General features: G+C 72.0%; 53 protein-coding genes and 3 tRNA genes (1 of these 56 running past the window's edge). 26 read left to right on the top strand and 30 right to left on the bottom strand.

What is annotated here, in order from left to right:
- Positions 1-477: the 5' portion of a heme-degrading domain-containing protein gene (locus ACH4D5_RS03705; RefSeq protein ID WP_398298139.1), read on the bottom strand. 3 nt of this gene lie to the left of the window's left edge; the window shows 477 of its 480 coding nt (coding positions 1-477); the start codon lies at positions 475-477; the stop codon falls past the left edge of the window.
- Positions 474-1,586, bottom strand: a complete 1,113-nt coding sequence (locus ACH4D5_RS03700) for a Gfo/Idh/MocA family oxidoreductase (protein WP_398298137.1) — start codon at positions 1,584-1,586, stop codon at positions 474-476. The genes ACH4D5_RS03705 and ACH4D5_RS03700 overlap by 4 nt, the downstream gene beginning before the upstream one ends.
- A gap of 56 nt (positions 1,587-1,642) precedes the next feature.
- Between ACH4D5_RS03700 and ACH4D5_RS03695 the strand changes: the two genes are divergently transcribed.
- From ACH4D5_RS03695 to ACH4D5_RS03640, 12 genes are all read left to right on the top strand, one after another.
- The gene (locus tag ACH4D5_RS03695) at positions 1,643-2,857 is read left to right on the top strand and encodes an ROK family protein (RefSeq protein WP_398298135.1); all 1,215 of its coding nucleotides are present in this window, start codon (positions 1,643-1,645) and stop codon (positions 2,855-2,857) included.
- 567 nt (positions 2,858-3,424) lie between these two features.
- Positions 3,425-4,126 (top strand): hypothetical protein, encoded by a 702-nt coding sequence (locus ACH4D5_RS03690; protein ID WP_398298133.1) that lies wholly within the window; start codon positions 3,425-3,427, stop codon positions 4,124-4,126.
- Between the two features lie 69 nt (positions 4,127-4,195).
- The gene (locus ACH4D5_RS03685) at positions 4,196-4,990 is read left to right on the top strand and encodes a GntR family transcriptional regulator (RefSeq protein ID WP_398298131.1); all 795 of its coding nucleotides are present in this window, start codon (positions 4,196-4,198) and stop codon (positions 4,988-4,990) included.
- 148 nt (positions 4,991-5,138) lie between these two features.
- Positions 5,139-6,263 carry a TIGR03364 family FAD-dependent oxidoreductase gene (locus tag ACH4D5_RS03680; protein WP_398298129.1) on the top strand — a complete coding sequence of 375 codons (1,125 nt, stop codon included), beginning with the start codon at positions 5,139-5,141 and terminating at the stop codon, positions 6,261-6,263.
- A 5-nt stretch (positions 6,264-6,268) separates the two neighbouring features.
- Entirely contained in the window at positions 6,269-6,964 is a 696-nt protein-coding gene (locus ACH4D5_RS03675) for a phosphonatase-like hydrolase (protein WP_398298127.1), read from the top strand.
- Positions 6,964-8,016, top strand: coding sequence for an ABC transporter ATP-binding protein (locus ACH4D5_RS03670; protein ID WP_398298125.1), 1,053 nt, complete (start codon positions 6,964-6,966; stop codon positions 8,014-8,016). The genes ACH4D5_RS03675 and ACH4D5_RS03670 overlap by 1 nt, the downstream gene beginning before the upstream one ends.
- Complete coding sequence (locus tag ACH4D5_RS03665) at positions 8,009-8,881, top strand: 2-aminoethylphosphonate ABC transporter permease subunit (RefSeq protein ID WP_398298123.1); 873 nt, start codon at positions 8,009-8,011, stop codon at positions 8,879-8,881. The genes ACH4D5_RS03670 and ACH4D5_RS03665 overlap by 8 nt, the downstream gene beginning before the upstream one ends.
- The gene (locus ACH4D5_RS03660; RefSeq protein WP_398298121.1) at positions 8,868-9,665 is read left to right on the top strand and encodes an ABC transporter permease; all 798 of its coding nucleotides are present in this window, start codon (positions 8,868-8,870) and stop codon (positions 9,663-9,665) included. The genes ACH4D5_RS03665 and ACH4D5_RS03660 overlap by 14 nt, the downstream gene beginning before the upstream one ends.
- Positions 9,666-9,717: 52 nt before the next feature.
- Positions 9,718-10,800 carry a 2-aminoethylphosphonate ABC transporter substrate-binding protein gene (locus tag ACH4D5_RS03655; RefSeq protein WP_398298119.1) on the top strand — a complete coding sequence of 361 codons (1,083 nt, stop codon included), beginning with the start codon at positions 9,718-9,720 and terminating at the stop codon, positions 10,798-10,800.
- A 154-nt stretch (positions 10,801-10,954) separates the two neighbouring features.
- Complete coding sequence (locus tag ACH4D5_RS03650) at positions 10,955-11,734, top strand: HAD-IIA family hydrolase (protein ID WP_398298117.1); 780 nt, start codon at positions 10,955-10,957, stop codon at positions 11,732-11,734.
- A gap of 59 nt (positions 11,735-11,793) precedes the next feature.
- Positions 11,794-12,342: a hypothetical protein gene (locus ACH4D5_RS03645; protein ID WP_398298115.1), complete on the top strand. Its 549-nt coding sequence runs from the start codon at positions 11,794-11,796 to the stop codon at positions 12,340-12,342.
- 15 nt (positions 12,343-12,357) lie between these two features.
- Positions 12,358-13,023, top strand: coding sequence for a class F sortase (locus ACH4D5_RS03640; protein ID WP_398298113.1), 666 nt, complete (start codon positions 12,358-12,360; stop codon positions 13,021-13,023).
- A gap of 321 nt (positions 13,024-13,344) precedes the next feature.
- Here ACH4D5_RS03640 and ACH4D5_RS03635 read toward each other — a convergent pair whose 3' ends face one another.
- On the bottom strand, positions 13,345-14,121 hold the full coding sequence (locus tag ACH4D5_RS03635) for a GAF and ANTAR domain-containing protein (protein ID WP_398298111.1): 777 nt from the start codon (positions 14,119-14,121) through the stop codon (positions 13,345-13,347).
- A gap of 158 nt (positions 14,122-14,279) precedes the next feature.
- On the opposite strand from ACH4D5_RS03635, the gene ACH4D5_RS03630 reads away from it, so the two are divergent.
- Positions 14,280-15,314 carry a glycoside hydrolase family 6 protein gene (locus ACH4D5_RS03630; RefSeq protein ID WP_398298109.1) on the top strand — a complete coding sequence of 345 codons (1,035 nt, stop codon included), beginning with the start codon at positions 14,280-14,282 and terminating at the stop codon, positions 15,312-15,314.
- 43 nt (positions 15,315-15,357) lie between these two features.
- On the opposite strand, the gene ACH4D5_RS03625 is transcribed toward ACH4D5_RS03630, so the two are convergent.
- The 4 genes from ACH4D5_RS03625 to ACH4D5_RS03610 all read right to left on the bottom strand — a co-directional run bounded on the left by ACH4D5_RS03625 (position 15,358) and on the right by ACH4D5_RS03610 (position 20,167).
- On the bottom strand, positions 15,358-17,295 hold the full coding sequence (locus ACH4D5_RS03625; protein ID WP_398298107.1) for a galactose oxidase-like domain-containing protein: 1,938 nt from the start codon (positions 17,293-17,295) through the stop codon (positions 15,358-15,360).
- Positions 17,292-19,181 (bottom strand): glycosyltransferase family 2 protein, encoded by a 1,890-nt coding sequence (locus ACH4D5_RS03620; RefSeq protein ID WP_398298533.1) that lies wholly within the window; start codon positions 19,179-19,181, stop codon positions 17,292-17,294. The genes ACH4D5_RS03625 and ACH4D5_RS03620 overlap by 4 nt, the downstream gene beginning before the upstream one ends.
- Before the next feature lie 109 nt (positions 19,182-19,290).
- A complete protein-coding gene (locus tag ACH4D5_RS03615) occupies positions 19,291-20,004 on the bottom strand; it encodes a FadR/GntR family transcriptional regulator (RefSeq protein ID WP_398298105.1) in 714 nt (237 codons plus the stop codon).
- Positions 20,005-20,093: 89 nt separating this feature from the next.
- A tRNA-Lys gene (locus tag ACH4D5_RS03610) sits at positions 20,094-20,167 on the bottom strand.
- 209 nt (positions 20,168-20,376) lie between these two features.
- Here ACH4D5_RS03610 and ACH4D5_RS03605 point away from each other — a divergent pair.
- From ACH4D5_RS03605 to ACH4D5_RS03570, 8 genes are all read left to right on the top strand, one after another.
- Positions 20,377-21,483: a peptidoglycan-binding protein gene (locus ACH4D5_RS03605; RefSeq protein WP_398298103.1), complete on the top strand. Its 1,107-nt coding sequence runs from the start codon at positions 20,377-20,379 to the stop codon at positions 21,481-21,483.
- A gap of 77 nt (positions 21,484-21,560) precedes the next feature.
- Complete coding sequence (locus ACH4D5_RS03600) at positions 21,561-22,733, top strand: SPFH domain-containing protein (RefSeq protein WP_398298101.1); 1,173 nt, start codon at positions 21,561-21,563, stop codon at positions 22,731-22,733.
- The gene (locus ACH4D5_RS03595; protein ID WP_398298099.1) at positions 22,717-23,361 is read left to right on the top strand and encodes an AAA family ATPase; all 645 of its coding nucleotides are present in this window, start codon (positions 22,717-22,719) and stop codon (positions 23,359-23,361) included. The genes ACH4D5_RS03600 and ACH4D5_RS03595 overlap by 17 nt, the downstream gene beginning before the upstream one ends.
- Positions 23,362-23,439: 78 nt before the next feature.
- Entirely contained in the window at positions 23,440-24,042 is a 603-nt protein-coding gene (locus ACH4D5_RS03590) for a lytic polysaccharide monooxygenase (protein ID WP_398298097.1), read from the top strand.
- Positions 24,043-24,210: 168 nt separating this feature from the next.
- Entirely contained in the window at positions 24,211-25,872 is a 1,662-nt protein-coding gene (locus ACH4D5_RS03585; protein ID WP_398298095.1) for an AMP-binding protein, read from the top strand.
- A gap of 309 nt (positions 25,873-26,181) precedes the next feature.
- Positions 26,182-27,498 (top strand): sensor histidine kinase, encoded by a 1,317-nt coding sequence (locus ACH4D5_RS03580; protein WP_398298093.1) that lies wholly within the window; start codon positions 26,182-26,184, stop codon positions 27,496-27,498.
- Positions 27,462-28,136, top strand: a complete 675-nt coding sequence (locus tag ACH4D5_RS03575; RefSeq protein ID WP_398298091.1) for a LuxR C-terminal-related transcriptional regulator — start codon at positions 27,462-27,464, stop codon at positions 28,134-28,136. Before ACH4D5_RS03580 ends, ACH4D5_RS03575 begins: the two co-directional genes overlap by 37 nt.
- Positions 28,137-28,201: 65 nt before the next feature.
- Positions 28,202-28,534 (top strand): hypothetical protein, encoded by a 333-nt coding sequence (locus ACH4D5_RS03570; protein WP_398298089.1) that lies wholly within the window; start codon positions 28,202-28,204, stop codon positions 28,532-28,534.
- Here ACH4D5_RS03570 and ACH4D5_RS03565 read toward each other — a convergent pair.
- From ACH4D5_RS03565 to ehuB, 12 genes are all read right to left on the bottom strand, one after another.
- On the bottom strand, positions 28,509-30,698 hold the full coding sequence (locus ACH4D5_RS03565; RefSeq protein WP_398298087.1) for an MMPL family transporter: 2,190 nt from the start codon (positions 30,696-30,698) through the stop codon (positions 28,509-28,511). The two genes, ACH4D5_RS03570 and ACH4D5_RS03565, sit on opposite strands and share 26 nt — an antisense overlap.
- 151 nt (positions 30,699-30,849) lie before the next feature.
- The gene (locus ACH4D5_RS03560; protein WP_398298085.1) at positions 30,850-31,521 is read right to left on the bottom strand and encodes a response regulator; all 672 of its coding nucleotides are present in this window, start codon (positions 31,519-31,521) and stop codon (positions 30,850-30,852) included.
- On the bottom strand, positions 31,415-32,704 hold the full coding sequence (locus ACH4D5_RS03555) for a sensor histidine kinase (protein WP_398298082.1): 1,290 nt from the start codon (positions 32,702-32,704) through the stop codon (positions 31,415-31,417). The genes ACH4D5_RS03560 and ACH4D5_RS03555 overlap by 107 nt, the downstream gene beginning before the upstream one ends.
- A gap of 88 nt (positions 32,705-32,792) precedes the next feature.
- Positions 32,793-33,437, bottom strand: coding sequence for a response regulator (locus ACH4D5_RS03550; RefSeq protein WP_398298080.1), 645 nt, complete (start codon positions 33,435-33,437; stop codon positions 32,793-32,795).
- On the bottom strand, positions 33,428-34,582 hold the full coding sequence (locus tag ACH4D5_RS03545; RefSeq protein WP_398298078.1) for a sensor histidine kinase: 1,155 nt from the start codon (positions 34,580-34,582) through the stop codon (positions 33,428-33,430). Before ACH4D5_RS03545 ends, ACH4D5_RS03550 begins: the two co-directional genes overlap by 10 nt.
- A 10-nt stretch (positions 34,583-34,592) precedes the next feature.
- Entirely contained in the window at positions 34,593-35,273 is a 681-nt protein-coding gene (locus ACH4D5_RS03540; protein WP_398298076.1) for a DedA family protein, read from the bottom strand.
- Between the two features lie 142 nt (positions 35,274-35,415).
- Positions 35,416-35,489: transfer RNA gene (locus ACH4D5_RS03535), tRNA-Lys, on the bottom strand.
- 82 nt (positions 35,490-35,571) lie between these two features.
- Positions 35,572-36,339 (bottom strand): IclR family transcriptional regulator, encoded by a 768-nt coding sequence (locus ACH4D5_RS03530; RefSeq protein WP_398298074.1) that lies wholly within the window; start codon positions 36,337-36,339, stop codon positions 35,572-35,574.
- A 179-nt stretch (positions 36,340-36,518) separates the two neighbouring features.
- Positions 36,519-37,334, bottom strand: a complete 816-nt coding sequence (gene ehuA / locus ACH4D5_RS03525) for an ectoine/hydroxyectoine ABC transporter ATP-binding protein EhuA (RefSeq protein ID WP_362987352.1) — start codon at positions 37,332-37,334, stop codon at positions 36,519-36,521.
- Positions 37,324-37,971: an ectoine/hydroxyectoine ABC transporter permease subunit EhuD gene (ehuD, locus tag ACH4D5_RS03520; RefSeq protein WP_398298072.1), complete on the bottom strand. Its 648-nt coding sequence runs from the start codon at positions 37,969-37,971 to the stop codon at positions 37,324-37,326. The genes ehuA and ehuD overlap by 11 nt, the downstream gene beginning before the upstream one ends.
- Positions 37,968-38,699: an ectoine/hydroxyectoine ABC transporter permease subunit EhuC gene (ehuC, locus tag ACH4D5_RS03515; protein WP_398298531.1), complete on the bottom strand. Its 732-nt coding sequence runs from the start codon at positions 38,697-38,699 to the stop codon at positions 37,968-37,970. Before ehuC ends, ehuD begins: the two co-directional genes overlap by 4 nt.
- Positions 38,699-39,631: an ectoine/hydroxyectoine ABC transporter substrate-binding protein EhuB gene (gene ehuB, locus ACH4D5_RS03510; protein WP_398298070.1), complete on the bottom strand. Its 933-nt coding sequence runs from the start codon at positions 39,629-39,631 to the stop codon at positions 38,699-38,701. The genes ehuC and ehuB overlap by 1 nt, the downstream gene beginning before the upstream one ends.
- A gap of 109 nt (positions 39,632-39,740) precedes the next feature.
- Here ehuB and ACH4D5_RS03505 point away from each other — a divergent pair, with 109 nt between their 5' ends.
- Positions 39,741-40,241: a DUF3830 family protein gene (locus tag ACH4D5_RS03505; protein ID WP_398298068.1), complete on the top strand. Its 501-nt coding sequence runs from the start codon at positions 39,741-39,743 to the stop codon at positions 40,239-40,241.
- Here ACH4D5_RS03505 and ACH4D5_RS03500 read toward each other — a convergent pair.
- Both ACH4D5_RS03500 and ACH4D5_RS03495 read right to left on the bottom strand, forming a co-directional pair.
- Positions 40,228-41,646, bottom strand: a complete 1,419-nt coding sequence (locus ACH4D5_RS03500) for an amidase (protein WP_398298066.1) — start codon at positions 41,644-41,646, stop codon at positions 40,228-40,230. The two genes, ACH4D5_RS03505 and ACH4D5_RS03500, sit on opposite strands and share 14 nt — an antisense overlap.
- A 52-nt stretch (positions 41,647-41,698) precedes the next feature.
- Entirely contained in the window at positions 41,699-42,676 is a 978-nt protein-coding gene (locus tag ACH4D5_RS03495) for a D-2-hydroxyacid dehydrogenase (RefSeq protein ID WP_398298064.1), read from the bottom strand.
- Positions 42,677-42,964: 288 nt separating this feature from the next.
- Here ACH4D5_RS03495 and ACH4D5_RS03490 point away from each other — a divergent pair, with 288 nt between their 5' ends.
- Entirely contained in the window at positions 42,965-43,798 is an 834-nt protein-coding gene (locus ACH4D5_RS03490) for a decarboxylase (RefSeq protein ID WP_398298062.1), read from the top strand.
- Positions 43,795-44,532, top strand: a complete 738-nt coding sequence (locus ACH4D5_RS03485) for a decarboxylase (RefSeq protein WP_398298060.1) — start codon at positions 43,795-43,797, stop codon at positions 44,530-44,532. The genes ACH4D5_RS03490 and ACH4D5_RS03485 overlap by 4 nt, the downstream gene beginning before the upstream one ends.
- Before the next feature lie 21 nt (positions 44,533-44,553).
- Here ACH4D5_RS03485 and ACH4D5_RS03480 read toward each other — a convergent pair whose 3' ends face one another.
- Positions 44,554-44,745: a hypothetical protein gene (locus tag ACH4D5_RS03480; protein ID WP_398298529.1), complete on the bottom strand. Its 192-nt coding sequence runs from the start codon at positions 44,743-44,745 to the stop codon at positions 44,554-44,556.
- Between the two features lie 65 nt (positions 44,746-44,810).
- A complete protein-coding gene (locus ACH4D5_RS03475; protein WP_398298058.1) occupies positions 44,811-45,059 on the bottom strand; it encodes a hypothetical protein in 249 nt (82 codons plus the stop codon).
- Between the two features lie 126 nt (positions 45,060-45,185).
- On the opposite strand from ACH4D5_RS03475, the gene ACH4D5_RS03470 reads away from it, so the two are divergent.
- Positions 45,186-46,331: an LLM class flavin-dependent oxidoreductase gene (locus ACH4D5_RS03470; RefSeq protein ID WP_398298056.1), complete on the top strand. Its 1,146-nt coding sequence runs from the start codon at positions 45,186-45,188 to the stop codon at positions 46,329-46,331.
- A 16-nt stretch (positions 46,332-46,347) separates the two neighbouring features.
- Here ACH4D5_RS03470 and ACH4D5_RS03465 read toward each other — a convergent pair whose 3' ends face one another.
- From ACH4D5_RS03465 to ACH4D5_RS03450, 4 genes are all read right to left on the bottom strand, one after another.
- Complete coding sequence (locus ACH4D5_RS03465) at positions 46,348-47,835, bottom strand: APC family permease (protein ID WP_398298054.1); 1,488 nt, start codon at positions 47,833-47,835, stop codon at positions 46,348-46,350.
- Positions 47,832-49,400: a GMC family oxidoreductase gene (locus ACH4D5_RS03460; protein ID WP_398298052.1), complete on the bottom strand. Its 1,569-nt coding sequence runs from the start codon at positions 49,398-49,400 to the stop codon at positions 47,832-47,834. Before ACH4D5_RS03460 ends, ACH4D5_RS03465 begins: the two co-directional genes overlap by 4 nt.
- 38 nt (positions 49,401-49,438) lie before the next feature.
- Positions 49,439-50,905 (bottom strand): aldehyde dehydrogenase family protein, encoded by a 1,467-nt coding sequence (locus ACH4D5_RS03455; protein ID WP_398298050.1) that lies wholly within the window; start codon positions 50,903-50,905, stop codon positions 49,439-49,441.
- Between the two features lie 233 nt (positions 50,906-51,138).
- A complete protein-coding gene (locus tag ACH4D5_RS03450; protein ID WP_398298048.1) occupies positions 51,139-52,953 on the bottom strand; it encodes a putative bifunctional diguanylate cyclase/phosphodiesterase in 1,815 nt (604 codons plus the stop codon).
- A 328-nt stretch (positions 52,954-53,281) separates the two neighbouring features.
- Between ACH4D5_RS03450 and ACH4D5_RS03445 the strand changes: the two genes are divergently transcribed.
- Positions 53,282-54,562: a M6 family metalloprotease domain-containing protein gene (locus tag ACH4D5_RS03445; RefSeq protein ID WP_398298046.1), complete on the top strand. Its 1,281-nt coding sequence runs from the start codon at positions 53,282-53,284 to the stop codon at positions 54,560-54,562.
- 68 nt (positions 54,563-54,630) lie between these two features.
- Here the strand turns inward: ACH4D5_RS03445 and ACH4D5_RS03440 are convergent.
- The 3 genes from ACH4D5_RS03440 to ACH4D5_RS03430 all read right to left on the bottom strand — a co-directional run bounded on the left by ACH4D5_RS03440 (position 54,631) and on the right by ACH4D5_RS03430 (position 55,795).
- A tRNA-Lys gene (locus tag ACH4D5_RS03440) sits at positions 54,631-54,704 on the bottom strand.
- On the bottom strand, positions 54,695-55,282 hold the full coding sequence (locus ACH4D5_RS03435; protein WP_398298044.1) for a bifunctional DNA primase/polymerase: 588 nt from the start codon (positions 55,280-55,282) through the stop codon (positions 54,695-54,697). The genes ACH4D5_RS03440 and ACH4D5_RS03435 overlap by 10 nt, the downstream gene beginning before the upstream one ends.
- A gap of 150 nt (positions 55,283-55,432) precedes the next feature.
- Positions 55,433-55,795 carry a hypothetical protein gene (locus ACH4D5_RS03430; RefSeq protein WP_398298042.1) on the bottom strand — a complete coding sequence of 121 codons (363 nt, stop codon included), beginning with the start codon at positions 55,793-55,795 and terminating at the stop codon, positions 55,433-55,435.
- Positions 55,796-56,145: the final 350 nt, after the last annotated feature.

Here is a 56,145-nt window from a genome sequence, read left to right as displayed (position 1 = left end):
GGCTGCGGTGAACCGCTCCAACGCCTCCACCACCAGCGCGTGGTCCTCCACCTGAGGCAGCCCCGACACCACCACCGTGCCGATCACCCCCGCGCCCTCCACCGCGATCGGGAACGCGCCGCCGTGCGCCGCGTACACGTCGGGGTCGAGGCGGGAGGAGTCCTCGAACGTCGTGCCCTTGGCGCGGAAACGGGAGCCGACCAGGTAGGAGGAGCAGCCGTAGCGCTCCACGACGCGGCGCTTGCGGTCGATCCAGGCGTCGTTGTCCGGGGTGGAGCCGGGCAGCGCCGCGTGGAAGAGCTGCTGGCCGCCGCGCCGGATGTCGATCGCCACGGGGGCGCGGCGCTCGCGGGCCAGCTCCACCAGGAGCGTGCCGAGCGCCCACGCGTCGTCGTACGTGAAGTGGGGGAGGACCAGGCGGCGCTCCTGCGCCTCCAGCTCGTCGATGCTCGGCGGGGTCACCTCGTGCGCGGTCACAGCGTCACCGCCACGCCGTCGCGGGCCGAGCGGCGGGCCGCCTCCAGGACGTCCAGGGCGGCGGCGGCCTCGTGCGCGGTGACGGGGTTCTCGCCGGTGCCGCGCAGGGCGTTCGCCACCGCTTCGTAGTACGCGGGGTAGTCGCCCGGCAGGGTCGGCAGCGGGCGGCCGCCGCCGGTCAACGGGGACTCGCCGGAGCCGACCGTCCCCCACATCGACTCCGGCTCCACGCCCCACGGGTCCTCCGTGGCCGGGCGCCTGCCGTCGCGCAGCGCCGCCTCCTGCGGGTCCAGGCCGTACTTCACATAGCCCGCCTGCGAGCCGAGGACCCGGAAGCGCGGGCCGAGCTGGGCGGTGGTGGCGCTCACATAGAGGTGTGAGCGGACGCCGTTCGCGTGGGTGAGCGCGAGGAACGTGTCGTCGTCGGCCTCCGCGCCCGGGCGCCGGACGTCCGACTCGGCGTACACGCTCACGACCGGGCCGAAGAGCACCAGGGCCTGGTCGACGACGTGGCTGCCCAGGTCGTAGAGGAGACCGCCGATCTCCTCCGGGTTGCCGGATTCGCGCCAGCCGCCCTTCGGCTTCGGGCGCCACCGCTCGAAACGGGACTCGAAGCGCCATACCTCGCCGAGGTCGCCGTCGGCGAGCAGCTTGCGCAGGGTGCGGAAGTCGTTGTCCCAGCGGCGGTTCTGGAAGACGGAGAGGAGCAGTCCGCGCTCGTCGGCGAGGGCGGCGAGCCCGCGTGCCTCGGCGGCCGTGCCCGCGACCGGCTTGTCCACGACGGCCGGGAGGCCCGCCTTCAGGGCGGCGGTGGCCAGCGCCACGTGCGTCTTGTTCGGCGACGCGATGACGATCAGGTCGAGCTCGTCCGCCCGCTCCCACAGCTCGTCGGCCGAGGGCGCGCAGCGCAGGCCGTCGCCGAACTCGGCGCGGGCCTGGGCCTGCCGCTCGGGGTTCGACGTCACGACCGTGTCGAGGACGAGGCCCTCGGTGGCGGCGATCAGCGGGGCGTGGAAGACGGAACCCGCGAGGCCGTACCCGACGAGGCCGACGCGGAGGGGAGCACGCGTGCCTGTGCTCGTCTCAGTACCAGTACCTGTGCCAGTCATGTCCTCCACTTAAGCAACGGTGTTGCCAAAGTGCAAGCGGGCGGGACAATGGGCTGGTGAAGTCGTACGTGAACAGGGTGAACCCCGGAGTGAACCTCCCCGCCGTGCGCGGGCACAACACCGCGCTCGTGCTCGATCTGCTGCGCGCCGCGGGCGAGGAGGGCATCAGCCGCCTGGAACTCGCCGAGCGCACCGGGCTCACCCCGCAGGCCGTCAGCAAGATCACCGCGAGGCTGCGGGCCGAGGGTCTGGCCGCGGAGGCGGGCCGCCGCGCCTCGACGGGCGGCAAGCCCCGCACCGTGCTGCGCCTCGTCCCCGGCGCGGGCCACGCGGTCGGCCTCCACCTGGACCGCGACGAGCTGACGGCGGTCCTCGCCGACCTCACCGGCACGGTGGTCGCCGAACGCCGCGCCCCACTCGCTTTCGGGGCGGGCGCGGAGGCGGTGGTGGAGGTGGCGGTGGGGGAGGTGCGGGGGTTGCTCGCCGGGGGCGGCGGCATCGGTGGCGGTGCCAGTGCCAGTGCCAGTGCCGGTGCCGGTGCCAGTGGCAGTGGCACCGGCGGTGACGGGGTCGGTGGCGCCGGTGGGGGTGCCGTGTCCGTCTCCGGGGTCGGGGTCGCGTTGCCCGGGCCGCTCGACCACGCGGCGGGGGTGCTGCATCGCGTCACCGGGTTCCCGGAGTGGGACGGGTTCGCGCTGCGGGACGTGCTGTCGGGGCGGCTCGGGCTGCCCGTCGTGGTCGACAAGGACACCAACGCCGCGGCTCTCGGCCTCGCTCTCGCGGGTGCCGCCGACTCCTTCGCGTACCTCCATCTGGGTACGGGGCTCGGTGCCGGGCTCGTGCTCGGCGGCGCCCTGCACCGCGGGGCCCGTACCGGCGCGGGCGAGTTCGGCCACCAGGTGCTCCAGCTGGACGGGCCGCCCTGCGAGTGCGGGGACCGGGGCTGCGTGGAGGCGCTCTGCCTCGCGGCCGTCGCCCGGGGCGACCTGGACGAGGCGGCGCGGGTGCTCGGCACGGCCGCCGGCAATCTCGTCGGCCTCCTCGACATCGACCACGTCCTCCTCGGCGGACGGACCGTCTTCGCGGCGGGTGACCTTTTCGTACGGGGGGTGGGCGCCGTCGTCGCCGAGCGCGTCCGGCGCGGGGGCGGGACCCTCCGGGTGCCGGTGAGCCTCGCGTCCGGCGGGGAGCGGGGGGTGGCGGAAGGCGCGGCACAGCTCGTCCTCGCACCGCTCTTCGGGCGGGCCGAGGTGGCTTTTCCGGTGCGTTGAGGGCGGGTTGGCGGTTGGTAGGCGTCACGGCCCGGAGTTATGCGTGGGGTTGGGGATCTCGCCTGAACGGGGGGCTTGGGTGGGCCGGTCGGTCCTGTCCGGCGCTGGTGGGGTGGCCGCGCCGCCGACGCGTGGCAGGGTCGGAAGCGGGAGCGGTTCCGGGGCGGTGTGGTGTGGTCCCGGCTGGTGATCCGGTGCCGTCCGGTGGTCGGTCCGGTGCTGGCTGGTGGTCCGCTCTGGTCCGATGCGGTGAGGACCGGTGGTCCGGTGCCATCCGGTGTTTCCCTGTCCCCGTCCCCCGCCCCCTGCCCCCCTCCACCCGCGCCCCCCACCCGTCCCCATCCCCCTTCGCCAGCCGGCGCCGAGTAAAGGTGTTTCATGGGCTTCCGCAGTTCTCTCGCCTTCGGTGGCACCGCCGTGGTCGTCGCAGCCGCCGCTCTCGTGTCCGCCGTGCCTGGTGTGGCCGTGGAGGGGGGCGCGCGGGGTGGTGGCGGGGCGGGGTGTGTGGCCGCAGGGGGCGTGGTCCGGGATTCTTGTGCCGCCGTCCCCGGGGAGTCCGGGGTCCGTGTGGCTCAGAAGCGGGAGCGGGAGCGGGGACCGGAGGAGGTCCGGGGTGGCGCCGGGTGGCGGCCCAGCTGTGTGGATGAGGAGCGTGTCGACTTTCCCATCGACACCCGTATTCGCCGGGGGCCCGCCGACTATGAACCCGGTGGCGGTCACGAGGAGTGGACCGTCGACCTCACCAACGCCACCGACGAACCCTGCGGCAACATCCACCCCATCCTCGTCCTGGTCGACGAGCAGCGGACGCTGACGGCCCGGCAGGTGCGGCTGCGGTTCGACGACGGGACGCGTTGGCGGGACGTCGCGTTCGAGCGGACCGGGCAGGGCGAGCACGTCGGTGTCTTCGACGACGGTTTCGCCGGCTTCACGGTCGCGCCCGGCCGTACCGTCACCGTCAAGGTCCGGCTCGCCTTCACCGCCGACGCCGGGCCCAACCACATCGTGGCGTCCGCCGCCGTGGTGCAGCGCAGGGGCGGCGACGGCGACTGGGTCGGCGCCTCCAACGACTACCCCTTCGACCTCGCCCCCGCCGCCGCCACGGAACGGGACGCCGAGCCGCCCGCCGGCCTGCGCGCCGAACTCGCCGAGACCGGCCGCCACGTCCCGCTCGCCACGCGCATCGCCGCCGCCGGAGCCGTCGTCCTCGTCGGGTGCGGCGTCCTCGCACTGTGGGGCGCCCGCCGCCTGCGGGCCCGGGGGCGCTGAACGCGGGCATGGAAGGGCACAGGCAGGCTCCGGCGACCCCCGTTCACGTACGTCTGCGAACATCCCCGGGTGGACAACCCGAACACCGCGCACCACCCCGCGCACCACCCCGCCCACCTGCTCGACCAGGCGCCGGGCGCCCCCATCCGCTCCGGCATCCCCGAGCACGGCCGCATCCCGAAGTACTACGCCGTGAAGGCCAGGATCGCCGCTCTCATCGAGGAGTTGGGGGACGGACAGCCGCTGCCGACCGAGCGGGACCTCGCCGAGCGGTACGAAGTGGCGCGCGAGACCGTGCGGCAGGCGTTGCGCGAGCTGCTTCTGGAGGGGCGGCTGCGCAGGCAGGGGCGCGGCACCGTCGTGGCGGGACCGAAGCTGGAGCAGCCGCTGTCGCTCGCGAGTTACACCGAGGGCGTGCGGCGGCAGGGGCGCACCCCCGGACGCAACCTCATCTCACTCGACCGGTTCCCGTGCCCGGCCGCCCTCGCCCGCGAGATCGGCGCCGACGTGGGCGAGCCCGTCTGGCACATGGAGCGCGTGCTGCTCGCCGACGACGAGCGGGTGGGGCTGGAGAGCACGTACGTCTCCGTGGCGCGGGTGCCCCGGCTCGACGCGGACTTCGAGCCCGACTCGTCCTTCTACGCGTACTTGCGCGACAGCCTCGGCATCTCCTTCGGGGACGCCGACGAGCGGATCGAGACGGTCCTCGCCACCCCGCGCGAGGCCCTGCTCATCGGGACGCCGCCCGCGCTGCCCATGCTGCTGATCCACCGGCTGTCGCGGGACACCTCGGGCCGCCCGCTGGAGCGGGTGCGCACCCTCTACCGAGGTGACCGGTTCTCGTTCACCACGCGTCTCGGCTGAAGCGGCCGCCCCGCGAACCACCTCAGCCACATAATGGAAACGCGCATAACGGAAACGTAACGGGTCTAGGCCAAGCTTGGGTGGCCGTTCACCGTCCCGTTGCCGTCCGGCCCCGCGCGGGACACCGGTCCCCAGGAGCGTTGCCGCCGTGAGAGTCATCGTCGTAGGAGCCGGCGTGGTGGGAACCATGCACGCCTGGCACGCAGTGGAACGCGGCCACGAGGTCGTACAGATCGAGCGCGAGAGCGAGGCCCGCGGGGCGTCCCTGCGCAACTTCGGGCAGATATGGGTGAGCGGCCGGGCGGGCGGCGAGGAGCTCGACACCGCCCTGCGCGCCCGCGAGCTGTGGGAGCACATCGGCGCACGCGTGCCGGGCCTCGGCTTCCGGGCCAACGGCTCCCTCACCCTCGTGCGCAACGAACACGAGCGCGCCGTCGCCGAGGCCGCCCTGGCCCGGCCGGACGCGGCGGCCCGCGGCTACAAGCTGCTCAGCGCCGACGAGGCGCGTGCCCTCAACCCGGCCCTGCGCGGCGGGTTCAGCGCCGCCCTGTGGTGCGAGCGGGACGCGGCCGTGGAGCCGCGCACCGCTCAACTCCGGCTGCGCGAGGCCCTCCTGGCCTCCCCGCGCTACACCTTCCTGCCCGGGCGTGAGGTGCGCGAGGTCGTCGGCGAGAGCGCGGTCCGCGACGACCACGGCGACATGCACACCGGTGACGCCGTCGTCCTCGCCACCGGCGCCTGGCTCGGCGGCCTCGTCCGCGAGCTGGCGGGACCCGACCTGCCCGTGCGCCGCGTACGCCTGCAGATGATGCAGACCGAGCCCCTCGGCGAGCCGCTCACCACCTCCGTCGCCGACGCCGACAGCTTCCGCTACTACCCGGCGTACAAGTCGCCGGCACTCGACGCGCTCAACGCCGGCCAGGCCCAGACGCCGACCGCCGCCGAGCACAAGATGCAGCTGCTCATGGTGCAGCGCGCGGACGGCGGCCTGACCATCGGCGACACCCACGAGTACGAGCACCCCTTCGCCTTCGACACCGTCGAGGAGCCCTACGACCACCTCACCGAGGTCGTCGAGGGCTTCCTCGGCCGCCCGCTGCCGAAGATCAGGCGGCGCTGGGCCGGGGTGTACGCGCAGTGCGTCGACACGAGCCGCGTCGTGCACCGGCAGCGGGTGCGCGACGGCGTGTGGCTGGTCACCGGGCCCGGCGGGCGCGGCATGACCTGCTCGCCCGCGATCGCCGAGCGGACCGCCGACGAACTGGGATGGTGAGGGAATTGACCGCGAACGAACACATCGGCCTGGTCGTGCTCGACATGGCCGGCACCACCGTCGCCGACGGCGGCCTCGTCGAACAGGCCTTCGCCGCCGCAGCGCGGGAGCTCGGCGTCGAACCGGACTCCGCGGATCACGCCGCGAAACTGGAGTACGTCCGCGCCACGATGGGCGAGTCCAAGATCTCCGTCTTCCGGCACCTGTTCGGCGAGGAGAAGCTCGCACAGCAGGCGAACATCGCCTTCGAGAAGGCGTACGGGTCGCTGGTCGACGGCGGCCGTATCGCACCCGTACCCGGGGCGCGCGAAGCCATCGAGGAGCTCGCGGACGACGGCCGCACCGTCGTCCTGACCACCGGGTTCGCCCGGGTCACCCAGGACGCCATCCTCGACGCGCTGGGGTGGCGGGACCTGGTCGGACTGACCCTGTGCCCCGCCGACGCGGGCGGCCGCGGACGCCCCTACCCCGACATGGTGCTCAGCGCGTTCCTGCGGACCGGCGCCGTGGCCGACGTCCGGGACGTCGCGGTCGCGGGCGACACGGTGTACGACATGCTCAGCGGCGTACGCGCAGGCGCATCCGTCGTCGCAGGGGTGCTCACCGGCGCCCACGGTGCCGCCGCGCTCCGCGAGGCCGGGGCCACCCACGTGCTCGGCTCCGTCGCCGAACTGCCCGCGCTGCTCCGGGGAGCCGGCTGATGGGCAGCGGCATCCGCTTCGACGGGGTCTCCGTCGCGTACGACGGGCACACCGTCCTCGACTCCCTCGACCTGACCGTCGAGCCCGGCGAGGTCATGGCCCTGCTCGGACCCTCCGGCTCCGGCAAGACCACCGCGCTGCGGGCCGTCGCGGGCTTCGTGCGGCCCGCCGCGGGGCGGGTGTTCATCGGGGACCGCGACGTCACCGCGCTGCCGCCGCACCAGCGGGGCATCGGCATGGTCGTCCAGCAGTACGCCCTCTTCCCGCACATGCGGGTCGCCGACAACGTCGCCTTCGGCCTGAAGGCGCAGAAGACGCCGAAGGCGGAGATCCCCGGACGGGTCGCCGAAGCCCTGGAGATGACGGGCATGGCCGCGTACGCGAAGCGGTTCCCGCGCGAGCTGTCCGGCGGGCAGCAGCAGCGCGTCGCCATCGCGCGGGCGCTCGCCATCCGGCCCGGCGTGCTGCTCCTCGACGAGCCGCTCTCCGCGCTCGACGCGCAGCTGCGCTCCGGCATGCTGGCCGAACTCGCCCGGCTGCACCGCGAGTTGCCCGACGTGTCGATCCTGTACGTCACCCACGACCAGGTCGAGGCGCTGACCCTGGCCGACCGGATCGCCGTCATGGACCGGGCACGGCTGCGGGACTGCGGGACGCCGCAGGAGCTCTACCGGGCGCCGCGCACGGAGTTCACGGCGTCGTTCGTCGGCAACGCGAACCTCCTCGCGGTGACGGTGGGGACGGGGGCCGTCTCCTTCGGCGGGGTGTCGCTGAAGGTGGACACGGGGGAAGTCGCCCCGGGGGCCGCCGCCACGCTGTGCGTGCGGCCGCACCTGGTCGGCCTCGGGGACGGGCCCAACGCCCTGACCGGGCGGGTCGCCGAGGTGCAGTGGCGGGGCGCCACGCACCGGCTGTACGTCGAGGTGTCCGGGGAGCGGGTGAAGGCGGACGTCCGTGAGCTGCGGACGCCGCCGGCCATCGGGGACGAGGTCACGCTGCACTTCGCGCCCGACGACGCGGTGCTCCTTGCCGGAGGGGTGACCGATGGCTAGCTCGGCGCTCACCGCCGCACCCGTGAAGCAGTCAGGGCCGCCCCTGCGGGTCCCCCGCTGGGTATGGGTGCTGCCGCCCGTCGGCCTTCTCGGGGTGTTCTTTCTCTACCCCCTCTTCCTCGTCGTCCAGCAGTCCGTGCAGCCCGACACCGGCGGGACCTCTCTCCAGCCGTACGCCGACGTGTTCGCCTCCGAGGCGTTCCGGGAGGCGCTCGGGACCACCGTGTGGCTGGCGGCCGGGGCGACCGTGGGATGTCTCGTGCTCGGGTTCGCGCTCGCGCTGGTCATCGCGTTCGTGCCGTTCCCCGGCGGGAAGGCCGTCGCGAAGTTCATCGACGTCTTCCTCTCCTTCCCGTCCTTCCTGATCACCCTCGCCCTGCTGTTCATCTACGGCACGAAGGGCATGGCCAACGGCGTGTGGACGGACGCGACCGGCGTCGCCGAGGGACCGTTCCAGTTCCTGACCACCCCGTGGGGCGTGCTGCTCGCCGAGATCACGTACTTCACGCCCTTCGTGATGCGGCCGCTGCTGGCCGCGTTCTCGCAGCTCGACACCGCGCAGCTCGAGGTCGCGTCGAGCCTCGGGGCCAAGCCCGCCCGGATCGTGCGGCGCGTCATCCTGCCCGAGGCGCTGCCCGCGCTCGCCGCCGGCGGCAGCCTCGTCCTCGTCATGTGCCTGAACGAGTTCGGGATCGTCCTCTTCACGGGGGCGAAGGGCGTCACGACCCTGCCGATGCTCGTCTACAGCAAGGCGATGCTCGAAGCCGACTATCCCGCGGCGTGCGTCGTCGCCGTCGTCAACATCGCGATCTCCGTGGGCCTCTACGGCCTGTACCGGGTGGTGAGCCGTCGTGTTGGTGCATAGCCGCAAGGGGAAGTGGGCCACCTGGGCCCTGTTCGCCGTGCTCTTCCTGCCGCTCTTCGCGCTGCCGCTGCTCGTGATCCTCACGGCGTCGTTCTCCGAGCACTGGTCGGGGGCCTTCCCGTCCGGGCTCACCGGCGAGCACTACGCGTCGGCCACCCGCGGGGAGTCGCTGCGCGCCCTCACCACCAGCCTGGTCACCGCCGTCGGCGCCAGTCTCCTCGCGCTGACCGTCGGCTCCTGGGCCGCGCTCGCCGCCGCATCCCTCAAGGGGAGCGGCCGCAAGCTGCTCGACGCGCTGTTCGTGCTGCCCGTCGCCGTGCCGTCCGTGGTCGTGGGCCTCGCGGTTCTCGTCGCCTTCTCCAAGCCGCCGATGATCCTCAACGGGACGCGGTGGATCGTGATTCTGGCGCACGCCCTGCTGGTCACCGCGTTCGCCTACCAGTCGGTCACGGCCGCGATCGCGCGGCTCGATCCGGCGTACGAACAGGCCGCCGCGTCGCTGGGCGCCCGTCCCTCGTACGTCCTGTGGAAGGTGAAGCTGCCGCTCCTGCTGCCGTCCCTCAACGCGGCCGCCGGGCTCTGCTTCGCCCTCTCCATGGGTGAGCTGAGCGCCACGATGATGCTCTACCCGCCGGACTGGACGCCGCTCCCCGTGCGGATCTACGCGGCCACCGACCGCGGGTCCACCTTCACCGGCGCCGCCCTCGCGGTGGTCCTGATGGCGGCCACGCTCCTCGTGCTCCTCGCCGTCTCCCGCGTTCGCACCCGCGCCTCCTACCGCTGACCCCGCCAAGCCGACTTCTTCAAGCCGACTTCTTCAAGGAGTACGAAACGTCATGTCGCGTCACACCCGCATCCGCATCAGAGCGCTCGCCGCCGTCACCGGTGGCCTCGTCCTCGCAGGATCCCTCACCGCGTGCGGCGGCGGCTCGGCCGCGTCCGACGACAAGGTCGTCACCGTCTACAGCGCCGACGGCCTCAAGGGCGAGAACGGCGACGGCTGGTACGACCGGGTCTTCAAGGACTTCGAGAAGAAGACCGGCATCAAGGTGAACTACGTCGAGGGCGGCTCCGGCGAGATGGTGCAGCGCGCCGTCCGCGAGAAGTCCAACACGCAGGCCGACGTCATCATCACCCTGCCCCCGTTCATCCAACAGGCCGACGAGAAGGGCCTGTTGCAGGCGTACGAGCCCAAGGGGTCGGACCGGGTCGGCGGCGCAGACAAGGCCGCCGACGGCAAGTGGACCGCCGTGGTGAAGAACTACTTCGGGTTCATCCACAACAAGAAGGAACTGGCGGGCGGCAAGGCGCCGAAGACGTGGGAGGACCTCACCGACCCCGCGTACAAGAACAAGGTGCAGTACTCCACGCCGGGCGTCGCGGGCGACGGCACCGCCGTGCTCATCAAGGCGATGCACGACTTCGGCGGCAAGGAGCCGGCGATGGCGTACCTGAAGAAGCTGCAGACCAACAACGTCGGCCCGTCCGCCTCCACCGGCAAGCTCGCGCCCAAGGTCGACAAGGGCGAACTGCTCGCCGCCAACGGCGACGTCCAGATGAACTACGCGCAGTCCAAGGACATGCCGAACCTCGGCATCTGGTTCCCCGCGACGAAGAAGAACCCGGACAGGCCCACCACGTTCGCGCTGCCGTACGCCGCCGGCCTGGTCAGCAAGGCCCCCCACAACGCCAACGCGAAGAAGTTCCTCGACCACCTCCTGGGTGAGCAGGCCCAGCGGCAGGTCAGCGAGATCGGCGGCGGCTTCCCCGCCCGCGAGGACATCAAGGCCACCGACGCCAACGCCATCGCCCTCGACAAGATCATCGACGGTGTGGAGATCTTCGAGCCGGACTGGAAGGACATCTCCGAGAACCTCCAGTCGTACGTGGAGGACTGGAAGTCGGCGACGGGCAGCTGAGCCGTCCCGGCCGAACCGTCACGCCCGAACCGGCCCGCTCGGGCCGGACGTGATCGGCGGGGTCAAGATCACCGCATCCTGATTAGGCTGTGGGCTGTCGGCACAGCGCTGTTCCGGCGCCCCAGCCAACCCGTACACCGCAGGAGTGCACCCCATGGCAGAGCGCAAGCCCATCGAATCGTGGCTCACCGACATGGACGGCGTGCTCATCCACGAGGGAGTGCCGATCCCCGGCGCCGACGCCTTCATCAAGAAGCTGCGCGAGTCCGGCAAGCCCTTCCTGGTCCTGACGAACAACTCCATCTACACCGCGCGCGACCTCCAGGCCCGGCTGAAGCGCATGGGCCTCGACGTGCCCGTCGAGAACATCTGGACCTCGGCGCTCGCCACCGCCAAGTTCCTCGACGATCAGCGCCCCGGCGGCACGGCGTACGTGATCGGCGAGGCGGGCCTGACCACCGCCCTGCACGACATCGGATACGTCCTCACCGACCACGACCCGGACTACGTGGTGCTCGGCGAGACCCGCACGTACTCCTTCGAGGCCATGACCAAGGCCGTCCGCCTCATCAACGGCGGCGCCCGCTTCATCTGCACCAACCCCGACGAGACGGGCCCCTCCACGGAGGGCCCGCTGCCCGCCACCGGGGCCGTCGCGGCGCTGATCACCAAGGCGACCGGCAAGAACCCGTACTTCGCGGGCAAGCCCAACCCGCTGATGATGCGGACCGGCCTGAACGCGATCGGCGCGCACTCGGAGACCAGCGCGATGATCGGCGACCGCATGGACACGGACGTCCTCGCCGGGCTCGAAGCCGGCATGGAGACGTTCCTCGTGCTCACCGGCCTGACGACCCGGGCCGACATCGACCGCCACCCCTTCCGCCCGTCGAACATCGTCGACTCCATCGCGGACCTCGTCGACCGCGTCTAGCGCCCCGCCGAGATGCGGAGTCGCCCGGGGCGGGTGAACCTCGTAGGTGGAGGTTCACGATGCGTATACGTTCCCTAGCTCTCCGTCGGGCCGGGGTGGCCGTCGTCCTGGCGGCCGCCCTGCCCGCCGGTGCGGCCCAGGCCCACGACAAGGACTCGGTACGGGCCACCGTCACCCCGGCCAGTGCCGCGCCCGGCGCCACCGTGGAGGTGAGCGTCTCGGGCTGCGGGGGCACCACCGGTACGGCGGGGTCGGGCGCCTTCGAGGGCGACGCCGAGCTCACCGGCCGCGACGGCGGCAAGTACGCGCTCAACGGCAGCACCAAGATCAGGCGTGGTGTCACCGGGACGTTCGACGTCACGGTCACCTGTGACGGCCACCCGCACCAGGGTGTCGGCACGGTCCAGGTGGCCCGGCACGACGCGGCCCCGGTCTCCCCGGTGCGGGCCGGTGGCGGCGGTGCCGCGCAGCTGACCACCGCCGCCTCGGCCGAGGCGGAGGAGGCGGGGCCCGGCACCCGGCACGCCGTGATCGGCCTGGTCCTCGCCGGTGTCGCCGCCGTGGCCGTCGCGTTCCGCAGCGTCCGCCGCCGACGACGCTCCGAGTGACGGGCGGGCGGAACCGTGTCCAGCGGTGGACGCGCGACCGGCTCGGGACGCCTGCTGACCGGCGTCGCCTGGGCGGTCCTCCTGGTCGGCCTCTGGCTCTGGGGCAGCGACATCTCCGGCCTGCGCGGCGGGCTGTCCGCGCCCGCCACGGGTGACGTGGCCGCGGTCGGCCGCCCCCTCGGCGTCCAACTGCCGCCCGCGCACGAGCCGTTGGCGCCCGCGCGTCCGCAACGCGTCGACGTGCCCTCGCTGGAGGTGCGGGCCCCGGTGGCGGCCCGCGGCCTGGACGCCGACGGCGCGATAGACCCGCCGTCCTTCGCACAGGCCGACACCGTCGGCTGGTACGCGGGCGGCGCCCGGCCCGGGGAGCCCGGCGCGGCCCTCTTCGTCGGCCACGTCGACACGGAGACCGAACCGGCCGTCTTCTACGACCTGAGCGCGCTGCGCGCCGGCGAGGAGATCAGGGTGGCCCGCGACGACGGCACGGTCGCGGAGTTCACGGTGGACGACGTCCGGGTCGTCACCCGGGCGCGCTTCGACGCGGAGAAGGCGTACGGCCCGCACCAGGAGGGCCGCGCCGAGCTGCGGCTCATCACCTGCGGCGGCGTCTTCGACAAGACCGCCCGCACCTACTCGGCCAACGTGATCGTCTCGGCCTACCTCACGGGCGTGCGGTCGTAGCGAAACTGCCGTGACCTCCCGGTGTGCGGCTCCCGGTGTGCGGCTCCCGCACCTGGCCCGGTCGGCGGCCCGCTCCCCCCGGAGCCGCCGACCGGGCTGGTCCTCGACCGCGCGCGCACGGGCTGCGGGAGAAACCCGGCGCCGGCGCGGGAGGTACGGGGACCATTCCGGAACGCGGAATGGTCGACCGGCCGGGGGCTTGGGCCGTGCAAGAAACTGTAGAACGAATGAGCGCGTGGGCCTAGAGGGCGATCCGGGCGGAATGACGCCACGTCGCGGATCCCTCTCCCTGCGTGATCGGCGCAGGTGGGGGCCCGACCCTCAGGACGGTCCTCCCCTGTCCCGGCGGAGCGTCTCGGCGTCGATCAACCCCTTGATCACCTGTGCCGCGACCACGTCGACGACCTGCCGTTCTCTGCGTGCGTAGCTCCGCATCGCCTCGAACGCCTCGTCCATGCCCGTCTGCCAGCGCTCGGCGAGTATGCCCTTGGCCTGTTCGACACGGATGCGGCTGTCCAGCGCCGTCTGGAGCTGCTCGGACAGCAGCCGGCACGCGAAGTGGGTGCGGTGATTGTGCAGGCCGGTCGCCGCGGCGTTGGCGAGCGCCTGCGCGATCCGCACCTCGCGGTCGGACGTCGGCCCGCTCTCGTGGCCCACCGCGCGATGCGCCGCCGCCACGAAGACGTTGACCGCACCCAGTACCGTGCTGTTCCGTCTGATCGGCACCGCGTACGTCTCCGCGATGCCGTACTTGCCGGCCCGCGCGGCGAACGCCGGCCAGCGGGCCCCCGCGCCGGCGGAGTCGATCCGCACCGGTGCCACGGGCTCGCCGGTGCCGAAGCTCTCCACGCACGGTCCGCCGAGGTGCTGGATCTCCAACAGCTCCTGGATCGCCGCCCTTGGGCGTCCACAGGCGGCGAGGAGCACGTCGTCGGCACCGCCGGTGTACATCACCCCGGCGCCCCGGGCGCCGAGCAGCTCCACGCAGCGGTCGGCGAGCCGCCTCAGATAGCGGCCGAGGTCGAAGTCGTCGATCAGAGTGTCCGCGGTCTCCACCAGGACTTCCGCAAGCCGCAGTTCGCTGTCGCGGTCTCGCATGCCCCATGCACCTCCACTCCCCGCGGACTGCGCCTACCCCGCTGCGGCGGGCTGTAACAGCTCTCGTACAGCTCCCTGCGCCGGGCCTCGCGGGCCTCGTGGGGAGGGGGGAGGTATGCCAGGATTGGGGCAGGGCCAGTGCACCCGAGGGGGAGTGGATGGACCGCAAACACACCGGCCGCGCACGGGGTTTCGCGGCCCGGGGGGTGAGGACGGGAGCGGCGCTCGCGGGGGCCGCGCTGCTCCTCGCCGGGTGCTCCTCAGACGGCGGCTCGGAGGACGACGACACGTCGAGCCGGCCGGTGAAGCAGCAGCCCAAGGAGAAGGACCCGTACTGGGTCAACCCGGACGGCAACGCGGCCAAGCAGGTCGCCGCGTACGCCAAGGAGGGCAAGAAGGACGACGCCGAGCTGATCCGGAAGATAGCGGAGCAGCCGGTCGCCGAGTGGATCGTCCCGGAGAACGCGGAGGACCAGGCGCGCGGCTTCACCGAGGCGGCGGAGAAGGCCGACCGGGACGCGCTGCTGGTGGTCTACAACATCCCGCACCGCGACTGCGGCCAGTACTCCGGCGGCGGTGCGGCCGACGGCAACGCGTACCGCGCCTTCATCGACCAGGTCGCCAAGGGCATCGGCGACCGGCCCGCCACGGTGATCCTGGAGCCCGACGCGGTCCTCCACCTGGTCGACAACTGCACGCCGGAGCAGTTCCACGAGGAGCGGTACGACCTCCTCAGGGGCGCCATCGAGAAGCTCAAGTCCCTGAAGAACACGAAGGTGTACCTCGACGCGGGCAACGCGGGCTGGCAGAACCCCGACGCCCTCTGGGAGCCGCTGAAGCGGTCCGGCGTCGAGCAGGCCGACGGCTTCGCGGTGAACGTCTCCAACTTCCAGACCACCGAGGCCAGCACCGAGTTCGGCAAGAACCTCTCGGCGAAGATCGGCGACAAGCCGTTCGTCATCGACACGGGGCGCAACGGCGCGGGGCCGTACACCAAGGGCAAGGACCCCTGGTGCAATCCGCCGGGGCGGGCCCTCGGCGAGACGCCCACCACCAAGACGTCCGACCCGCTGGTCGACGCGTACCTCTGGGTCAAGCGCCCCGGCGAGTCCGACGGCACGTGCAGGGGCGGCCCGAAGGCCGGGGAATGGTGGCCCGAATACGCGTTGGGCCTGGCTAAGGCGGCCCGTTAGAAGCGCGGGGTTGCTCGCGCAGTTCCCCGCGCCCCTGACGGGGCTACGGCACCCGTACCCAGCGGGCCTTGCTGGGGGTGCCCTCGTCGTCCGTGACGAAGAGCATGTACCAGCCGGACTCGACCAGGCTCCGGTTCTTCGGGACCGTCACCGTGACCTCGCCCCGCGACTTCTTCAGGTCGAGCGCGATCGACGTCTGGTCGATGTCCGTGACATGCGTCGAGGCACTCGGCTTGATGAGGCGGGCCGTCTTGACGGCCGACGCGCGCTTCGTCGGGAACGTGCCCGACTCGCCCCGTGCGATGGTCTTCGGGCCCGCGCCGAGCGCCGGCCGCGAACCGTGGTAGAGATACGGCGGCGTGTAGATCTCGATGCGCTGCTCGAAGATGCCGGGCTTGGTGTTGGCCTTGTCGGCGTAGAGCGAGTCGGAGCCGAAGAACATCACGCGGCCGTCGGGCAGCAGGACCGAACCGGAGTGGTAGTTGCGGCCCACCTCGGGGTCGGCCACCCGCCGCATCTTCCCGGTCTTCGCGTCGTAGATCCGCGCCTGGTGGATGTTGGAGTCGCCGCGCCCGCGGTAGTCCTCGGAGCCGCCCGAGATCAGCACGGTGTCGTCGGGCAGCGTCGAGATCTGCGGATAGCGCGTGCCCTTCTCCAGCGAGGGCCCGTCGACGAAGCGCGGCTCGTCCGCCTTCAGGTCGACGACGCGGGTCTTCTCGCTGGACTCCTCGGACTCGCCGACGCCACCCCCGCCGACGACCATGTACTTCTGGTCCTGCGCGGGCGGCAGCTCGACCGTGCCGGAGGTCTCCAGGAGCTTCTGGTCGCTCAGGCCGGGGATGCCCCGCCACTTGTTGGTCCGCAGGTCCCAGATGCCGGGCTTGCGGCCGACGTCGTCGGGGCCGTAGCCCGCGTTCGAACCGGAGTAGAAGAGCTTGCCGTCGGGCAGCTGGAAGATCGCGGGGTACGTCGGGAACTGGCGGATCCCCTTCGTGTACGTCCACTTCTTCGTCTTCGGGTCGTACACCTCGTTCTTGCCCGGCACCAGCTGGCCGATCTCGTCGAGGCCCGAGGTGGAGAGGATCCTGCCGTCGGCGAGGGTGGTCAGCGTGGGGTACCAGCGCGCCTCGTTCATCGGGTCGACCTTGATGTACCGCTCGGCGACCGGGTCGAACTCGAAGGTGTCCTTGATGCCCTGGAAGTCCTTCTTGTCCAGGGCGAGCTTCTGCGCCATGCCGTAGACGTTGCGGGTGTCGGAGCCCCTCAGGCCCTGGATGCGGTAGTTGTCCTGGGTGCCCGTCTCGTACTTGGCGCCGCTCCTTGCCGCCTCCACATAGACCCGGCCGAGGCCCGGCTCGGTGCGCAGGAACCGGCCGGTCCGCTTGTCGAAGATTTTCTTCGCCTTCTCGACCAGGACGCTGTCCTGGGAGACGAACGTCCTGCCGTTCTTCTTCCCGGTGAACTTGGTGCCCGCGGGGATCGTCTTCGGCTCGTCCGGGTCCTCGTTGTGGACGATCATCAGGCCGCCGGCCTTGGTGACGTCGCCCTTCAGCTTCTCGTAGCGCTGGGTGCCGCCCGCGATCAGCAGATTGCCGTTGCCCAGCTGGGTGTGGCCCGTGCAGAACAGGTCGGTGGGCGTCGGAATCTTCTTGATGGTGTTCTTGACCGGGTCCCACAGCCGGGTGTCGAACTTCTTCTTGTCGAAGTTCTTCTGGTTGTTGCCGGAGCCGGCGACCAGCAGGACCTTGCCCGTGTGCAGGAGCGCCGCGTGGATGGTGTTCTGCCGGTACTCCTCGGGGAAGTCGAGGACCTCCCAGTGGCCGTTGTCCGCCTTGTACTCCGGCCTGTTGATCTTGTACTCGTGGTACTTCTCGGAGCCCACGCGCCACAGCCACGGGCCGTTCAGCCCCGCCAGCGCGAGGACGACCGCCGCGCCTATCGCGATGCGGCGGGCGCGACGACGGCCGGCACGCTCTTTCATTTCTCACGCCCCCCGAGCGAGATCCGCGGGGTCTGGCCGGGCGGGGCGGCCCAGCTGGGCTTCTGCCGCGGAACGATCACGTCGGGCACGGGCGGCCCGGGCCTCTTCCTGTCCTGCCGCATGCCCCAGCGCCACGCGAAGATCGGCGCGGCCGTGATCAGCAGGGCGAAGGTGGCCCAGGTGATCATCGCGGGGTGGGAGTGCCCGTACACGAAGGCGGCGGCCATCGAGCCGCCGAAGACCAGGATGAAGAACAGATGGATCCGGAAGGTCCCGAACAGCGTGTCCGGGCTCGCCGAGTCGCCCTTGGGGGTCACCACGAACTTGCTCTTGCGGCGCAGGGCCGCGTCGAGGAGCGAGCGCGCGTAGACCGGTGCGGAGAGCGCCGACATCACCATGCCCGCCACCCCGCCGGAGCCCTCGGGCTCGTGCGGGGAGACGTTGTGCCTGCGGTTCCAGATGTAGAGGCCGATCTGCAGCGCGGAGGCGTTGCCGTACAGCATCAGCCAGATGGCCGGGTCGATGTTCACGCCGGACGCGCCGAACCCCAGGAACAGTGCACAACTCAGCGCCGCCAGAATCCAGTTCAGGGCGGACATCGGGTAGAAGATGACCATCATCGTGTAGTTGAAGAGGCGGCCGGGCGGCAGCGAGAACGGCGCCTTCCAGAACTGCTTGAGGATCGTCTCGTACGTGCCCCGGGACCAGCGCAGCTGCTGCGTGAAGAAGTCCGTCCAGGCGTTCGGGCCCTCGCCGACCGCGAGCACGTCCGGGGTGTAGACCGACTTCCACTTCTTGCCGGTCGCCGGGTTCGTGGCGCGGTGGATCTCGAAGCCGGTCGCCATGTCCTCGGTGATCGAGTCGTACAGGCCGCCGATCTGCTTGAGGGCCTTGACGCGCACCGCGTTGGACGTGCCGACGAACATCGGGGCGCCGTACGCGTTGCCCGCGCGCTGGATCAGCGCGTGGAAGAGGAACTGCTGCGACTCGGCGGCCTTGGTGACGAAGTTGTCGTAGTTGCCGTAGACCTGCGGGCCGATGACGAAGCCGACGTTCTCGTCGCGGAAGAAGCCGAGCATCCGCTCCAGGTAGTTCGGCATCGGGACGTGGTCGGTGTCCACCGACGCGAAGTAGTCGTAGCCGTCGCCGTGCGCGTCCAGCCAGGCGTTGTAGTTGCCGTGCTTGGTCCTGGCGCGGTGCGGGCCCTTGGCCGTGTTCCACCGCGCCACGCCCTTGCGGGAGAAGTGGTGCACGCCGAGCCGCCGGCAGACCTCCTTGACCTCGGGGTCGTCACCCTCGTCGAGGAGCCATACATGCATGGGACCGCGGTGACGGATCTTCACCGCGGCCTCCAGCGTCTTCGTCACCATCTCGATCGGCTCCTTGCCGGGCACGAACGAGGTGAGGAAGGCGACTCTGGTGCCGGTCTCGGGGACCACGGGTATCGGGTCCCTGGCGACGAGCGTGGCGTGCGCGTTCGACAGCACGTTCATGCAGCGGAAGAACTCGATCAGACCGATCGATATGAGCATGACGACGTCGAGGGCCGGCAGCCAGTCGTTCGCGACGTGGTCCCGCTCGGTCCAGTGCTCGGGCTGCAGCAGCCAGCCGAGCAGTACGAGGGAGAGCAGCGGGGCCGCGCCCAGCATCAGCGCGGCCCGTATCCTGTGCGGCTCCTGCGAGAGCAGCGAGCGGTACCTCACCCTGTAGGGCCTGCCCGGATCCGGCCGGGTCAGGGGGCCGGCGAGCCGGCTGTAGTGCTCGTAGTCGTACCGCGGCAGGGTCTTCTTGATTCTGCGGAACCCGCCCGTCGCGTGCGACGGCACCCGTAACCGGGTCGTCTCCGACGGGTCGTTCTGTCGGGCGCCCGGCGGCGTCGACGTCATGAGCATCCCCCCGCACGCGGTGCGCCGCGTGGTCGTTCGCATGCTGCCCCCCTGGCATCGCCAGGGTTCTACGCCTCACGGCATGATCGCAAGAGCGAAAACAAGGGGTTTACCGGTCATACGAGCGATTTGGAGTGTCTGCTGGGACGGGTGAGCTCAGACGGGTACGGATGTTGCCGAAGTGCTCGCGTATGGCCTGCTCAGCGCGGAGAACGTCGCCCGAGCGCACCGCGGCGAGGATTTCCCGGTGCTGGCGGCAGGTGACCCGGGGATCCAGCGGAACGTCCACCAGGTCCGTTCGAACCTTGTGGAAAGCATCCCAAAATGCCTCCAGAACCTCACCGAGCAGCAGGTTTCCCAGGCCGCGGTAGAGCGTGGCGTGAAATGCCCGGTCGGTCTCGGCGCGCACGGCGCCCTCCGGGGACGCCGCCTCGGCCTCCATCCGTTCCACCAGGGCGTCGAGTTCGGCCAGGTCGTCGTCCGGGACGCGGCCCGCGAGGCGCGCGATCAGCCCGGTCTCCACGGCCTCGCGCAGCTCCAGGAGCTGGAGCAGGCTGTCCTCGCCGCGGTAGTGGCCCGCGACCGTGCGGAAGGCGAGGCCCTCGATCATCGGCGCGACGGACATCGGGCCGACATATGTCCCGAAACCGTGCCGGATCTCCACGATCCCCATCGCCTGGAGCGCCTTGAGGGCCTCCCGCACGGAGTTCCTGCTGACCCCCAGGCGCTCCATCAGCTCGGGCTCCGTCGGCAGGGAGGCGCCGGAGGGCAGCCTGGAATCGATGATGAGCTTCTTGATCCGCTCCTGGATGTCGCGCGCCATGGCGACACGTTAGCGGTACGGATGCGGGGACCGGCCCCGCGCGGACACGACGAAGGCCCCCCGCGTGAACGGAGGGCCTTCGCTGTCTGTGCGCCGCCAGGGACTCGAACCCCGGACCCGCTGATTAAGAGTCAGCTGCTCTAACCAACTGAGCTAGCGGCGCCTGCTGACCTGGATAACTCTACCGGATGCCGAGGGGTGGTCCCGACCATCCGGCGGCCGCCCTGCGGGGCCCGCCGGGGCGCGGGCGGGCCCCGCAGGGCGGCCCGATCCATCATTCGGACCGTCAACATGCGATATCCCGGGACAGTTGAGAAACTGACGGACGTGCAGATGCGCGAACATTCTTTTCCGGGGTGTGAGGGGAATCGCATGGAGGCCGCTCCGCTGTTCGAGGAATTCATCCCCGAGAGCGACTGCGACTGTCCCGGCTGTATTCACCGGCGCCGCACGACGGCGCACGCGCTGCCCCGGCGGCTCGGCGGTCACCCCGCGGCGCACGGCGCGCGCCGCGCCCTCGTCCTCGCCGCCGCGGCCGGCACGGTGCTCGGCGGCCAGACGCTGCCCGCGGTGGCATCGGCCGAGGTGGGAGGCCGTCCGGCAGGACCGGAGGCGAGCCCGGCGGACGACGGCGGCCCCGACACCCCGCAGGGCACCGCGAGCCCGCTGTACGGCCGCCCCGGCGTGGGCCTGGCGGGCCCGCCAGGGGCGAGCGGGGTCCGGGCGACCACCCGGACGGAGATCATCAACCGGGCCAAGGCGTGGGTCGCCGAGAAGGTCCCGTACAGCATGGAGAAGTACCGGCCCGACGGCTATCGGCAGGACTGCTCCGGCTTTGTCTCCATGGCCTGGAACCTCGGCGGCAACGAATGGACGGGCAGCCTCGACACCTACGCGACGCGTATTACGAAGGACCAGCTGCAGCCCGGCGACATTCTTCTCTTCCACAATCCGGCGAACCCCACCAATGGCTCACACGTGACCATTTTCGGGGGCTGGACGGACTACACACGCACGCATTACCTCGCATACGAACAGGCCCGCCCGCACGCCCGTAAACAGTCCACTCCCTATGGCTACTGGACGTACAAGGACCGCTACGTGCCCTACCGCCACAAGGGCGTCGGCGTCGGCCCCCCGGCCGGCTCGGGGCCTGCGGCCACCGCGCCGGGCGACGCCGGCAACAAGGTGACGCAGGGCGATGGCGGGGCCGGTTCCGCTTCGTCCGGCGGTGCGGGGGTGCCCGCCTATCCGGGCCGGGGCGTCTTCCGCCCTGGCCAGTCCCATCCGGCGATCGAGCGGCTCGGCAGGCAGCTGGTGCGCAAGGGCTTCGGCCGGTACTACACGCGGGGCCCCGGCCGCTCCTGGAGCGAGAGCGACCGGCGCAACGTGGAGGCGTTCCAGCGCTCCCAGGGGTGGCGGGGCGCGGCGGCCGACGGCTTTCCGGGGCCGGAGACGTGGCGGCGGCTGTTCCGGTGAGCGGAGCGGTGGGTGGACGCGCGCTTCCGGGGCGCGCGGAGGTGCGGGAGCCGGACAAGGTCGATGCGGAGGCAGGGATGAGCGCGACGGCAGCTTCAGAGTCACCGGCCCCGCGGGCCGACGGGGGGCCCGAGACGGGCGCCGCGCGGTTGCCGCGGGTGATCCAGAGCGAGGCCACCACCGAGATCCCCGTCCATCTGCTCTTCCGCGACGATCCGGACGACGTGACGGGCGTCGCGCTCCCGCCCGCCGTGGTGCGGCGCAGGCGGGGCACGGGGGAGCAGCCGCGGACACCGCGCCGTCCCGCGCCGATGCCCCTCGCCGCGCCGGTCGCCCGGCCGGTGCCCGACGTCGACCCGGCTCTCGTGGAGCAGCGGGCACGGGTCCTGCCCGGCCTCGCCGGGGTGCTCGGCGGCTGCGCGGGCGTCGCGGGGTGCGCGCTCTCGCTGTGGTGGGCGGGCGTGCTGCCCGAGCCCGTACCCGCGGTGACGGGACTGCCGGGCCACGAGGGCGTCCGGCTCGGCCCCGCGCAGTGGGCGTCGCTCGCCGGTTCGGGGGCGCTCGGCCTCTTCGGGTTCGGCGGCCTGGCCCGCGGCCGGGTCGGCAGGGCCTGGGTGCTGAGCCTCTTCGGCCGCTACCGGGGCACCGTCCGCCGCACCGGCCTGATGTGGGTGAACCCGCTCCTGCTGCGCCGCCGTGTCGACGTACGGCTGCGGCACTGGCGGAGCGAGCCGATGCCGGCCGTGGACCGCGGCGGCGTCGCCCTGCGCGTCGTGCTGCTCGTCGTGTGGCGGGTGAAGGACCCCGCGCGGGCGACGCTCGCGGTCGAGGACCACCAGGAGTATCTGCGGGAGTGCGTGGAGGCGACCACGGCCCGGGTCCTCTCGCGGCTGCCCGCCGACGCCTTCCACGACGACGCCCCCACCCTGCGCGACGCCGAGGCCGTCGGCGCCGCGCTGACCCGGACGCTCGCCGCGGACGCGGAGGCGGTCGGCGTCGAGATCTTCTCGGCGCAGCCGACCCGTATCGAGTACGCCCCCGAGGTCGCCGCCGCGATGCAGCGCCGCCGGGTCGCCGCCCTGGACGCACGGCACCGCGACACCGTCCTGACCTCGGTGGTCGACTCGGTCGAGGACACGGTGACGCGGCTGACCACGCGGGGCCTCGTGGATCTCGACGACTACGAGCGCAAGGCCTTGGTGAAGGACCTGACGGTGGCGTTCTATACGGGCCATGGAGAACACCGATGACCTCGCCCGTCTCACCGCCGACGCCCGGAGGCTGACGGCCGGCGTCCCGCGCGCCGTCCTCGGGATCGCGGGGCCGCCCGGCACCGGCAAGTCGACGCTCGCGCGGGCTCTGGTCGGGCGGATCGGCGCGGACGCCGCGTATCTGCCGCTGGACGGCTTCCACCTGTCCAACCGGCAGCTGGCGCGGCTCGGCCTCACCGGCCGCAAGGGCTCGGAGCCGAGCTTCGACGTGGCGGGGTACGTCGCGCTGCTGCGCCGAGTGCTCGACGACCCGGCGCACGACATCTACGTACCCGACTACGACCGCACGCTCCACGAACCGATCGCGGCCCGGCACCTCGTCCCGCCCACCGCCCGCCTCGTGATCACCGAGGGGAACTACCTCGCCTGCGACCTGCCGGGCTGGCGTGCCGCGTACGGCCTCATGGCGGAGTGCTGGTACCTCGACTCACCTGCGGAGGTACGCCAACAGCGGCTCATCGAGCGGCAGTTGGCGGGCGGCAGGTCACTGGAGGAGGCCGTGGCCTGGGTCGGGACGAACGACGGGCCCAACGGTGAACTCGTGGAGACGTCGCGGGGGAGATGCGGACGGATCCTCTCCGAGATTGGTATGGACATGTTCAACTAACGCCAATAATCTGAACTTGGTCTAGACCGCAGTGCGCGCACGTCCCACGGAACTCCCCACGTTCGGCAGGAGCGGCACATGCGAAACAAGAAGATGTACGCGGCCCTGGTCGGCCTCGGCACGGTCGGCGCGTTCGCGCTCTCCTCCGGTGGCGCCAGCAGCCACGGCTACACGGACCTGCCGGCCAGCCGGCAGATCAACTGCGCCAAGGGCGTGGTGGCTAACTGCGGCTCCATACAGTACGAGCCACAGAGCGTCGAGGGCCCGAAGGGCTTCCCCGCCGGGGGCCCGGCCGACGGCAAGATCTGCTCGGCGGGCATCGCGGGCTTCAACCAGCTCAACTCGCCCAAGACGCCCGGCGGCGCGGCCTGGCCGACGACGAAGGTGAGCGGCGGTCAGAACTACACGTTCCGCTGGCAGTTCACCGCGCGCCACCGCACCACCGATTTCAAGTACTACATCACCAAGCAGGGCTGGGACGACAGCAAGGCGGTGACCAGGGCGGCCCTGGACACCACGCCGTTCCTCAGCGTTCCCTACAACAGTCAGCAGCCGCCCGCGACCCTGTCGCACAGCGGCACCATCCCCGGTGGCCGCAGCGGTCACCACGTGATCGTCGCCGTCTGGACGGTCGCGGACACGGCCAACGCGTTCTACGCCTGCTCGGACGTCCAGTTCTGACGAGGTCTCCCCGCGTCCTCGCCGGTTCTGGGCACAGCCCGAGGGTCTTCCCCACACCCCACGGGTAGGGTCCGCGCACGCCGTGCCGACCACACGGCGTGCGCGGAGCCGTACGCGAACACGCGCCGGACTCCCCATCTGACGCTCCATCAATTACCGTGCGCGGCCATGGAGAGCACCGGAAGCACGGTCGCGCAACTCGTACAGGCGCGCTGGGGCGACCACCGCACCGGCCTGCGCCACGCGGGCGGCCGGCTGACCCACCACCAGGTGACGGCCGGCGCGGCGGCCAGGGCCGCGCTCCTCGCCGACCTGCTGCCCCCGCACGGCGAACGCCACATCGGCGTCCTGCTCGACAACACCCCCGAATTCCCCCAGTGGTTGAGCGCGGCCGCGCTCGCGGGCGCGGCGGTCGCCGGCATCAACCCCACGCGGCGCGGCCCGGAGCTGGCCCGCGACATCCTGCACACCGACTGCACGGTCCTCGTGACCGAACGGACCCACCTGCCCCTCCTCGCCGGGCTCGAACTACCGGGCGTACACGTCCTCGTGACCGACACCGACGCCTACGCCGACCTGCTGGCCCCCTACGCCGACGCGAAACCGGAGATCGACCGGACCGTCCGCCCCGACAGCCGCATGCTGCTCTACTTCACCTCCGGCTCGACGGGCGCGCCCAAGGCGGCGATCTGCAGCCAGGGCAGACTGGCCGCGGCGGGCCGCTCCCTGGTCCAGCACTTCGGGATCCAGGCCTCCGACACCCACTACATCTGCATGCCCATGTTCCACGGCAACGCGGTGATCGCGGACTGGGCCCCGGCGCTGGCCGCGGGGGCGGGGGTGGCGCTCCGGTCCCGCTTCTCCGCGTCGGGCTTCCTCCCGGACGTCAGGGAGTTCGGCGCGACGTACTTCACCTACGTGGGCCGGGCCGTCCAGTACATCCTGGCCACGCCCGAGCGGCCCGACGACCGGGAGAACCCGCTGCGCGTCGGCTTCGGGACCGAGGCGGGGGCGGTGGACGCGGCGCGCTTCGAGAAACGCTTCGGCGTACGGCTCGTCGAGGGCTACGGCTCCTCCGAGGGCGGCGCCGCCATCCAGCGCACCCCCGGCACACCGGCCGGGGCGATCGGCCGTGCGGCACCCGGGGACGACCTCGCGGTGGTGGACCCCGAGACGCGGCGGGAGTGCGAGCCGGCTCGATTCGGGGTGGACGGGCGCCTCTTGAACGGCACGACTGCCATAGGGGAACTGGTCAACCGGGGCCCGAACCCCTTCGAGGGGTACTGGCGCAACGAGGAGGCGCAGGCGGAACGGTGCCGCGACGGCTGGTACTGGACGGGTGACCTCTTCTACCGCGACGCCGCGGGGTTCCTCTACTTCGCGGGCCGTACGGACGACCGGCTGCGGGTGGACAGCGAGAACCTGGCGGCGGCGATGATCGAGAACATTCTCGCGCGGTACGACGGGGCGGTGGCGGTGGCGGTGTACGCGGTGCCCGACCCGGTGGCGGGCGACCAGGTCATGGCGGCGCTGGCCCCACCGCCGGACGCCGCCTTCGACCCGGACGCCTTCGCCGCCTTCCTCCTCGCCCAACCGGACTTGGGGACGAAGATGGCTCCCGCCTACGTCAGGGTGGTTCGGCGGATGCCGACGACTGCGACGAACAAGGTGGCGCGGGGGCTGTTGCGCCGCGAGGCGTTCCTCTGCGAGGACCCCGTCTGGTGGCGCCCCCCGGGCTCCGGGTCCTACCGCCGCCTCACCCCCTCCGACGTGTCATCCCTCCTGACGAGGTACGCCACGCATTCCCGTGCGGTGCTTTTGGGCCGGTGACTTGTGCCCTGCGCCGCCCGGCTCGGGTAGGAGCACCGAGCCCGCCGCTTCGCGGCGGATGTTTCCCACCCACCCACCCGTTTGCCCCGCAACGACCTGCGGGAGTAGGGGCGAGGCCCCCCACCGGGCCGCAGCCGCGAGCGCGCCCGAGGGGACGTGGGGGTATGTGCGAACGGAGCACTGAGCGCACTGTGGCGTCTTTGGACTTGAGGCGTGGCGCAGGGATGGCGAGTACGCACATACCCCCGCGGCCCCGCCCCACAGGCGGGCAGGAGGCGGACCCCGCCAGAACCCCTTTACCGTAGGGCCATGGCTCGGGGGAGTGTGGTGGTTCGCCTTTCGAAGGGTGCTGTGCCTTGGCGCAGTGTCGTGTATCTGCTGGGAGGGGGGATCCTCGGTGCCGGGATCCTCGTCCTGGGGCTCGTCCTCACCACCGTAGGCGTCCTCCTCAGCCTCGTCCTCATCGGCATCCCCCTCCTCGGCGCCCTCGCCTTCGCCGGCGTCCCGGTCGCCGCCCTTGAGCGCCGCCGCGTGCTTCTCCTCGACCCCGACCCTGCACCCACCCCACATCGCACCCCCACCACCCCCGGCATCCCCGCCTGGTTCCGCCTCCGGCTGAAGGAGCAGGCGACCTGGCGCGAACTCGCGTACACCGTCCTGTTCGCCCTCGTCCTGTGGCCGCTCGACCTCCTCGTCCTCGCCTGCACCACGGCCTTCCCCGGCCTCCTCCTCGCCGCCCCCGCCCACCTCGCCCTGACCGGCGGCCCGGGGCAAGGAGGGGTCCGGCCCGCCAAGTTGTGGCTCGTGGAGTCGTACCCCGCGGCGTGGGGCACCGCGCTGCTGGGGCTCGTCCTGCTCATCGCCCTCGCGTACCCGCTCGGCGCGTACGCCACGGCCCGCGCCGCGTTCACCCGCCTCCTCCTCGCCCCGCGAGAGGCGGAGGCCGCCGACGCCCTCGCGGAGGTCACCCGTTCACGCGCCCGCCTCGTGGACGCCTTCGAGGCCGAACGCCGCCGTATTGAGAGGGACTTGCACGACGGGGCGCAGCAGCGGCTCGTCGCGCTCACCATGACCCTCGGGCTCGCCCGTCTCGACGCACCCCCGGGCAGCCCCCTCGCCGAGCAGCTCGCCACCGCGCACGACGAGGCGGGCCGCGTCCTCACGGAGCTGCGTGAGCTGATCCGCGGCATCCACCCCCAAGTGCTCGCCGACTACGGCCTCGCCGCGGCCATCGAGGACGCCGCGGACCGCTCGGCCGTCCCCGTGGAGACGGTGACAAAGACCGACGACGGCACCCCGCTCCCGCGGCTCCCCGAAGCCGTCGAATCCGCCGCCTACTTCGCGGTCCGCGAGGCCCTCACCAACATCGGCAAGCACAGCGGCGCCACCCGGGCCCGCATCACCGCCACCCACACCGGCGGTGTACACGGTGTACTCCGCATCGACGTGCGCGACGACGGCCGCGGCGGCGTCGACCCGGCCCGCGGCACGGGACTCACCGGCCTCGCGGACCGGCTCGCCGTCCTCGATGGCACACTGACGGTCGTCGGCCCACCGGGCGGCCCGACCATCCTGTCCGTGGAGATCCCGTGCCAAGCAGCAGAACGACCGGCGGCCGAAGCCTGAGAGTCGTCCTCGCCGAGGACAGCGTGCTGCTGCGCGAGGGTCTTATCGGCGTCCTGGCCCGCTTCGGGCACGAGACGGTCGCCGCGGTGGGCGACGCGAACGCGCTGCGGGACGCCGTGTCGGCGTACGACCCGGACATCGTCGTGACCGACGTGCGGATGCCGCCCGGCTTCCAGGACGAGGGACTGCGGGCGGCCGTCGCGCTCCGGGCGGCACGGCCGACGCTCCCGGTGCTCGTGCTGAGCCAGTACGTCCAACGGTCCTACGCCGCCGAGCTCCTGGACACCGGTGACGGCACGGGCGTCGGCTATCTCCTGAAGGACCGCGTGGGCCAGGTCGAGCAGTTCGTCGACGGGCTCACGACGGTCGCGGAGGGCGGCACGGTCGTCGACCCGGAGGTCGTACGGCAGTTGCTGCGCCGCCGCCGCGACCCGCTGGAGCAGCTGACTCCGCGCGAGCGCGAGGTGCTCGCCCTCGTCGCCGAGGGCAGGTCGAACGCGGCGATCGCCGCCGAACTCGTCGTCTCCGAGGCGGCGGTGGGCAAGCACATCGGCAACATCCTCGGGAAACTGAACCTGCCGCCCGCGGACGGCACGCACCGCAGGGTGCTCGCCGTCCTCGCGTATCTGCGGGCGTGAGGAACCCGTGGTGAACGAACACAAGTCGGTAAAACCGCGCGTGTGACCGATTACGATTCTGGTCCATGAGCGCGCCAGACCAGACCACCCCGGCCCCGAGCGACACCCCGCAGGGCACCCCGGACACCCCGGAGAACGAGGCGCCCACCCCCGCCGCCCGCGCCCGGCGCGCCCGTATCGCCGCGGCCTCACTGCTGATGGCCGCGGCGGCGGTGGTCCTCGCGCTCCGGCTGGCGAGCCGGTCGTCCGTCCTCGTCGTCGGGGTCTACGGACTGCTGCTCATCCTCTGCGGCGGAGTGATCGAGCTGAGCCGCCGCGGCCGGACCAGGCTCGGCACCTGGCTCCTCGCCGCGGGGCTCGCGGCGGCGCTGGTCATGGACGGTTTCGTTCTGTCGTAGTTGTCGTAGCACCTTTCTCGGACATGGACGAGGTCGTGAACTCCCGTACGCCATAACGCTCGTGGAGGCGCCGCAGCGGCCCCGGAGCCCACCACGCCCGGCTCCCGAGCAGCGCCATCGTCGCCGGGACGAGGAGCATGCGGACCACGGTCGCGTCGATGAGGACGGCCAGGGTCAGACCGAGCCCGATCTGCAGGATCGGTGAGAAGCCGCCGGTCATGAACCCGGCGAAGACGATGGCCAGGAGCAGCGCCGCACAGCTGACCACGCGCCCGGAGCGGCGCAGGCCCTCGACGACGGCGGTGCGGTGGTCGCCGGTCTCCGCCCAGCTCTCCCGCATCCGGGAGAGGATGAACAGCTCGTAGTCCATGGCGAGCCCGAACGCGATGGCGATGATGAGCGGCGGCGCCGTCAGGCTCAGCGCGCCGAGCCCCTCGCCGCCGAGCAGCGACGCCCCGTGTCCGTGCTGGAAGACCCAGGTGACGACGCCGAGCGCGGCGCCGAGGCTGAGCAGCGTGGTGGCGAGGGTGCGCAGGGGGATCAGGACCGACCCGGTGAAGGCGAAGAGCAGCGTGAACAGGCCGACGAGGACGGTCAGTACGGCCCAGGGGGCGCGCTCGGCGAGCATCGAACGGAAGTCGACGAGGCGGGCGGCGTTGCCGGTGACCTGGACCGGTTCGGCGCCGCGCAGATCGCGGACCCGCTCGACGAGGCCGGTCGCGGTCGGCCCGTCGACGGAGCCCTTCGGGGTGAGTTCGAGAAGGACGGTGCCGTCGCGGAGACGCTGGCGTTCGGACGCCGCGATGCCGGGCAGCGCACGGATCTTGCGCTCGCAGTCGGCGGGGGCGCCGGGGCGGACGAGGACGCTCACGGGGTCGGTGCCGGCCGCGGGCGGAAAGTGCTCGCGCACGGTGTCGTGGAGCTGCCGGGCCTCGGTGTCGTGCGGCAGCTGCCGGGCGTCGCCGATGCCGATGCGCATCCCGAAGGCGGGCACGGCGAGGACGACGAGAGCGGCCCCCACCAGCACGAGCACGGCAACCGCCCGCCGGGCGGCAAACCGCCCCACCCGGGCGAAGACCCTCCCGTCCTGGCCCTCCCCCTCCCGGCCCTTACCGTCCCGGCCCTTCCAGTCCCCGCGCGCCCCGAATCGCCCCGCCCCCGCTGCCGAGATCTTCCCGCCGAACCGTGCGAGCAGCGCCGGGAGCAGCGTCAACGCCGCCAGCATGTCGACGACCACCACAGCCCCGGCCGCGAGACCCATGCTGCGGAGGAACGGGCTGGGGAACCAGAGCAGGCCCGAGAGGCAGATCGCGACGGTGAGCCCGGAGAAGAGGACGGTGCGCCCGGCACGGGCGACCGTCGCGTGCACGGCCGCGGCGACATCGCGCGCCCGCGACCGCTCCTCGCGGAAGCGGACGACCATCAACAGCGCGTAGTCCACGGCGAGTCCGAGCCCGAGCATGGTGACGATCTGGACGGCGTAGACGGAGATGTCGGTGAGCAGGCTGAAGCCGTACAGGATCAGGAAGGCCCCGGCGACGCCGCTGACGGTGACGAGCAGCGGGAGCCCCGCGGCGCGCAGGCCGCCGAAGATGAGCAGCAGCACCAGCAGCACGGCGGGCAGCGTGATCAACTCGGCCTTGGCGACGTCCTCCTGGGCCCGCGTGCCCAGCTGCTCGCCGAGGAGGGGGCCACCGCTGACGGCCACGTCGGCCGCGTCGATCTGGCGGATCAGGTCGGCCGCGTCGCCGACGGTGTCCTCCTCGGCGTCGTCGTCGAGCCCGCTCTTGAGGGTGACGGGGATCAGCAGCGCCCGGGCGTCGTCGGCCACGAGACCGCGCCGGTCGTAGGGGTGGGGGACCTCGGCGACGCCGGGCAGCGCACGCACCGCGGCGACGGCGCGGCCGACCTCGGCGCGCAGCCGGGGCCGGTCGACGTCACCGCCGCCCGAGACGACGGCGGTGATGGTGGCGCCGGATGGGTCGAGGTCGTCGAGGAGCTCGTCGGCGACGACCGACTCGCTGCCCGGCACGTCCTCCACCGTCGAGGTCAGATCCCCGAAGACCCGGCTCCCGAAGCCGAGTCCGAGGACGAGCAGGCAGATCCACACGGCGATCACGGTGAGCGGGCGGCGTGTCGCCGTCCGGGCGAAGGTGGCGAGCATGACGGCTCCTGGGGAGTGACCGGACTGTCCGCCCAGAGTCGTCCCGGAACCGCCCCCGCGAATCACCGCGCGGAGCGGTCTTGTCCCCTCCCTCGCCGGAGCGAGCACTCACCCGCAGGAGGGAGCCCCGCACGAGCGCCGCCCCACCCCTTCACTCCTCGTCGTCCCCCGCCACCACGAGCCCCGTCTCGTACGCGCAGATCACCGCCTGCACGCGGTCCCGCAGCGCCAGTTTGGAGAGGACATTGCTGACGTGGGTCTTCACCGTGTGTTCGCTGACCACGAAGGATGCCGCGATCTCCGCGTTCGTCAGGCCCCGCGCCAGCAGACGCAGCGTCTCCTCCTCGCGGGCGGTGAGGACGGCCAGCCGTGCGGCCGGCGCCCCCGGGCCCGCGCCCCGGCCCCGCCGCACGATGTCCGCGACCAGGCGCCGCGTCACCGTCGGCGCCAGCAGCGACTCGCCGGCCGCGACGACCCGGACCGCGTGCACCAGGTCGTCCCTGCGGACGTCCTTGAGGAGGAACCCGCTCGCTCCCGCGTACAGCGCCTCGTACACGTACTCGTCCAGGTCGAAGGTGGTGAGCATGACGACCCGGCACCCGGACACCGAGCAGACCCTGCGGGCCGCCTCGATGCCGTCCATGCCGGGCATGCGGATGTCCAGGAGCAGCACGTCGGGGGCGTGCAGACGCACCGCGGCGACCGCCTCCGCGCCGTCACCCGCCTCCGCGACCACCTCGATGTCCGGCTGCGCGTCCAGGATCATCGAGAAGCCGCTGCGCACCAGCTCCTGATCGTCGGCGACCACCACCCGGATGCTCATCCCCCAAGGATGCCGTGGGCAGCCACGCGACGACACGGAATCCCCCACCGGGCCCGGGCCCGGTCTCCGCACGACCCCCGCACGCGGCGGCACGCTCGTGCACCCCGACGAGCCCGTGCCCGCCACCACCACCGTCACTGTCACCGTCCCCGCGCCCGTCATCGATCACCGCGACCCGCAACTGCTCTGCGCCCCACTCCAGTTGTACGCACACCCGCGTGGCCCGCGCATGCTTCACCGTGTTGGTCAGCGCCTCCTGGACGATGCGGTACGCCGCCACCTCGACGTCCGCGGGCAACGCACGCGGCGTATCGCTGACCACCAACTCGGCGTCGATGCCCGCCAGTCGGACCTGCTCGACCAGGCCGGGCAGGGCGTCGAGGGACGGCTGCGGGCTCCGTTCGCCGGGCGCCCGGGGCTCCCTGAGCACGCCCAGGATGCGGCGCAGCTGCACCATCGCGTCGCGCCCCGCAGAGGCGATCGCGTCGAACGCCGCCTCCGCGCGCGGCGGATCACTGCGCACCACCACGGGCCCGGCCTCCGCCTGCACCACCATGAGGCTCACCGCGTGGGCGAGGATGTCGTGCATGTCCCGTGCGATGGTGGCCCGTTCGAGGGCCACGGCCCGCGCGGTCTCGTTCGCCCGCTCCCGCTCCAGGCGCCGCGCCCGGTCCTCCAGGGCTGCGGTGTACGCGCGCTGTACGCGGGCCAGGACCCCGAGGGCGTACGCGCTGACGAGGCTCAGCAGGTGGAAGGGGTACTCATAGGGCTCCGCGCGCTCGTGGAACGCCATGGTGACCGTCGTGCCGACCAGCCACCCGGCCAGCACGGCCCGCCGCTGCCACGGCCGGGCGAGGGCGGCCACGGTGTACAGCGCGACGAGCCCGCCGTACACGATGTCCGGCGGCGGCCGGTGGTGGACCGCCATGGCGGGCGTGCAGCAGGTGACGGCGCACGCGACGAGGAAGGGCGCGCGGCGCCGCCACACCAGCGGCACGGCCGTACCCGCGCCGAGCAGGAAGCCGGTCGGGGACAGGGCGTCCCCGCCCTCGTCGGGGAAGAGGAACTGCAGGGACACGGCGAACAGGACGACGGCGGCCAGCGCCGTGTCGACCACCCACGGCGGAGCGGCACGCACCCACGCGAAGGACCGGACGAGAGCGGACCGGGCGACACCGGACATACGGCGGCTCCTCGGGAGGGAGAGCGCCAGTATCACCGCGCCCGCACGCCACCGTCCTCACCGGCGAGAGGGATATGAGGAGGGGGAGTCACGACTCCAGGTACCGCAGCACCGCGAGCACCCGCCTGCTGTACCCCGTCGTCTGGGAGAGCCCCAGCTTGTCGAAGATCGCGGCGAGGTTCTTCTCGACCGCGCTCAGCGAGATGTGCAGCTTCTGCCCGATGGCCGCGTTGGTGTGCCCCTCGGCCAGCGCCTCCAGGACGGTGCGTTCCCTCGGGGTGAGCCGGGTCAGCGGGTCGGCGTGGGTGGTGCGGATGAGCAGCTGCCGTACGACCTCGGGGTCGATGGCGGCGCCCCCGGCATGCACCCGCTCCAGCGCGTCGAGGAACTCCTCGACCTGCGCGACCCGGTCCTTGAGGAGGTAGCCGACCCGCTCGGCGCTGGACGTGAGCAGCTGGGCCGCGTAGTTGCGCTCCACGTACTGCGAGAGGACGACCACGCCGATCTCGGGGCGCAGTTCGCGGATCCGTACGGCGGCGCGCAGGCCCTCGTCGGTGTGGTCCGGCGGCATCCGGATGTCCGTGACGACGACGTCCGGCTCGTGCGCCGCGACCTCGCGCAGCAGCGCGTCGGCGTCGCCCACGGCGGCGAGGACCTCGTGGCCCTCCTCGGCGAGCAGCCGGACCAGGCCCTCCCGCAGCAGGGTCGAGTCCTCGGCGAGTATTACGCGCACGGCAGCTCCGCGGTGATCGTGGTGGGGCCCCCGAGGGGGCTGTCGACATCCAGGGTGCCGTCGAGGGCGGCGACCCGGCTGAGCAGCCCGGTGAGTCCGCTGCCCGTGGGGTCGGCACCGCCGGTCCCGGTGTCGCGGACGACGACGGACACCTGTCCGCCCTGCTGTCGGATGCCGACAAAGACCTCCTCGGCCGCCGAGTGCTTGGCGGCGTTGTTCACGGCCTCCGACACGACGAAGTAGGCGGCCGTCTCGACGGCGGAGGGCAGCGGGTCCGGTACGTCGTACTCCATGCGCACGGGGATCGCGCACCGCTCCGACACCCCGCCGAGTGCCTCGCGCAGGCCCAGGCTGTCGAGGGCGGTGGGGTAGACCCGCCAGGCCACCTCGCGCAGTTCGGTGAGGACTTCCCTGGCTTCCTTGTGGGCCTGTTCGAGCAGGGCGTCCGCCTGTTCCGGGGTGCGGCCGCGGCGGGCCCTGCCGAGCAGCATGGCGAGGGCGACGAGCCGCTGCTGGACGCCGTCGTGCAGGTCGCGCTCGACGCGGCGCCGCTCCACGTCGACCGCCCGGACCACCGCGGCGCGGCTGGTGGCCAGCTCGTCGATGCGGCGCTGGAGGAGTTCGCGCTCGGAGGGGCCGAAGCACTCGCGGGCCAGCCGGGCGTCCTGCTCGGTGAGTGCCCGCAGCCCCTGTACGGCGAGGAAGAGCAGGGTGCCGCCGAGGACGACTTGGCTCAGCACGTCCACCCAGGTCATCGACGACCGGGCGAGCGAGACGGCGAAGACGCCCGCGAGGACCGCCCCGAAGTCGACGAGGCCGACGACGACGGCGCACAGCAGCCCGGAGTACGTGCGGGCCGCGAGGTAGCGCAGGATCTGCTGGTCGGAGGCGCGGTGCTCGGGGAAAGCGTCGTGGAAGAAGAGGGAGCGGCGCCGCCGCTCCAGGGCGGTGAGCCTGCGGGCACCGGCGGCGAGCAGGGCGTGGGCACGGGCGCGCGTGCGCGGCCAGAGCAGGAAGGCGCCGAGTGCCGCCCCGGTGACCACGAAGTACAGCAGCCCGATGAGCGCGGTCAGGCACCCGACGAGCACCCCGACGACCCGCATGACGAACGGCGCGGCGACGGGTTCCCTCACGTCGTCCGACATTAGCCGAGCCCTAGTGGGTGCGGCGGTGGCGGGCCTCTGCACTGGTCCCGGGCTGTTTCCGGGACCGTACGCGCACCACCACATACCCGGCGACGGCCACGAGGACCACGACGAGGACGGCCTTGGAGAGAAGCCCCACGTACGTCTCGACCACGTCCCACTGGTCGCCGAGCCAGTATCCGGCCATGACGAGCACGGAGTTCCAGACCAGGCTGCCCAGCGTGGTGAGGGCGAGGAAGACGGGCAGCCGCATCCGTTCCACACCGGCCGGCACGGAGATGAGACTGCGGAAGATCGGCACCATCCGGCCGAGGAGGACCGCCTTGGTGCCGTGCTGGGCGAACCACGCCTCGGTGCGCTCCAGGTCGGAGATCTTGACCAGCGGCAGCTTCGCCCACAGGGCGTGCATGCGCTCGCGCCCGAACCAGACGCCGATCCCGTAGAGGGCGGCCGCGCCGACCACCGAGCCGAGCGTGGTCCAGAACAGCGCGGAGGCCAGGCTGATCACTCCCTGCCCCGCGGCGAAGCCGGTCAGCGGCAGGATCACCTCGCTGGGCAGCGGAGGGAAGAGGTTCTCCAGGGCGATGGCGAGCCCCGCGCCGGGGCCGCCCAGGGTGTCCACGAGGTCGGCGGCCCAGCCGGCGATGCCGCCGGCGGGTTCCTGGGGAAGGGCGAGAGTCATGAGGTCCATGGAGGCCACGCTAGAAATTGCAGGTCAGCGACGGTATGGGGGTTGCCGTCTGATGGGGGTGCGGAAAACCGCACCCTGCTGGGGGAGGGGTACGCGAAAGGGCGTCCCCGGAGACCGGGAACGCCCTTTCGGCATTCGCAAGTGCGCCGCCAGGGACTCGAACCCCGGACCCGCTGATTAAGAGTCAGCTGCTCTAACCAACTGAGCTAGCGGCGCCTGCTGACGAATAAATAGTACCTGGTCCCGAGGGGTGCTCCGGACACACTCCCGACACGCTCCGGACACCCGCCCGTACGGCCTAGATCGCCAGGGACAGCAAGACCGGCGCCGCCCGGCGGTTCAACGTGTCCGCCGCCTCCCGCAGCCGGTGCGCGTGCTCCACCGGCAGGGACAGCGCGAGGCACCCGACGGTGGAGCCCGCCGTGATGGGGACGGCGGCGCAGACCGTGCCCACCGCGTACTCCTGGAGGTCGAGGACCGGGACCGTGGCGGGCTGGGCGGCGAGGCGGTTCAGCAGGACCCGCTCGTTGGTGATGGTGCGTGACGTGAGCCGGGCCATCTTGTGCCGGGAGAGATGATCACGGCGGCCGTCGACGTCGAGCTGGGTGAGCAGGCTCTTGCCGACCGCGCTGGCGTGGGCGGAGGAGCGGAAGTCGACCCATTCGTTGACCGCGGGGGTGCGGGGGCCCGCCGCGCAGTCGGTGACGCGGACCTCGCCGTCCACGTACCGGCTGATGTAGACGGCGGCGCCGAGGGAGTCGCGCAGCCCGTCCAGGGTGTGCCGGAGCTTCTCGCGGAGCGCCTCGGCGTGGTTCTCGGCCGAGCCGAGGCGGTCGAGGGCCTCCCCGGTGACGTACGCGCCGGTCGCCTCGCCGGTGAGCTGTTCGACGTACCCCTCGCTGCTCAGCATGCGCAGCAGGGGTGCAAGCCGGACCGCGGGCAGTCCGGTGTCGCGGGCGATGCGGGCGGCGGTGACTCCGGTGCCGTGCCGGGCGACGGTCTCCAGGACCCGCAGGGCGTCCTGGACGGAGCGGTGCGGCGTGATCGCCTCGTGCTGCAACGCCACGGCATCCCCCTGCGTGGAACGGTTCCGGACAGCTGGGCCTCGTACCACGATAGCGGCCAAGTGGCGCATATGGAGCGTCTGTTGGGGAGATTGGTGGCGCGCTCCGGGTCTGTACGCAGGAACGCGCCACTCTGGCATATGCCTCTGTCATGCTCCAGGCGGGATGCCGCCCCCACCGGTCACAGCACCGCGCTGAGGAACTCCCGGGTCCGCTCGTGCTCGGGCTCGGTGAAGATCTTCTCCGGCGTCCCGGACTCGATGACCCGGCCCGAGTCGAACATGAGTACCTGGTCGGAGATGTCCCGGGCGAAGTTCATCTCGTGCGTCACGCACAGCATCGTGATGTCCGTGGTGTGCGCGATGTCGCGGAGGACGTCCAGGACGCCCGCCACCAGCTCCGGGTCGAGCGCGGACGTGACCTCGTCGAGCAGCAGCACCTGCGGGCGCATCGCCAGGGCCCGCGCGATGGCGACCCGCTGCTGCTGGCCGCCGGAGAGCTGTGTCGGGTACGCGTCGCAGCGGTCGCCGAGCCCCACCAGGTCGAGCAGCTCGCGGGCCCGCGCCTCGGCCTCGTCCTTGGACAGGCCGAGGACGGAGACCGGCGCCTCGGTGATGTTCCGCAGCACCTTCATGTTCGGGAAGAGGTTGAACTGCTGGAACACCATCCCGATGTTCTTGCGGACCTCGCGGACGTGCTTCTCGCCCGCCGGGACGAGCTTGCCGTTCTTCTCCTCGTGGGTGAGGTACTTGCCGCCCACCTTGATGGTGCCCTGCTCCGGCTTCACCAGCGTCATGAGGAGCCGCAGGATCGTCGTCTTGCCGGAGCCGGAGGGGCCGATCAGCGTTACGTGCTTGCCGGAGGCGACGGAGAAGTCCAGCTCGTCGAGGACGACGTTGGAGCCGTAGCGCTTGACGACCTTGTCGAAGCGGATCAGTTCGCTGCCGTCGACGGCCGGGTTGGCGATTTCCTGGGAAGTGCTGCTGTCAGCGGACAAGGCGACGCTCCAAAACTCGCAGAAGAAGAGAGGCCGGGTAGGCGATGACGATGAAGGCGACGCCGACCACGCTGATCGCCTCGTAGGTGAAGGTCGCCTGGCTGTAGCCCTGGGCCTGGCCGAGCATGTCGAGCGCGCCGATGGCGGCCATCTGCGGCGACTCCTTCAGCATGACGATCACGTAGTTGCCGAGGGCCGGGATCACCCGGCGCACCGCCTGCGGCAGGATCACGGACGTCCAGGTGCGGCGCTTGGAGAGGCTGAGCGCGGTCGCCGCCTCCCACTGACCGGCCGGCACACCGTCGATGCCCGCCCGGTAGACCTCCGAGGTGTACGTCGAGTAGTGCAGCCCGAGGCCGACGATGCCCGTGGTGAGCGGGGACATCGAGGGGCCCCACTCCGGCACCACGTAGAACAGGAAGAACAGCTGCACCAGGAGCGGGGTGTTGCGGATGAACTCGGTGACCACCGTGACCGGCCACCGGATCCACTTCTTCTCCGAGCGCTGCGCGACCGCCCACACCAGGCCGAGCGAGAAGGCGATCAGGGTGCCGAAGAGCAGCGCCTTGAGGGTGAGCTCCACGCCGTCCCAGAAGAGCGGCATGAAGTCGTCGACGTGCGACCAGTTCCAGTTCACTTGGCACCCCCCGTACCGGCGACGACGTCGATCGACGACTTGGCGCGCATCCCGCTGAACAGGCCCGTCTTCTCGGGCGCCTGGCCGACGCGTTTCTTGGCGTGCCGCTCCAGGAGCCGCATGCCGCGCGTGAGGACGAACGCGAAGACGAAGTACAGGGCGAGCAGCAGCGTGTAGATCGGCGCGCTCTCGTTCGTGACGAGCCGCAGCAGGTCACCGGCAAAGGTCATGTCGGCCACCGCGATGAGGGACACCAGCGACGTGCCCTTGAGCAGCTCGATCAGCAGGTTGTTGAACGGCGGGATCATCTCCGGCCAGGCCTGCGGCAGTTCGATGCGGCGCAGCCGCTGCAGCGGCGTGAAGTTCAGGGCGATGCCCGCCTCGCGCTGCGCGGGCGGCACCGCGGCGAGCGCCCCGCGCACGATCTCCGAGGCGTACGCGCCGTAGGTGATGCCGAGCGCGAGTACGCCCGCGAACATCGGCTGGAAACTGATGTTGAAGACCGGCGGCACGGTGAACGCGATCCAGAACATGAAGACCAGCGACGACGTGCTGCGGAAGATCTCGAAGTAGGCCCCGGCGAGGAACCGCACGATCCACAGCCGGTTCGTGCGCAGCACGCCGATCGGGAAGGCGATCACGAAGGCGAGGGCCGCGCTGTAGAACGTCACCTGGACGGTGATCCAGACACCGGGCAGGAACCAGTTCCCGAAGAACTCCGACGACATCATGAGGAGAGGCCCTTCGCCGGGGGACACAGCTTCTCCACGGTCAGCTTCGTCATCTCCGCCTCGGTGAATCCGAACGGCTTGACGATGCGCAGGAGCTCGCCGCTCTCCTTGAGCTTGTGCAGCTCCTTGTTGAAGGCGTCCCGCAGATTCTTCTCGGACAGCCGGAAGGCGAAACCGCCCGCGCCGTAGGCCGGCTTGCCGTCGACCATGGGCTGGAACGGCTCCGTCGCCTCGACCCGCGGATTCTTCTTGATCACCGTGCGCACGGTGACGTTGGTGCCGGCGAACGCGTCGACCCGGCCCTGGGCGACGGCGTCGAGCCCCGCCACCTGGTCGGGCAGCACGAGGACGGACTTCACGCCCGCGGCCTTGGCGTAGTCGATCTCCGCGTAGGCGGTGCCGCTCGCCAGCTTCAGGCCCTTCTTGGCGATGTCGTCGTAGTCCTTGATGCCGTGCGGGTTGCCCTTCTTCACGATGAACGAGTCGAGCATGAGGTAGTCGGGGTCCGCGAAGAGGACCTGCTCGCACCGGACCGGGTTGATGTACATGCCCGCCGACACCACGTCGAACTGCCGCGCCTGCGTGAGCCCGGGGATCAGCGCGCCGAACTTGGTGGGCACCGCCTTCACCTCGGGCACGCCGAGGCGGGGAAAAATGACCTTGGCGATGGCCGGCGCCTCGCCGGTGACCTCGCCGTTCTCGTCGATGTATCCGAACGGGACCTCGCCCGCGACACCGATCCTGACCGTGCCGCTGTCGCGCAGGCGGTCCAGCAGATCGCCCCCCTCGACCTTCCCCTCCTCCGGCACCCGGCTGCATGCCGAGAGCCCGAATGTGCCCAGAGCCGCCCCGCCCGCTCCGGTGAGCAGGGCGCGGCGGCGAACCGCTCTGCCAGTGAATCCCTCGTTGTTCCCAAGTGGTGGAGCCATGGGCGCGCGGCTACCCGACCCGACGCGAGATATGCCGACGAATTCCGGCCCCTGATGCAATCGTTGTGCTCTTGACCCGGGGAGTGAACCAGGGAGGAGCATGGGGCACATGGCGGAGCGATTCATCGAAGTCTCCCTCGCGAAGCGGGGAGTCCAGTGCACGGCAAAACTGCTCGACGACCGGGCCCCGGTGACCTGCGCGGCGGTGTGGGAGGCGCTGCCGCTCGGCTCGGACGTCTACCACGCGAAGTACGCGCGGAACGAGATCTACGCCCTTTTCCCGGCGTTCGCGGACCGCGAGCCGCCGCTGGAGAACCCGACCGTCACCCCCATCCCGGGCGATCTCTGCTATTTCTCCTTCTCCGGGACGGAACTGGGCACCCAGGCCTACGGATACGAGGCGGAGGCGGGCGTGCGGGCGGGCACCACCGTCGTCGACCTCGCCCTCTTCTACGAACGGAACAACCTGCTCCTGAACGGCGACGTCGGCTGGGTCCCCGGCATCGTCTGGGGACAGATCGTCGAAGGCCTCGACCGGATGGCCGAGGCCTGCAACGACCTGTGGCGCGCGGGCGCCCAGGGCGAGACGCTGAGCTTCAGGAGGCTGTAGTCCCGGTCCGCGGGGGCGGGGCGATGCCCCCGGCCCCCGCCTCGTACAGCGTCTGCGCCGCCCGCAGCACCAGCGCGTCGGCGTGGCGCGCGGCGACGATCTGCACACCGATGGGCAGCCCGTCCTCGTCCACCCCGCAGGGCACGGTCGCGGCGGGCTGCTGGGTGAGGTTGAAGGGGTACGTGAAGGGGGTCCAGCCCGTCCACCGCCGGTGCCCCGACCCCTTCGGCACCTCGACGCCCGCCTCGAAGGCGGTGATCGGCAGCGTCGGCGTGACCAGCAGGTCGTACGTCTCGTGGAAGCGGCCCATGCGGCGCCCGAGATCCATACGCACGTCGACGGCCTCCAGATAGTCCAGCGCGCTGTACCGCGCGCCCTGCCCGCAGATCTCCCGCAGCCCGGGGTCGAGCAGCTCCCGCCGTTCTGCGGGCAGATGGTGGACGACGCGCGCCGCCCCGCTGAACCACAGGGTGTGGAAGGCCTCCACCGGCTCCGAGAAGTCGGGGTCCACCTCCTCGACGTACGCGCCCCGCGCCGCCAGCGACTCCACCGCCCGCCGCACCGCCGCCGCGACGGCGGGCCGCACCGCGACCTGCCCGCCGAACGACGGCGAGTAGGCGACGCGCAGGCCGTGCACCCCGCCGCCCAGGCGCGAACTGAAACTCTCCGCCACGGCGTCCAGTTGGGACCAGTCGCGGACGTCCGGGCCCGTGATCACGTCCATCATCAGAGCCGCGTCCGCCGCGTCCCGCGTCATCGGCCCCACGTGGGCGAGCGTCCCGAAGGGGCTCGCCGGATACAGCGGCACCCGGCCGTACGTCGGCTTCAGCGCGAAGATCCCGCAGAACGCCGCCGGGATGCGCACCGAACCGCCGCCGTCCGTGCCGAGCGACAGCGGGCCCGCGCCGACGGACACGGCGACCGCGCTGCCCCCGCTGGAGCCGCCGGAGGTGCGCGACGGATCGTACGGATTACGGGTGATGCCGCTCTGCGGGCTGTCCGTCACGCCCTTCCAGCCGAACTCCGGGGTCGTCGTGCGGCCGACGAACACCGCGCCGTGCTCGCGCAGCCGGGCCACCGACGGCGCGTCCTCGTCCCACTTCCCCTCCGGGCGCACCGTCAGCGAGCCGCGCAGCGTCGGCCCGCCGCGCATCAGGATCAGGTCCTTCACGGACACCGGCACACCGTCCACCAGACCCTGCGGCTCGCCCCGCCGCCACCGCTCCGCGCTGGCCTCCGCATCCGCAAGGGCCCGCTCCGCCTCGATCCGCACGAACGCGTTCACCGCCGGCTGTGTCTCCTCGGCCCGCCGCAGCGCGGCCCCGGCCGCGTCGACCGGACTGAATTCGCCCTTGCGATAGCCCTCGACGAGTTGTACCGCGGTGAGATCCGTGAGCTCGGTCATGCAGGCTCCTCAGCAGGCAGACGGGGTGACCGGGGGAGAGGGGCGGGGGTGATCAATGGCCTGGGACATACCCACGTTCCTTGTCCACCACGTTCGTCAGCGGCCGGCCCGCCGCCCACGCCTCGTACAGCTCGACGAACTGCGCGCCCAGTTCGTCACGCCAGCCCACCGTGTCGCCGCTCATGTGCGGGGAGACGAGCAGGCCGGGCGCCGTCCACAGCGGACTGTCCGCGGGCAGCGGCTCCCGCTCGAACACGTCGAGGGCGGCGCCCGCGATCCACCGCTTCGACAGGGCGGCGACCAGGTCGTCCTCGACGACGAGGGGTCCGCGCCCGATGTTGATGAACCGGGCGGACGGCTGCATGAGGCCGAAGCGCCGCGCGTCGAACATGCCGCGCGTGTCGTCCGTGAGCGGCGCCGCGCACACCACCCAGTCGGCCCGCGCCATCAGCCGGTCGAGCTCCGCCGCGCCGTGCACCCCGTCCCGCGCCGTGCGGCCCACCAGGGCCGTGATCATGCCGAGCCCCTTCAGCGTGCGCACGATGGTCCGCCCGATGGGCCCGGAACCGACGACGCACGCGCGCGTGCCCGCGATCCGCTGGGTCTCGCGGTGCCGCCAGGCGCGCTCCCGCTGCAGCTCCAGGGTGCGCGGCAGGTCCTTGGCCATGGCGAGCACCAGCGCCGCCACGTACTCGGCGATGGGCCGGTCGAAGACGCCACGCGCGTTCGTCACCACCGTCTCCGACGCGGCCAGTTCGGGGCACATCAGATGGTCGACGCCCGCGCTCGCGGTGTGCACCCAGCGGGGCCGCGGCCCCTCGCCGGGCCAGGCGCGGCGCACCGCGTCGGAGGTGAAGTCCCACACCAACAGCACGTCGGCGAGCGGCAGTCGGCCGGCCAGCGTGGTCGCGTCGGCGTGCACGATCCGGGCCCGCCCGGCCAGCCTTCCCAGGCGCGGCGGCGGGGCCGGGGGCGCCGCGTCGAGGACGAGGAGGGTCGTTTCGGAAACCGACGGGACACCGTTTCGCAATGAGATTCCGCTTCCCTGTCCGGAGGTACGGCCGAGCCGCGTCCAAACACGACTCAGCCGTCTGAGATGTGCGGATTGACCACGCTCGCACCCGAACCTACCTTCGTCAACAGAGGCACTGCTGTACCGGCAGTGCGGGAACCAGTACTCTCCGTGCAGCCGCTCACACCCTCTGTGTGGTACGCCCGCGCAGATCTCCCCGTCCCGACGTCCCGGCGCGTCGCCGGCATCGCTCGTCCCCGGCCCCCGGCCGGTCCCTGAATACACGCACGAACTTGGGGACTGCTCATGGACGTCTCTTTTCTCGGCGGACCTCACCCTCAGCGCGGTGTGGGCGTCGTCGCCCCTTTCGACTTCGTCCTCGACCGCGAACTGTGGCGCTGGATCCCCGACGAGGTCTCCCTCCATCTGACCCGCACGCCGTACGTCCCCGTCGAGGTCAGCCTCGACCTGGCGCGCCTCGTCAGCGAGCACGAGACGCTCGCCGAGGCGGTCCGCGCACTGACCGCCGCCGAGCCCGAAGTCCTCGCGTACGCCTGTACGTCGGGCAGTTTCGTCGGCGGCACCGCGGGGGAGCGCGCGATGTGCGAGGCGATGACGCGCGAGGGCGCGGTCGCCTCGGTGACCACGTCGGGCGCGCTCCTCGAAGCCATCGAGGAACTGGCCGCCCGGCGCATCGCGCTCGTCACGCCCTACACCTGGTCGGTCACCCAGGCCCTGGAGGAGTACCTGGCCGCGGCGGGCGTCGCCGTCACCGGCCGCGCCTACCTCGGCCTCACCCGGCACATCTGGAAGGTCCCCTACCGGGACGTGGCCGACATGGCGCGCCGCGCGGTCCTCGGCAGCGACGGCGGCGTCGACCTCCTCTTCATCAGCTGTACGAACCTGCCGACGTACGACGTCATCCCGCAACTGGAAGCGGAACTGCGCATGCCGGTGATCTCCGCGAACCAGGTGACGATGTGGTCCGCGCTGCGTCGGCTGGGTACCCGTGCGGTAGGGCCCTATCAGGCACTGATCGACCCGACGGCACGACCGGGCGCGAGCAGCCCGCTGAATCCGCCGGCACCGCCGCAGGGCCTGCCCGAAGGACCACCCGCAGAAGGAGGAGGCTGGACGTGACGGCACTCGGATTTCTCTACCCGGGGCACTCGGCCGAGGACGACTATCCCCGCATGGAGCAGATGCTCGGCAGCGACATCCGGCTGCAGCTCGTCCACACGGACATCGGCGAGGACGCCCACCGGGTCGACGCGCTCCTGGAGATGGGCTCGGCCGAACGGCTCGCCGCGGGCGTCGAGGAGCTGCGCCTGTCCGGTGCCGAGGCGGTGGTGTGGGCGTGCACCAGCGGCAGCTTCGTCCTCGGCTGGGAGGGCGCCCACGACCAGGTCCGCAAGCTGGCCATGACGGCGGGGCTGCCCGCGTCCTCCACGTCGTTCGCCTTCGCCCACGCCGTCGGCGAGGTGGGGGCGGCCCGCGTCGCGGTCGCGGCGACGTATCCGGAGGACGTGACGGGACACTTCGCGGCGTTCCTGAAGGCCGGGGGCACGGAGGTCGTGTCGGCCAGGGGGAGCGGCATCGTCACGGCGGCGGAGGTCGGCACGTGGGGCCGCGACGAGGTCTTCGCGCTGGCCCGCGCGGGCGACCACCCGGACGCCCAGGCGGTGCTCCTGCCGGACACGGCCCTGCACACGGCGGCGTACGTCCGCGACCTGGAGGCCGAGCTCGGCAAGCCGGTCCTGACGGCGAACCAGGTCACCGTCTGGGAGGCGCTGCGCCTCGCCCAGCGCCGGGTGAACGCGCCCGCGCTCGGCTTCCTGTTCACGAAGGAGCCGCTGGTCCAGGCCGGGAAGTAACGCGCGGGAGGCCGTGGGAGGTCACGGGCTGAGGATCAGTCTGACCACCGTTAACGTCTGGACCGATCCGGAGACGTAGTACAGGACTATGGCCCCGTCGACCGTGGCCTCCCTGCGGTCGGGGTCGTCCCGCACGGGCGTGGAGCCGTGGCCGTACGGGTCCCGGCCCACGGTGCGCGCGAGGACGGCGCGGAAGGCGTCGGGGTCGCCCATCTTGGTGAGGGTGTCGTCGGCGGGCGGCGCGTAGGTGACGCGGTAGCCCTTGCGGTGGCGAGGGCTCACGACGTGCCCCGCCTCTCGGCCTCGTCGGACGCCAGCCGGACGAGCCGGGCCTCGGCGGCGGGGTCGGGCACGGCCTCCAGCATCCAGTGCCGCATCACCGCGTGGATCTCGTCGACCCCTGCCGTGTTGATGGCCCGGTCGAACTCCGCGCGCCGGCCCGCGGGCAGGGCGGCGCGGATGTCCGGGATGGTGTTGGGCACTTCGACCTCGACTCCGTCGACGAGAGTCTTCAGGGGATCAGCCATGGCCAGCACCGTAGCCGGGCGGGTGCCGCGACGCGCCGGGACGGGCCGGGAATAAAACGGAGTGAGCCTCCTGTTCCCGTCTCCGTACCCACGTGACGCATGTACGCAGTGCAGGAGGCACCCCCAGTGACAGTGGACCCGACCGGCGAAGGCACCCGCGACGACGGCATCCGCGGGGAGCGGCCGGACGACGACGGCATCCGGGGCGAGCGGCTCGGCTCCGCGCCCGTGCCCCTGTCCGTCCTCGACCTCGTCACCGTCGGCGCAGGACGCACCGCCACCGACGCGCTGCGCACCAGCGTCGAGATCGCCAAGCTCACCGAGGCCCGCGGGTACCACCGCTACTGGGTCGCCGAGCACCACTCCATGCCCGGCGTCGCCTCCTCGTCGCCGGCCGTGATCCTCGCCCATCTGGCCGCCCACACCGGCCGCATCCGGCTCGGCTCCGGCGGCGTCATGCTGCCCAACCACGCCCCGCTCGTCATCGCCGAACAGTTCGGCACCCTGGAGGCGATGGCCCCGGGCCGCGTCGACCTCGGCCTCGGCCGCGCCCCCGGCACCGACGGCGCGACGGCGGCCGCCCTGCGCCGCACCGACCGCCTGAACGAGGGCGCCGACGACTTCCCGCAGCAGCTCGCCGAGCTCACCCGCTTCCTCGACGACGACTTCCCCGACGGGCACCCCTACGCCCGCATCCACGCCGTCCCCGGGCCCGTCCAGGCGACCTCGCCCGGCGGCGTCCAGTCCCCGCACCGGCCTCCGCTGTGGCTGCTCGGCTCCTCCGGGTTCAGCGCCCGCCTCGCCGGCACCCTCGGTCTGCCGTTCGCCTTCGCGCACCACTTCTCCGCGCAGAACACGATCCCGGCCCTCGACCTCTACCGCGAGACGTTCCGGCCCTCCGCCGTCCTCGACGCCCCGTACGCCCTCATCGGCGTCTCGGCGCTCGCGACAGACGACGAGAACGAGGCCCGCCGCCAGGTCATGGCTGCCGCGCTGAACATGGTCCGCCTGCGCACCGGCCGCCCCGGCCTCGTGCCCACCCCCGAGGAGGCGGAGGCGTACGCGTTCAGCGAGATGGAGCGGGACTTCATCACCAGCTGGAACGCCAACGTCGTCCACGGCACCGCCGACCAGGTCCGCGCCGGACTCGACGATCTCGCCAAGCGCACCGGCGCCGACGAACTGATGATCACGGGCAACGCGCACAGCGGTGACATCCGCCTGCGCTCCTACGAACTGATCGCGGACGCGTACGGCCTGCCGAAGGCGTAGCCGCGACCCCGCCGTCCTACGGCCGGGCGTCGTCCGGGTCGGGCACCGCGTTGTCCGCCGGGGCGTCGCTGCGGCCGTAGTGGTGCGTCGTGAACATGTACACCAGCCCCGCGAGCACCACGATGCCGCCGCTGAGCAGCACGATCCAGTTGTCGTACCACGCGGCCTCGGGGGTGCGGGGCCAGGCGATGTTGACGATGGCGAAGATCCCGTAGGCGAGCGCCCCGAAGTTGACGACCATGCCCCAGCGGCCGAGCCGGTACTCGCCGCTCGGCTTCCAGCCCTTGAGGCGGGCCCGCAGCGCGGCGAGGACGACCATCTGGAAGGACGCGTAGATGCCGAGGATCGCGAAGGACACGATCTTGGTCAGGGCGTTCTCCGAGATCAGCGAGCCGACGGCGATCAGCGCCGGCACGACCGCCGCCACCAGCAGCGCGTACTCGGGCACCGCGCGGCTCGGCGAGAACTTCCGCAGCAGCCGGTGCCCGATGATCATCTCGTCGCGGGCGTACGAGTAGATCAGCCGTCCGGCCGCCGCTTGCAGGCTGACCGTGCAGGACAGGAACGAGATGAGGACGACGGCCATCACGGTCCGCGCGCCCGCCTCGCCGAGGGCGTCGAAGAGGACCCTGACCACCGGGTCGGAGTCCTCCCCGGAGATCACCTTCCGGTAGTCGACGACGGCGAGGAGCAGCGTCAGACAGGTGAACGTCGCCGCCGCCCCGCCCACGTAGATGGTGCGGCGCATCGCCTTCGGGATGACCTTGCCGGGGTGCTTGACCTCTTCGGCGACGTCCCCGCAGGCCTCGAAGCCGTAGTACTGGTAGAAGCCGATGATCGCCGCGCCCAGGAAGACCGGCAGGTAGGAGCCGTCACCGGCCGCGCCGAAGTCGTCGAAGAGGACCCCGAGGCCGTGGAAGCGGTGCGTGGTCAGCAGGATCACGCCGACGACGAGCGCGCCGAGCAGCTCCGCGCTGAAACCGATCAGCGCCGCCCACGAAAGGGCCTTCGTACCCGCGTAGTTGATGAGCACCGAGATCACGATCAGGGCGATCGTGCAGAGCACGGTGGTGTGCACGGTGGGGTCGAAGCCGAGCAGGATCGCGATGTAGGGCCCGGCGCCGTACGCGACGCTGGTGATCGTGACGAGCAGCGCCCACATGTAGACCCAGCCGGTCATCCACGCCCAGCGCTTGCCCCACAGGCGCCGCGCCCACGGGTAGACCCCGCCCGCGACCGGGTACTGCGCGACGACCTCGCCGAAGACCAGCGCGACGAGGAACTGCCCGCAGCCCGCCATGACGAAGGCCCAGATCATCGGGGGCCCGCCGTCGGCGAGAGCCGTGCCGAAGAGGGTGTACGTGCTCACCACGGGCGAGAGGTACGTGAAGCCGAGGGCGAAGTTCGCCCACGGGCCCATGTCCTTGCGGAACTCCGACTTCTCCTCGCCCGGCGCGACGGCGGCGGCGTCCGCCGTGCCGTCCGGGGGGCCGGGGGCGGTCACTGGACGGGTCCTTCCCCGGTCGCCGGACCCGGGGCGGGGCGGGCCATGATGAGGTCCGCCGCGCGTTCGGCGGCGAGCAGCACGGTGACCATCGGATTGATGGACGGCATGGTCGGGAAGATCGACGCGTCCACGATGCGCAGTCCGTCGTGCCCGCGCAGCCGCAGCTGCGGGTCGACCACCGCCATCGGGTCGTCCTCGGCGCCCATCCGGCAGGTGCCCGCCGGGTGGTAGACGGTGTGCGCGGCCCGGCGTCCGTACTCCGACAGGTCAGCGTCCGACGTGACGTCAGGACCCGGTGCCACCTCGCGCAGCAGCCAGTCGCTGAGCGGGGCGGTGGCCGCCACCTCACGGGCGATCCGCAGCCCGTCGAGGATCGTGCGCTCGTCGTGCCCCTCCGGGTCGGTGAAGTAGCGGAAGTCCAGGGCCGGTTTGACGGTGGGGTCCGCGCTGCGCAGCCACATGCGGCCGGTGGAGCGGGCGCGCGGCACGTTCGGCGTCATGCAGACGCCGTGCTCGGGGACGGGGTAGCCGAGACGTTCCGTATTGACGGTGAACGGCACCTGGTAGAAGTGGAACATCAGGTCGGGGCGCGGGCCGCCCGTCGCGTCCCTGCGCAGGAAGAGACCGGCGTCGGAGTCCATCGCCGAGTTCGGCGGCAGCGGGCCGCGGGTCTCCCACACCATCACCGACTCGGGGTGGTCGAGCAGGTTCTCGCCGATCCCCGGCAGGTCCGCGTGGACCTCGATGCCGAGGTCGCGCAGCTGGTCGGCGGGGCCGATGCCGGAGAGCATGAGCAGCCGCGGCGTGTCGATCGCCCCGGCGCACAGCAGCACCTCCGCCTCCGCCTCCAGGATCGACACCGAACCGTCGGGGTTGCGCACCTGCACCCGCGTGAAGCGCCCCTCCTCGTCCTGCAACAGCCGGTAAGCCCAGGTCTCCAGACGCAGCGTCAGGTTCGGCCGGTCCATGATCGGATGCAGATACGCGACGGAGGCGGAGGACCGGTTGTTGGTCTCCGGGTCGTACGCGAGCGAGAAGAAACCGGCGCCGTCGGTGAAGGGACGGGCGTTGAAGTCGTCGACGACGGGGACGCCGAGCCGGGTGGCCGCCGCCGTGACGAAGTCCTGGGCGATGGCGTTACGGTCGGCGGCGCCGACGGGCACGATGGTGTTCTGCAGCCGCGACCGGTACGGCAGGATCGTCTCGGGGCCCCACCCCTCGCAGCCGCTCGCCACCCACTCGTCGAGGTCCTGCGGGAACGGCAGGAAGCTGATCAGGGTGTTGTGCGAGGAGCAGCCGCCGAGGACCCGGGCCCGGGAGTGCAGGATGTGGGAGTTGCCGCGCGGCTGCTCCTCGGTGGTGTAGCCGTAGTCGAACTCGCCGCCGAGCAGGTTGATCCAGTTGCGGAGCTTCAGGATGCGGTCGTCGCCGACGTCGCTGGGCCCGCCCTCCACCACGCACACCCGGGAGGCCGGGTCCTCGCTCAGCCGCGCGGCCAGCACGGACCCCGCCGTACCGCCGCCGATGACCAGGTAGTCGTAGACCGTCGTCTCGTCGCTCATGCCGTCGCCCTCTCTCTCGCCCGCCTCGCCCTGTCCGCTCAGCCCTTGAACCAGCCGGAGGGGCCCGGCCGCAGGTTCTGGTAGATGTGCTTGGCCTCCTGGTACTCGCGCAGGCCGGTGGGCCCGAGCTCCCGGCCGAAACCGGAGCGGCCGAAGCCGCCCCACTCCGCCTGCGGTACGTACGGGTGGAAGTCGTTGATCCAGACCGTGCCGTGCCGCAGCCGCGCGGCGACCCGCTGGGCGCGGCTCGCGTCGCTCGTCCAGACGCCGCCCGCCAGGCCGTACCGCGTGTCGTTGGCGAGCTCCACGGCCTCGTCCTCGGAGCGGAACCGCTCCACCGTGACCACCGGGCCGAAGACCTCCTCCTGCACGATCCGCATGGAACGGTCGCAGTCGGCGTAGATCGTCGGCAGCAGGAAGAAGCCCCGGGACAGCTCGGGGTCGTCCGGGCGGCGGCCGCCGCAGACGAGGCGGGCCCCTTCGTCGCGGGCGATCTCCAGATAGCCCTCGACCTTCTCGCGGTGCTCCGCCGAGCTGAGCGGTCCGCTCTCGGTCCGCGGATCCATGCCGTTGCCGAGCCGGATGGCGCTCGCCCGCTCGGCGAGCCGCTCCACGAACCGGTCGTGCAGGGAGTCCTCCACGAGGAGCCGCGACCCGGCCGAGCAGACCTGCCCCGAGTGCAGGAACGACGCCTCCAGGGCGTGGTCGACGGCGGCCTCGAAGTCGCAGTCCGCGAAGACCACGTTCGGGTTCTTGCCGCCGAGCTCCAGCGCGAGGTTCTTCACGCCCGGCGCGCACGCCTCCATGATCCGGCGCCCGGTGGCGAGGCCACCGGTGAAGGAGACCAGGTCCACCTCGGGGTGGGCGGACATGGCGGCGCCGACGGTGGCGCCGGGGCCGAGCACGAGGTTCGCGACCCCGGCCGGAGCCCCCGCCTCGGCGATCAGCCGCATCATGTGGATGGTGGAGAGCGGCGTCGTCTCGCTGGGCTTCAGCACGAAGGTGTTGCCCGCGACGAGCGCCGGGGCGACCTTCCAGGAGGCCTGCAACAGCGGATAGTTCCACGGCGCGATCAGCGCGCAGACCCCGATGGGGTGGTACGTGACGCGGCTCAGCACGTCCGGGCCGACGTCCACGACCCGGCCGCCGTCCTTGTCGGCGATCTCGGCGAAGTAGCGGAACGCGTTCGACACGTCCTCGACGTCGATCCGCGCCTCGGCGAGCGTCTTGCCGGTGTCGAGGGACTCGACGTGCGCGATCTCCTCCTGGTCCCGCAGCAGGAACCGCGCCACCCGGAGCAGCACGTCGGCGCGCTCCCGGGTGGGCGCGCCCGGCCAGTCGCCGCGGTCGAAGGCGCGCCGGGCGGCCTGGACGGCGAGCTCGACGTCCGCCTCGTCGGCGTCGTCGACCTGCTGGATGACGGACGCGTCGAACGGATTGACCACGTCCCGCCGCGCGCCGTGGACGGTCCCGGTCCACTCGCCGTCGACGAACAGTTCCGGCATCGTGGGCTCCCTAGCTCTCGTCCTCGTCAGGTGCCGAGGTCACCCACCGGCACGCACACCGGGCACCAACATCGTCCGATCGGCGCGCACCGGCCACGGGGACGCACCGGCCGGGGGAGGGTTGGGCGCAGATGTGACCTGGTTGGGCTAGGGAGAGCCCGGCGGGCCGGGGCCGGTCCACCCGCCGAGCGGCAGCAAGAGGCCGGTGGGCCCCGCCCAGCAGTACGGCGAGGCTAGGCGGCCCCGCCCAGCAGTACGGAGATACGATCCGCCGGAACCGGCCGGGAGTAGAGCCACCCCTGCCCCGTGTCGCACCCGATCCGCCGCAGCCGCGCCGCCTGGGCCGCGGTCTCCACGCACTCCGCGGTCACCGTGAGCCCGAGCCGGTGCGCGAGCTGCACCATCGCCTCGACGATGACCTCGTCGGCGGGGTTGGTGTGCTGCTCGCCCTCCTCGTACTGGAATCCCCGCACGAAGGAACCGTCCAGCTTCAGGACGGACACCGGCAGCCGGCTCAGGTACGCGAGGTTCGAGTACCCCGTCCCGAAGTCGTCGATGGCGATTCGCACCCCCATGTCGCTGAGCGCCTGGAGCGCCTGCAACGGCCGGCCCGCCGACCCCATGACGGCGGACTCGGTGAGCTCCAGCTGCAGCAGCTGGGCGGAGAGCCCGGTTTCGGTGAGGATCTCCGCGACGTCGGCGACCAGATCGGAGTCCCACACCTGCCGCACGGCCACGTTGACGCTGACGAAGACCGGGTCCCGGTCGGGGTGGTCCAGCTGCCAGCGGCGGGCCTGCCGGCAGGCGCTGCGCAGCACCCAGCGGCCGAGCTGCACGATCGACCCGTCCTCTTCGGCCAATCCGATGAACCGATTCGGCGTGAGGAGGCCGAACTGCGGATGCTGCCACCGCACCAGCGCCTCGACGCCGTGCAGACCCTCGTCGTCGAGCCCCACCAACGGCTGGTACTCCAGGACGAATTCGTCACGGTCGACGGCGGGCCGCAGCGAGCTGGAGAGCGCCTGGCGGGTCATGCGGTGGGCGTTGCGCTCGGGGTCGAAGAGCGTCCAGCGGGCCTTGCCGTCCGTCTTCGCCCAGTACAGCGTGGTGTCGGCGGCCTGCATGAGCCCCGTCGTGGTGGTGCCTGCGGCGCGCCGCTCCACGACGCCGATGGACGCGGAGACGGAGAGCCGCTGGCCGGACAGGTCGAAGGGCTCCTGGAGCGCCTGCAGCGTCGTCTCGGCGAGCTCCGCCAGCTGGTCCGTGCCGGTCGACTCCTCGACGAGCAGCGCGAACTCGTCGCCGCCGAGCCGCGCGACGAGCGGCGCCGCCGCCCTGCCGTACCCGGCCCGGTCGGCGCAGCGCGTGAGCCGCTCCGCGACGGCGGCGAGCAGCCGGTCCCCGACCCGGTGGCCGAGGGTGTCGTTGACCGCCTTGAACCCGTCGAGGTCGAGGTAGCAGAGCCCGATCCGGCCGGTGCTCGTGTCGTCGTACGTCCCCGCTTCGAGCGCGGACGCGAGGCGCTCGAAGAAGAGGTTGCGGTTGGGCAGCCGGGTCACCGGGTCGTGCATCTGCACGTGGCGCAGGCGGGCCTGGAGCTCGCGGCGCGCGCTGATGTCGGTGGCGGCGAGCAGGACGGTGCCGCCGTCGTCCCGGTCGGCGGCCCCCGGCATCGGCTCCACCGTGACCTGCACCCACAGGGAGTGCCCGTCGGGGTGCTTCAGGCGCCGGGTGCAGCGCAGCCGGGCCTGCCGGCCGCGGAGCACTTCCAGGTACGTGTGCCAGGTGCGGGCGTCGGACGCCAGGTCGACCAGGTCGGCGGCGACCCGTCCGGCGAGCGCGCCGGGGGCCTCCCCGAAGAGGCCGGCCAGCGCGTCGTTGGCGCTGATGACGAGGCCCTCGCCGTCGACGACCGCGAGGGGCAGCGGGGCGGCCGCGAAGGCGGCGCGGTAGTCGGACCGCTCCGTGCGGCGACGCTCCGTGACATCGGGGCGGGTCCGGCCGGGTGCTGTGGCCGTGGGGGTGGGCCCTTCGGACGTTCCGTTCACCGCTTGCTCCCGCAGTGCAGTTTGTTCTCGAACAGGTCTCGTCGGGCGGCGGGCAGGTGGCGGGTGGTGGTGTGGGGACCGGGCCCGCGCAGGAAAGTGTGCCGATCATAGAGGTTGGCCGGATGACCGTTCCAGCCGTACCGCCGGTCCGGGCGGACGCCACCCCGGTCGGCAGATCGTTTCTGCTCGGCCCTGGACCGCTTCCGTTGCGACCCGATCGCTTGTGACGTTCCGTGAGCGGTCGGGGTGTCGCCCCCTCGCCTCGTCCTCACTCGGAAGGGCCAGACAAACAGGGCAGAGGTCAACAAAGCGTCACAAGGTGGGTGGGGTGTCCCGCATTCCGCACCCGGAGGTCGACGTGCCGCGTCAGCTCCCCCCTTGGGGACTCACCCGTGGAGGGGAGAAATCCCGCCTGCGCAGCACCGCCGCCTTCATCACCTCACTGACCGCTCTGGCCGCCACCTCACTGGTCGCGGGCCCCGCGACCGCCGAGTCCACCGCGGGGCCGTGCGCCCTGCGCCGCACCGCCGCGCACCACTCGGAGGGCCTCGACACCTGGAACACCGCCTATCCGCGCCCGTCCAGGACCCTGAACGCGGCGATGGTGTTCCTGTCCTTCCCGGACTCCCCGCCGCTGACCACCCCCGACGAACTGGCCGCCGACCACTTCCCGGCCACCAGCCGGTTCTTCGAACGCGCCTCGTACGGCAAGTTCACGCTGGTCCCGCACCCGCTGCGCCAGTGGGTCCGGATGCCGGACGACTCCCTCTCGTACGCCATACAGCGCGACTGGAACCCCAAGCGCCGCGCCGCCTATCTGCGGGACGCGGTGGCCGCCGCCGATCCGCACGTGGACTTCTCGCGGTACGACATCGTGTACCTCGTCGCCGACCCGGACGCGCCCGGCGTCGACTCGGACGCCACGAAGGTGGTCAACTTCGACCGGCCGATGCGGGCCGACGGCACGGACATCCGCCGCATCGTCACCGTCTTCGAACGGCATCCGCCCGACCGCAACGTCCTGGCCCACGAGACCGGCCACGTCTTCGACCTGCCCGACCTGTACCACCGGCCCACCGACGGCAAGGGCGACTGGGACACCCACGTCGGCGACTGGGACGTCATGGGCAGCCAGTTCGGACTCGCCCCCGACCTCTTCGGCTGGCACAAGTGGAAGCTGGGCTGGCTGGAGTCGCGGCAGGTGCGGTGCGTGGGCGCGGGCACCGAGCGGCTGACCCTGGACCCGCTGTCGGCGGCCCCGGCGCCCGGCGCCCTCGGCGGCACCCGGCTCGCCGTGATCCGCACGGGCCGGGACGCGGTGCTCGCCCTGGAGGCGCGCGGCCCCGTGGGCAACGACCACGCCACGTGCACGGAGGGAGTGCTCCTCTACGAGGTACGGAACGGGACGGCGTCGGGCAGCGGCCCCGTCGAGGTCGTCGACGCCCATCCGGAGTCCGAGTCCTGCTGGGGCGACTCGGTCTACCCGCAGCTGGCGGACGCGCCGGTACGGGCCGGCGAGAGCTTCACGGTGCCCGGCCACGACGTACGCGTGGAGGTGGCGGGGCGGACGGCTTCGGGGGCATGGACGGTAGAGGTCACCACGGGCTGAGGCCCCGTGGATCGGTGCCCGCACACGCAAGAAGCCCCTCGCTTCCGCGAGGGGCTTCTCACCGTCTGTGCGCCGCCAGGGACTCGAACCCCGGACCCGCTGATTAAGAGTCAGCTGCTCTAACCAACTGAGCTAGCGGCGCCTGCTGACGTCGTAGACCTTAGCACCCTGATCGCCGCGAGGAAAAATCGATAAGCGGACGGCGGGGGAGGCCGCCGACCTGGCCGCCCGTACGCAGGCCCAGAGGAACACCTCGGGTCCCGGGAGCCACGGGTGGCGGGTGCCGGGGGCCACCAGCCAGCGCGATCCGAGGCGCCCGCCGATCTCCCCGCCCGCCACGAGCGGCGGCACGGTGACCGCGTCGCCCGTGCCGTGACAGAGCACGGGCGGGACGGCGGGGCCCCACTCCTCCCACTCCAGGAGGGCGGGCAGGCGCTGCGCGGTGCCGGGCGATGCGAAGAGCAGGACGCGGCCGCGGTGCGCGGCGACCGGCCCCGAGCCGGGGCCCTCCCCCCACAGGCGGTCGAGCATCCGTCGGCCGAACACCGCGGGGACACTCACCACGTCGAAAGCGGAACCGCAGGGAAGCACGGCGGGGGCGTCGGGCCTGCTCCGCCAGAGGGCGAGAGCGCTGCGCGGATACGTCTCGGCCGAGGCGAGCCAGGCGGCTCCCTCCGCGGTGACGTCACAGACGTCGTGGCTGGGCGAGGGGCTGCTCATGCCAGCTACATCTACAGAACACGGAAGCCCCGTTCCCGAGAGTTGCCGGAAAAGGGGACGGGGAGGGGTGCGGGGGAGTACCTTGCCCCGCTGGGCATATGCCAGAAGATCGTGAGCGCGGGCTGCTCCGACTCCGGCCCCGTCGCCGGGCTAGTGCTTGTCCGCACCGCCCCGCATCAGGTCTCGGCCGTACTCCACCATCTTCTTCGCGTAGTCCTCGGTCCACTCCGCGCGCTCCGCGATCAGCGCGGGCGTCAGCCGGTCGAAGCGGCGCGGGTCGGCGAGCTGTGCGGCCGCCATGGCCTGGAACTCGATGGATCGGTCCGTCGCGGCGCGGAACGCGTGCGTCAGCTCGGTGGCGCGGTCGAGGAGCTCGCGCGGGTCCTCGATCGACTCCAGGTCGAAGAAGTGCTCGGGGTCGGCCGTGGCCTCCGCGGGCTCGAAGAGCAGGGGCGCGGGGCGCATGCGCTGTTCGGTGCGCTGTTCGGTCCGGGGCCGCTCGGGCTCCGCCATGGTTGTTTCCTCCTCGTACGGTGCGCGCCGTCCGTCCGGTGCCGGCCGACTCCCATTCTCCCTTGCCGCGCAAGTGGGCCGCCGGGTGCTCTACAGGGGCGCGGGGAACTGCGCGCTCAGCCCGGGGCGGGCCGCAGGCGCGTCTGCAAGGTTCTCGGCAGGTGCGTCTGCGGCTGGTTTGTGGTTGCTCGCGCAGTTCCTCGCGCCCCTGTGGGGGCTTGTCTTGTCGTGCAAGTGGATCGCCGGGTGCTGTGTAGGGGCGCGGGGAACTGCGCGCTCAGCCCGGGGCGGGCCGCAGGCGCGTCTGCAAGGTTCTCGGCAGGTGCGTCTGCGGCTGGTTTGTGGTTGCT

The sequence above is a fragment of the Streptomyces sp. NPDC018029 genome (assembly GCF_044327655.1).
GTDB lineage: Bacteria > Actinomycetota > Actinomycetes > Streptomycetales > Streptomycetaceae > Streptomyces.
The sequence above is the reverse complement of the archived record's forward strand: the minus strand, read 5'-3'. Positions and strand labels throughout refer to the sequence as shown.

Coding starts and splice junctions, on each gene's coding strand:
- ACH4D5_RS03645 (WP_398298115.1), top strand. CDS start 11,794: ATGCGTATACGTTCCCTAGCTCTCCGTCGGGCCGGGGTGGCCGTCGTC.
- ACH4D5_RS03455 (WP_398298050.1), bottom strand. CDS start 50,905: ATGCCGGAACTGTTCGTCGACGGCGAGTGGACCGGGACCGTCCACGGC.
- ACH4D5_RS03480 (WP_398298529.1), bottom strand. CDS start 44,745: ATGGGCGACCCCGACGCCTTCCGCGCCGTCCTCGCGCGCACCGTGGGC.
- ACH4D5_RS03595 (WP_398298099.1), top strand. CDS start 22,717: ATGGAGAACACCGATGACCTCGCCCGTCTCACCGCCGACGCCCGGAGG.
- ACH4D5_RS03650 (WP_398298117.1), top strand. CDS start 10,955: ATGGCAGAGCGCAAGCCCATCGAATCGTGGCTCACCGACATGGACGGC.
- ACH4D5_RS03430 (WP_398298042.1), bottom strand. CDS start 55,795: ATGGCGGAGCCCGAGCGGCCCCGGACCGAACAGCGCACCGAACAGCGC.
- ACH4D5_RS03670 (WP_398298125.1), top strand. CDS start 6,964: ATGGGCAGCGGCATCCGCTTCGACGGGGTCTCCGTCGCGTACGACGGG.
- ACH4D5_RS03600 (WP_398298101.1), top strand. CDS start 21,561: ATGAGCGCGACGGCAGCTTCAGAGTCACCGGCCCCGCGGGCCGACGGG.
- ACH4D5_RS03630 (WP_398298109.1), top strand. CDS start 14,280: ATGGACCGCAAACACACCGGCCGCGCACGGGGTTTCGCGGCCCGGGGG.
- ACH4D5_RS03545 (WP_398298078.1), bottom strand. CDS start 34,582: ATGTCGGACGACGTGAGGGAACCCGTCGCCGCGCCGTTCGTCATGCGG.
- ACH4D5_RS03700 (WP_398298137.1), bottom strand. CDS start 1,586: ATGACTGGCACAGGTACTGGTACTGAGACGAGCACAGGCACGCGTGCT.
- ACH4D5_RS03490 (WP_398298062.1), top strand. CDS start 42,965: ATGGACGTCTCTTTTCTCGGCGGACCTCACCCTCAGCGCGGTGTGGGC.
- ACH4D5_RS03555 (WP_398298082.1), bottom strand. CDS start 32,704: ATGTCCGGTGTCGCCCGGTCCGCTCTCGTCCGGTCCTTCGCGTGGGTG.
- ACH4D5_RS03620 (WP_398298533.1), bottom strand. CDS start 19,181: ATGACGTCGACGCCGCCGGGCGCCCGACAGAACGACCCGTCGGAGACG.
- ehuC (WP_398298531.1), bottom strand. CDS start 38,699: ATGTCGTCGGAGTTCTTCGGGAACTGGTTCCTGCCCGGTGTCTGGATC.
- ACH4D5_RS03435 (WP_398298044.1), bottom strand. CDS start 55,282: ATGAGCAGCCCCTCGCCCAGCCACGACGTCTGTGACGTCACCGCGGAG.
- ACH4D5_RS03540 (WP_398298076.1), bottom strand. CDS start 35,273: ATGGACCTCATGACTCTCGCCCTTCCCCAGGAACCCGCCGGCGGCATC.
- ACH4D5_RS03570 (WP_398298089.1), top strand. CDS start 28,202: ATGAGCGCGCCAGACCAGACCACCCCGGCCCCGAGCGACACCCCGCAG.
- ACH4D5_RS03560 (WP_398298085.1), bottom strand. CDS start 31,521: ATGAGCATCCGGGTGGTGGTCGCCGACGATCAGGAGCTGGTGCGCAGC.
- ACH4D5_RS03475 (WP_398298058.1), bottom strand. CDS start 45,059: ATGGCTGATCCCCTGAAGACTCTCGTCGACGGAGTCGAGGTCGAAGTG.
- ACH4D5_RS03625 (WP_398298107.1), bottom strand. CDS start 17,295: ATGAAAGAGCGTGCCGGCCGTCGTCGCGCCCGCCGCATCGCGATAGGC.
- ACH4D5_RS03635 (WP_398298111.1), bottom strand. CDS start 14,121: ATGCGAGACCGCGACAGCGAACTGCGGCTTGCGGAAGTCCTGGTGGAG.
- ACH4D5_RS03585 (WP_398298095.1), top strand. CDS start 24,211: ATGGAGAGCACCGGAAGCACGGTCGCGCAACTCGTACAGGCGCGCTGG.
- ACH4D5_RS03615 (WP_398298105.1), bottom strand. CDS start 20,004: ATGGCGCGCGACATCCAGGAGCGGATCAAGAAGCTCATCATCGATTCC.
- ehuB (WP_398298070.1), bottom strand. CDS start 39,631: ATGGCTCCACCACTTGGGAACAACGAGGGATTCACTGGCAGAGCGGTT.
- ACH4D5_RS03655 (WP_398298119.1), top strand. CDS start 9,718: ATGTCGCGTCACACCCGCATCCGCATCAGAGCGCTCGCCGCCGTCACC.
- ACH4D5_RS03565 (WP_398298087.1), bottom strand. CDS start 30,698: ATGCTCGCCACCTTCGCCCGGACGGCGACACGCCGCCCGCTCACCGTG.
- ACH4D5_RS03590 (WP_398298097.1), top strand. CDS start 23,440: ATGCGAAACAAGAAGATGTACGCGGCCCTGGTCGGCCTCGGCACGGTC.
- ACH4D5_RS03580 (WP_398298093.1), top strand. CDS start 26,182: ATGGCTCGGGGGAGTGTGGTGGTTCGCCTTTCGAAGGGTGCTGTGCCT.
- ACH4D5_RS03460 (WP_398298052.1), bottom strand. CDS start 49,400: ATGAGCGACGAGACGACGGTCTACGACTACCTGGTCATCGGCGGCGGT.
- ACH4D5_RS03605 (WP_398298103.1), top strand. CDS start 20,377: ATGGAGGCCGCTCCGCTGTTCGAGGAATTCATCCCCGAGAGCGACTGC.
- ACH4D5_RS03505 (WP_398298068.1), top strand. CDS start 39,741: ATGGCGGAGCGATTCATCGAAGTCTCCCTCGCGAAGCGGGGAGTCCAG.
- ACH4D5_RS03665 (WP_398298123.1), top strand. CDS start 8,009: ATGGCTAGCTCGGCGCTCACCGCCGCACCCGTGAAGCAGTCAGGGCCG.
- ACH4D5_RS03500 (WP_398298066.1), bottom strand. CDS start 41,646: ATGACCGAGCTCACGGATCTCACCGCGGTACAACTCGTCGAGGGCTAT.